We start from the raw sequence: 57,671 nt of genomic DNA, 5'->3' as shown, positions 1-57,671 counted from the left end.
ATTTTAATGCTTTTTCCAACAATTTATGAATAAACATAAATATGATGACAAAGGAAGGGAGGACTAAAGTCCAATGGATATGGATAAGTTTTTACAATGGATGGAGTTAGCGAAAAAATATCAATCAAGTAATTTCTGGAGCGAGATATTTGATCAGTCCTCTTTTGATGAATTCATGAAAAATAATGATTTTGCGCGGACCGATACGACTCAGGCAGGGGATATGACGCAACAAAGTAATTTTCCACCAACAGATATCTATGTTACTGATGGGGAAGTTATCTTGATCTTAGATATCGCCGGCTATATGAAAGAAGAGATTCAATTGTCTGTATCCGGTACAAGGCTATTGATTAAAGGATTCAACAACCGGGTGATCCCAGGGGAGTTAGTTCAGCAGGAACGATTCCATGGTGAATTTGAGAGAGTCATCCAACTCCCTGAACCTGCTTATCCCAATCAAATAAAAGCAAAATTTAATAATGGACTTCTGATAGTGTCGTATAAACGGCAATTTATACACGAGGAACATGTTCCAATTGAATAAAAATGAATGGAAATAAGGGGATTTAATATGCCTTTTAACGATAATAAAACTGAGTTAGAAAAACAGATTATGAGAATCAATGCTCTCGAGTTTCATATCAAAAAATTGTTGGATTTCGAAAAGAAGGCTCAGCTTTCGTTATTTAGAAATGAAGATTTACGATTGATTGTGGATGAGATTATCACTGAGAAATTAGCTTTCCATGTTGAAAGAGAAAAAAGGCTTCAAGAACAAATAGTAGCCCTGAATACGCGGCTTAATGCTATGGAAGATGACTATGTAAAGGCTCAGGAAGTACAAGCTAACCTTATAAAACAAGTAGACGAGCTTACGGAAAAGTATGGGGCCTTAATCCATGAAAAGGAAGAAGCGAATGCAGAAATGGTGGAGAAGGAACCTAATTTTGGCTGCTTATATATAGATAAGCTATACTTAGACAAGTATGAACAAAATAACAATTTTGCTAATCTCGGTATTAAAGAGTTGAGCGGGGTCTTGAATATCGGGGCAACGTACGGGAGTGTCGGTATTCCAAAGGGTATTGGCAAAGAGGCAAAAGAACAAATGGAAAAGTTGAAGGCTGAAAAAGATGTAACGAAGGTGGAAGACAATTTTTCCCAAACGAGCCCTGAACCATCGGATGAAGGTAAAGATGACGATATACCATTCACAGACATCATTATTGAAGAGGACTAGGAGAGTTCGAAATTTCATTAAAAGAATAATCTAGGTTATTCTTTTAGTAGTAAAAGAAAATTTTAACGTCAGGGGAGAATGATAAGTATGAAATATAATTTTGATGAAATTGTCAATCGGCGAAATACATATTCGATGAAATGGGATGGCGGCGAGTTTATTAAAAAAATGGGTCTTACAAGCAGATATGATGAAGAGACATTGCCGTTATTTACGGCTGATATGGATTTGCCGGTACCTCAGCCTCTAATTGAGGCATTGCATAAAACGGTTGATCATCGAATATTTGGCTATTCCGTTTTTCCAAATGAATATTACGAAGCGATTCAGCATTGGTTTAAAAAAAGACATAATTGGGATATCAAAACGGAGGAAATTATTTATAGTCCAGGAACCGTTCATGCAGTAAATATCGCTGTCAGAGCCTTTACTGAACCGGGTGATGGAATTATTATTCAACGGCCAGTATATCCACCATTTACCCGTGCGATTGAAAGCAATGGTAGAAACGTTAGAAATAACGCTTTAATCTGTGACGAGAATGGCCATTATTCCATTGATTTTGCAGATTTTGAAGCGAAAGCAAAAGAAGAAAATACAAAATTATTCATTTTATGTAACCCTCATAATCCAACTGGCAGAGTTTTCGGTGCGGAGGAGCTTCAAAAATTATCCGATATTTGTTCGGAAAATGGGGTTATCATCATTGCGGATGAAATCCATGGGGATTTAGTAAGAATGAATCAAACTTTTTTGCCTATCGCGAAGGTAGCCGAGAGCACTGATCATATTATTACTTTTACAGCGATCAACAAAACATTTAATGTAGCAGGATTGCATTGTACAAATGTTATCATTTCAAACTCAAATCTTCGTACAAAATTTATAAAGGAATTGGGAATGCATTTAGCTTCGCCATTCACAATCTCAGCTTTAATTGCCGTTTATAACGAGGGTGAAGGGTGGTTGGAGCAACTGAAAGAATATATAGATGGGACAATGGAATGGGTTGTGAATTTCTTGGCGGAAAGAATGCCGAAAGTGAAGACCCGAATCCCTGAAGGGACCTATCTCATGTGGTTGGATTTTAGCGGATATGGCATTTCACCTGAAGAGGTTCATGACCGTATTTATAACAAAGCCAATGTAATCCTTGAAGATGGGAGTATGTTTGGAGAGGAAGGACTAGTGTATCAACGCATTTGTCTCCCATCACCAAGACCAATCATCAAAGAAGCATTTGAAAGAATCGCAAAAGAATTTGAGGATCTAAAGTAATTTGTGAGCCATGGGGTCGGGTGCTGCGGTCCAAACGAGCCACAGAACCCGACCCTGCGTCCCGGTTCCAAAAGAAAGTGGTAGACAACAGTCGAACCAAGTGTTAAAATATTCTTAATATTATTAAACCTGTGAACAAGAGTAGTAGGAATAATGACGTGTACTTAGAGAGCCGCCGGTTGGTGAAAAGGTGGTTGCAAGGAATATTCTGAATGGACTTGTGAGGGAAGCCTGAAATCACCTGAAAGTAGGCGTTTACGGAACCCGACCGTTACAATGGGATGTATATGATTGTATACAGTAGGAGTGGACGTTTATCGTCAAATTGGGTGGTACCGCAGAAGTTAAGAGCTTTTGTCCCTTTATTTATTAAGGGATGAAGGCTTTTTTTATTTTTTTTTTAAGGAGAGCGAGTTAAAAATGACAAAAGGAAGATTTGGAATTCACGGAGGACAGTATATTCCGGAAACATTGATGAATGCTGTGATTGAACTTGAAAAAGCATACAATCACTATAAAAATGATCCTGAATTTACCGAGGAACTTACTAACTTGCTAAATAAATACGCAGGGCGTCCGTCGCTATTATATTTTGCTGAAAAAATGACAAATGATCTTGGTGGGGCCAAAATTTATCTAAAAAGAGAAGACTTAAATCATACCGGTTCTCATAAAATCAACAATGTACTTGGTCAGGTTCTGTTTGCAAAACGAATGGGGAAAACACGTGTGATCGCTGAAACTGGTGCAGGTCAGCACGGTGTTGCCACGGCAACTGCAGCCGCCCTTATGGGACTAGAATGTGAGATTTTCATGGGGAAGGAGGACACGGACCGCCAGGCCCTTAACGTTTATCGGATGGAGCTTCTTGGTGCTAAAGTTCACGCTGTTACAAGCGGGACACAAACACTAAAGGATGCTGTCAATGAAACGATGCGGGAATGGACAAACCGTGTTCATGATACTCACTATGTACTTGGTTCTGTGATGGGGCCGCACCCATTCCCAACAATCGTCCGTGATTTCCAAGCTGTGATCAGCCGTGAAATTAAACAGCAAATACAGGAAACAGAAGGACGACTGCCTGACGCGGTACTTGCTTGTGTTGGCGGAGGTAGCAATGCGATCGGAACATTCTATGAATTTATTGATGATTCAAGTGTCCGTCTAATCGGTTGTGAAGCTGCAGGCCATGGTGTTCATACGGCAAAAACAGCAGCAACCATTGCAACTGGTACTCTAGGAATTTTTCACGGTATGAAGTCTTACTTCTGTCAAGATGAATACGGTCAAATTGCTCCGGTTCATTCTATTTCAGCGGGGCTTGATTATCCAGGAATTGGCCCTGAGCATGCTAACTTGCATGATATGGGAAGAGCAGAATACGTACCGGTTACAGATGATGAGGCTGTTGAGGCGTTTGAATATCTTTCACGTACCGAAGGCATTATTCCGGCAATTGAAAGTGCCCATGCTGTTGCTTACGCGAAAAAATTAGCTCCGTCAATGAGCCCAGATCAGATTATGGTGATCTGTTTATCAGGAAGAGGAGATAAAGACGTTGCTGCTATAGCACGTTATAAAGGAGTGCAGATTTATGAATAAGCTACAAGAGGTTTTTTTTAACGGTAAAGCATTTATTCCGTTTATTACAGCAGGTGATCCAACAATGGAGATCACAGAGCAATTGGTGCTTGAAATGGCGAAGGCTGGTGCTGATTTAATTGAGCTTGGTATCCCTTTTTCAGATCCAATAGCTGAAGGTCCTGTTATCCAGGAAGCAGATATCCGTGCACTTTCAGCAGGGGCTACAACGGATAAAATCTTCGCAATGATGAAACGTATTCGAGAAGTCTCAACGGTACCGATCGCATTTATGACATATGTGAATCCAATATTCACGTATGGTGCAGAAAAGTTTATGAAAAATTGCCAAGAGGCTGAGGTCTGTGCTGTAATTGTGCCAGATTTACCATTCGAAGAAAAAGAAGAGCTTCTTCCTTATTGTTCACAGTATGGGGTTACATTAATTTCAATGATTGCTCCAACCTCCAACGACCGAATCCGGATGATCGCTTCCGAGGCAGAGGGCTTCATTTATTGCGTCTCATCAATGGGAGTTACCGGTGTACGTAAGGAAATTGGCAATGAAGTTGAGAATATGATCAAGATTGTTAAAGAGGTTAAGGACATTCCTTGTGCGATCGGTTTTGGAATTTCTACTCCTGAACAAGCTGAAAAAATGGCGAAGTTTTCTGATGGAGTTATTGTCGGAAGTGCGATTGTGAGAATCGTAGCACAACATGGCACGGATTGCGTACCACATGTTGTTGATTATGTCCGTGAAATGAAAAAAGCAATTAGTTAATGTGGAAAAATAAAATGGGCGGGCGGGACGCGGAAATTTTGTGCCACAGTTCCCGACCCCGTGTCCCGGTTCATGGGCGGGACGTAGAACCCGACCCTGTGACCCATTAAGTAGAGCAGAGGGTTTAAAAAACCAAATATGAGATGAGGAGAGACCTGAGATGATAAAAAACGTGTTGCAAAAATTAACGGAAAGAAAAGATCTAACGGCGGAGGAAGCTTATAGTTTAATAGTTGCGATCAAAAATGATGAGTTAAGTGATGTTCAAATTGCCGGGTTCCAGGTTGCATTGTTAATGAAAGGACCTACTTTAACAGAAATTTCAGCTATTGCTCAAGCAATGCGGGACAATTGTATTCCGATAAGACCTAATGTTAATGAAGAGTTCATGGATACATGCGGCACCGGTGGTGGACTAAGCACATTTAATATTTCCACTTCTGTTGCCTTTGTTGCGGCAGCAGCGGGCATCCCAGTAGCGAAGCACGGCAGCCGTTCAATTTCAAGTCTATCGGGTAGTGCAGATGTATTGGAAGCCTTGAATGTCGAGATTAATTTAAGTACGAAAGCAGTTGAAAAGCTTATTGAGGATGTAGGTATATCCTTCCTATATGCACCACTTTATCACCCGGTAATGGGTAAAGTTTTGCCCCCGGAAAAGGATCTTGGCATAAAGACGATCTTCTATACAATCATTGGTCCGCTAATTAATCCTGCCAAGGCTACGAAGCATGTTCTTGGAGTGTACCGTCCGGAGTTATTGGATACAGTGTCCCAAGTGGCTCTCTCACTAGGGTATAAACGTGCCTTATTTGTTCACGGACTAGATGGTCTAGATGAGATTTCGCTTTTAGGGAAAACAAGAATTCAAGAATTAAATAATGGCAAAATAACAACCTATGAAATCACTCCAGAGGATTTTGGAATGTCACGTTGTACTCTTGAAGAAATTGCAACAGGTACACCGGAAGAAAATGCAAACATGATCAGAAATGTATTCTCTGGAAAAGATAAAGGACCACGTCGACAGGCTGTTGTCTTGAATGCGGCAGGAGCATTAATGATCGGTGATAAAGCAGATTCTTTTGTAGAAGGAATTAAACTTGCAAATGAACTGATTGATAGTGGAGCAGCTCAGCAAAAACTAAATGACCTTATTACTGCCTCTAATGATTATAAAGTGAGGATGTAAAATGACTAAATGTACTACGCCTCTTTGGCAAAAATATAATTCTGGGATCATCCCTGTTATCCCTGATATAAAATGTAAATCACCTGGAGAAGGAGATTTATTGGCTGGAAGAAATCCGGTTGCATATGCCAAAAGCTTAGCAGAAGCCGGGGCTCCGGTAATCTCTGTTGTCACGGAATCAGAGCATTATGGCGGTTCTGTAGAGCTACTGCGACAAATTGCTGAAGCCGTACCTGTACCTATTTTGCGTAAGGATTTTATTAAAACACGCGAGCAGCTCGAGGAAACTGCCCAATCTGGTGCAAGCGGGGTATTATTGATTTCATCCATTTTAGAAAAAGATCAGCTTCGTAAACTTATAGATGAAGCCATTTCCCTCGGTTTAGAGCCTTTAGTAGAGACCCATAATGAAGAGGAGATTAATGACGTTAAAGAATTTCAACTGTCATTTTTGGGGATCAATAATCGTAATATACTAGAGTGGGAAATGGATAACGGTACTGTAAATACAACTGAGAAATTAGCGCAATCTGTATCTCAAAATGCCTTAGTATTGAGTGAAAGTTCCATCATGTCTGCAGAAGATGTAGTACGTGCTATTGCGGCCGGTGCTCATGCTGTACTGGTTGGGACAGCGATCCTCAAGGCAAAGGACCCTATAGCCATGTATAATGAGCTAAGTGTTTCTAGGGGGTAAAGCGCTATGAATACGAGGGTTAAATTTTGCGGTTTAATGAATCAAGAGGATGTAAACTTATGTGTAAAAGCGGGAGTCCACATGATTGGCTTTGTTGTAGAATATCCAATTCCTGTTCCTTGGAACTTGACAACAGATGAGGCAAGAGAGCTTATTAAACAAGTTCCACCTTTTGTTAGCACATGTGTAGTGACAGGTGGGTCAGTCGAAAAGGTTTTAAATATAGTTAATAAAACTTGTCCAAACGTTGTTCAACTTCATTATAAAGAAAAGCTCGATGAAATAACGAAAATAGCCAAACAGTTACAATCAAAAGGGATTAAGACAATCAAGGCTTTGCGAATCGATGGGAATGGCAACTGTGATTTTGAAATAAAGGACCCAGTCGAGGCGACAAGAGAGCTTTGTAAAACGAGCATCTCCGCCATTTTAGTAGATTCCTATACAGAATCAATGCCCGGTGGAACCGGTGTGATGGTCAACTTGTCCGCGTTTCAAACCATACAAAAAGAAAATTCGTTGCCGGTCATTTTAGCTGGCGGTCTTAATCCAACGAATATTGTATCACTTATTCGTGGAGTGCATCCTTTTGCGGTTGATGTCTTAACTGGTGTCGAAGAAAGGCCCGGTCGGAAGGATCCGCAGAAAATCTCACTATTTATGGGAAGCTGCCAATTGGTATAATGAGGGACACAGAACCCGACCCTGTGTCCCAAAGAAAGTGAGGGGATTTTTATCGCAGCTGGAAGAAAAAAAGTATTCGACACTGTCAACTTCGTTAGCATCACTATTCTTTTAATTGGAATTATTTTATTAATTAGCGGGTATATTGCAAGCGGTTACAGTGAGTTAGCTGCTATGGGGATTGGAACTATTATTGGAGCTATTTTTATTTTTATTATCGGAATGTTTTTTATTGCAACAGAAGAAATGCTCGAAAAAAGATATAAGGGTGACAGGGTTACGGATAATAAACCATTGAGGCGAATTAAATAAAAACCACGCTTAAAAAAAACTAAATGGAATAAAATAAGCAAAGACCCACTAAAAGAAGGAGCTGCTAAAATGGATAAGCATGATTCTGAAAAACTAGGTAACGTAATAAACAATAGTTGTGAAGAAATCAAAAATGATACCGTGCTCGAAAATCAAACAAGACGAATTGAGTATATCAATATTTACTGGGACGAGTGGAATATGTAGAAAAAAACGGAGCGTCAACAAAAAGCGCTCCGTTTTTCTTTTTTAAATGATACCCCAAATCATACAAAGCAATGTTCCGAATACTGTAACAAGGCCAATGACAGCGGAGTAGAAAATATTCGTATAAATGGCCCCTTTGTCCTTTGATTCACCGGCATGCATGAACACGACTAGCTGCAGTCCAGCCTGTACGAATGCTGTAAGAAGCAATACTGTCATACCAGCCGTAAAGGACATATCAAGGAAATATACTAATAAAGCAACGGCTGTCAGCACTATTGAAAAGGCAAAGCCCATCACTTGCTTAGCTGGGAATAGTTCTCTTACGTTATTCATTATTACATCATTCCTTTCAAGTAGACGAAGCTGAAAATAAAGATCCAGACTACATCTAAGAAATGCCAGTATAGCGAGAAAACAAATGATTTATTGGCTGTTTCAGGTGTTAATCCGCGCTTTTTCACCTGTAGCAAAATGAATAGTCCCCAGAATAAGCCAAAGGTAACGTGTGCACCGTGCGTTCCTAAAGTTGTTAAAAGGATCGCTGTAAAGGCACTTGTTTGGATCCCTGCCCCGATATGGACATAGTGAATGAATTCATAGATTTCAACACCGAGAAAGACAAGTCCAAGAAGCAACGTAATTCCGAAGAATGCCATTACAGCCTTTTTGTAACCAAGTCTGATCGCGTGGACACCGAGCCCGATTGTAAAACTACTAGTTAATAGAACAATCGTTTCAATTAAGACAGGTGTAATTTCGAAAATTTCCGCTCCACTTGGGCCGCTGCCTACACGATCTACTAATGTAAAATAGGAAGCAAACAGCGTTGCAAAAAGCATAATTTCCGCACCAAGGAAAATCCAAAATCCCAAAATATTTAACTGATTTTGATGTGTACTATACTCAAGAGGCAGTGCATGATCGACTTTCATTAACTAACACCTCGCAATTCTTTTTCGGTTTCTTTAACCTCTTCAGCTGAAATGTAATAGCCATGATCTTCCTTAAATGAATTGTAGGCCATACATACAAAGATTCCGATCGTTGAAACAATAACTGGGATCCACAGGCTGAATATCATTGAAAAGCCCCAAACAAAGAAGATGCAGCCCATAATGAATGGAATACCAGTATTATTCGGCATATGAATCTTTTCGTATTTTTCTTCTTTAAATAATACATGACCATTTTTCTTTGCATCCCAAACAGCTTGGTAAGAGTTAACCTGTGGAATGATCGCAAAGTTATAGGCTGGTACTGGGTTATGGGTAGCCCATTCAAGGGTACGTGCATCCCATGGGTCTATACCGACATCTCTTGAAGCATAACGGTAGCTGTAATATAGGTTATAGCAAATTAACGCAAAACCGATTGCCATAATACCGGCACCAACGAATGAAACCATGTTTAATGGACCAAATCCAGTTGCTTCAGAGTACGTATAGGCACGGCGTACTTGACCATCTAAACCAGTAATATACATTGGCATAAAGGCTAATAAAAATCCGATTGATAGAAGCCATACTGTCCATTTCCCGATTTTTTCATTTAACATATAACCAAACATTTTTGGCCAATAGTAAGTTAGACCAGCAAGCATCGCAAACACAACACCAGGAATAATAACGTTATGGAAGTGTGCAACTAGGAACATTGTATTATGGTATTGATAGTCTGCTGCTGACATTGCCAACATTACTCCTGTCACCCCACCGATTGTAAATAGCGGAATGAACATAAGGGCATAAAGCATCGGAGTTGTAAACTCAATTTTTCCTTTGTAAAGGGTAAACAACCAGTTAAAGATCTTAACCCCGGTTGGAACGGCAATCGCCATTGTTGTGATTGAGAAAATACTGTTTGCCAATGGCCCCATACCCATTGTGAAAAAGTGGTGGGCCCAAACAAAGAATGAAATCAATGAGATGATTACCATAGAAGCAACCATTGATTTATAACCATATAGATTTTTCCTTGAAAAAGTTGAAATCACTTCACTAAAAATACCGAATGCCGGCAAAATTAAAATATAAACCTCAGGATGACCCCAGACCCAGAATAGGTTGGCCCAAAGCATGTCCATACCACCATTTGTCGTCGAGAAGAAATGTGTGCCGAATAGGCGATCCATCGCCCCCATTGCAAGTGCAACAGTAAATGGCGGGAATGCAAAAACGATAATAATGTTTGCTGTTAAAGCAGACCAAGTGAACATTGGGATTTTACTTAATGTCATCCCTGGTGCTCTCATTTTTAAAATGGTCGTAATGAAGTTGATACCTGTCATTAACGTTCCCAGACCTGCAATCTGAATGGCAACCATATAATAGTTGTTACCCACATTTGGAGCTAATTCAGGACCTACAAGCGGGAAATAGGCTGTCCAACCGGCGTCAGGTGAACCACCGACTACGAAGGAAATATTAAATAACATAGCGCCCATGAAAAATAACCAGAAGCTTAAGGCATTTAAGCGCGGGAATGCAACGTCCCGGGCACCAATTTGTAATGGTACAACGAAGTTCATTAGCGCCATAATAAATGGCATCGCCATAAAGATAATCATAACAACACCGTGAGTTGTAAAAATCTCATTATAATGCTGTGCGTCTAACAGTGTATTATCTGGAACGGCAAGCTGCGCACGCATCATAACTGCGTCCACGCCACCGCGGAAAAGCATAAGTATCGCTGAAAGTAAGTACATAATCCCGATCTTTTTATGGTCAACGGTTGTTAACCATTCACGCCATAAGTAACCCCATTTTTTAAAGTAGGTTAAGCCAGCAATGATGGCGACAACTGTTAGGCCGATTGCTACCATGGAAGCATAAATAGGAAGACTGGGATGTGGTACGGCAAATTGTTTAAAGAATTCCATCCTTAATTCTCCTTTCCGGTATGATGATGCTCCGTTTCATGAAGTTCACTATCTGAATCATCCATAGACTTATGACCACCATGATCATGCCCTCCATTTTCAGGAGTTGGAGGTGGTAAAAATTCAAGGTGAGTACCTGTGAATGTTAATTGTCCTAGATGACCCGGTTTTAGTAATTCATTAAATTTATCTTCTGTCAGCGGGTCTGCTGTTTCTTTGACTTCTTTTACCCATTCGTCAAATTTAGCTTGACTCATAGCTGTAACATTGAATGTATTTTCGGCAAAGCCTTCACCACTGAAGTTTGCATTTCGTCCCATAAATTCTCCCGGTGTATCGGCTGCTAGGTGTAATGTCGTAATCATGTCAGACATCGCATATTTTTGACCGCCTAGCTGTGGAATCCAAAAACTAGTGATCGGCCCATGGGAATATAGTTTAAATTCAAGGGCGCGATTCGTTGGAATATATAGATAGTTTACAGTTTCTATTCCTTCTTCAGGGTAACTAAAATGCCACTTCCAGTTGGAAGAAGATGCATAGACTACTAATGGTTTTGTATCCTCATATCCTTTTGGTGTTGCTTCGACAATATAGTTGCTTCGAACAGAAACGATGGATAGAAAGATAATGATAAGGACCGGTATTCCAACACAAAGTGTTTCGACCAGATGGCTGCCTTCAATGTGTGGCGGCACATAATCTTTATCTAGCTTTGAAGCTCGGTATTTTATTAACATGAAAACTAATATCACAAAAACAGCAATAACGATAAATAACATAATCCAAATGGATAACATAATATCATCGGCTTGTCGCTCGGCCTGTGGACCTCTAGGATCCAAAACCTTTAATGATTCACATCCTGTAAGCACTGTGGCAATAGTAAAAACGAAAAATAAAAAAAGCCTTTTCATCTTATTTACATGCTCCTTTCGCATATCTTTTGAAGCCTTCCTAATTTTTCAAAATAAAAATGTGATATAAATCACTGTTTTTATACATATTAATTTTTTAAGTTTATAAATTCTATTTGAAATCTTCATTTTTCAAAAAGTGTTCAAAAATTGATGATAAATATGTGAAATATAAAATTTAGCCTAGTAATTCCTTTATATAAATAATAAAATAAGAATTTATATAAAATAATAATTGTTAAAATAACTCTGTTATGGAAATAAAATGGTGAATCCATGTAATCTCTTAGGGTTAAATATTTTACATCATGTATAAATTTTGGATATAATTTTTATTAGCAATAAAAAAATTGTTTTGGGGAGGCAATGGATATGAGTGAGTTAATTAAAAGACAATTTGAATTTACGAGGAGAGCTATTCTTAAAGATATTGAGAATGCTTCTGAGAAAAATTTTGATGTTCAACCAGAAGGTTTTAATAACAATGTACATTGGCAGCTTGGACATGTATTGGTAGCTGCAGAGAATTTTCTTTTTGGGCCATCAGGACAGCTTCCTGAAGAATATGGCAAGCTTTTCGGCTATGGCTCAAAGCCTTCTGCATGGGAAGGGGATGTTCCATCTGTCGCAACCCTTGCTGAACAATTGAAAGAACAATTAAATCGAATTAAAGAGCTACCTGATAATCATTTTGACGAGAAATTGCCTGAACCGGTTATTGGAAACACAACATATGGAGAATTAGCAAGCTTTACAGCCTTTCATGAGGCTAACCATAGCGGACAAATTCATGCGATGGTGCGCTTATTAGGATAACTGCCAAAATGTCGACAATCTTAGTTGATGCCGACGCTTGCCCGGTTATCGACATAACGATCATGGTAGCAAAGCAATTCGATCTTCCAGTAATTCTTATTTGCGATACATCTCACTTTATGGAGCGAGCAGGAGCGGAGACAATAACGGTCTCAAAAGGCTCAGATGCAGTCGACTTTGTTTTAGTCAATCGCGTCCAACAAGGAGATATTGTAGTAACGCAGGATTATGGTTTAGCGGCCATGGTTTTAGCTAAAAGGGGCTATCCGATTGATCAAAATGGGCGGATTTATTCTTCGGAAAATATTGATCAACTCCTATTTTCGCGCCATCTAGCCAAGAAAATCCGACAAGCCGGTGGAAGAACGAAAGGACCGAAAAAGCGTCAAAAAGAAGCAGATGTTAAATTTAAAGAAAGCCTAAAAAAATTAATAGTCCAATCCAAAATAAATATCAGTGAGTAAAATAGGGCATAATTCCTTTTAGGGGAATTATGCCATTTTTTTTGATTGTAAATAAATTGGATTGTAAAGATTTTGTAAAGTTTGATGTTAATCTATTTTCACATTCGACAAATTTCGTATACAATATTTACGTTCGAGGGAAAAAAGAAACCAAAGTTGGAGGGTAAAAAATGGTTTTCAAAAAAAATGATAAATTCATGGATTTATTAATGAAAATCTCAACTAATATAAAGGAAAGTGCAAATTATTTTGCTGACTATAAGCTTAATAATACAAGTGACCTAAAGATTTTCTTTGATACAATGAAAAATTTTGAGAATAAAGGCGATGATTTTGTTCATGAAGTCATAGTTGAACTTAACAAAGCTTTTATTACTCCAATTGAACGTGAAGACATCCTAGCATTAGCAATTAGCTTAGATGATGTTCTCGACGGTTTTGAGCATTGCGCTGCATTATTTGAAATGTATTCGATGACAAATGCCGATGAATATATGCTTAAATTCGTTGATGCCCTCAGAAATGCCGCTATCGAAATTGAAAAAGCTGTCGCACTTCTTTCGAGTAAAAAGCTGCTCGATATTAGACAACATGCTATCAAGATTAAAGATTATGAATCTAAATGTGATGGGGTTTTACGCCAATCAATCAAAAATTTATTCGCAGTTGAAAAAGATCCAATCCGCATCATTCAATATAAGGAAATCTACGAATCACTTGAAACTATTGCTGATGACTGCCAAGAAGTCGCCAACACGCTTGAGACCATAATCATGAAAAATGCGTAAGGAGCCATAAAATATGGATGGAGTTTTAATTTTAACAATTTTAATTGTCATTGGTGCCTTAACGTTTGATTTTATTAATGGGTTTCATGATACGGCTAACGCAATTGCTACAGCTGTTTCAACTAAAGCATTAAAACCAAGGCATGCGATCATTTTAGCTGCAACAATGAATTTTGTTGGGGCGCTGACATTTACTGGTGTTGCCAAAACAATCACGAAGGATATCGTAGACCCATTTACATTGCATAATGGGACTGTCGTGATTTTAGCTGCCCTTATTGCTGCTATTTCATGGAACTTAATTACATGGTATTATGGAATCCCTTCAAGTTCATCACATGCAATTATTGGTTCAATTGCGGGTGCGGCGATTGCCGCTGCTGGATTCAGTTCTTTGAATTATGCTGGATTTCTTAAAATTGTACAGGCGCTAATCTTTTCACCAATCATCGCATTTGTTGTCGGATATATAATCTATAGCATTTTTAAGATTTTATTCAAAAATAATAGTTTGACGAAAACAAATCGTAATTTCCGCTTTATTCAAATCCTAACAGCGGCATTGCAATCATACACCCATGGTACAAACGATGCACAAAAGGCGATGGGGATCATTACTATGGCTCTCATTGCAAATAATTATGTTACAACGAATGATATTCCTTTTTGGGTTCAAGTATCCTGTGCTACTGCGATGGGACTTGGTACTTCGGTAGGCGGATGGAGAATTATTAAAACAGTCGGCGGCAAAATTATGAAGATACGCCCCGTTAACGGAGTAGCGGCTGACTTAACTGGTGCTGCCATTATTTTCGGAGCTACATTTATTCACTTACCAGTAAGTACGACACATGTTATTTCTTCCTCTATCCTAGGTGTAGGTTCAGCTCATCGAGTTAAAGGGGTAAAATGGGGCACTGCGCAAAGAATGATTATGACTTGGGTTATTACCCTTCCAATATCAGCTTTATTAGCTGGAATTTCCTATTATATTTTGGATTTGTTTTTTTAAAATAGTGTTAAAAAGCCTCTTCTTTAGGGTTAAAGGAGAGGCTTTTATTCTATTATAGAAAAGTAGTATGGGATGGGACCTATCCATCTGCCTAATAATAAATAATCCCCAAAGTTATCAACAGAAAAATAACCGAAATACAGTTAATCAACAGACTTATCCACGTAATCCACAAAAAACCTCTAAGTTATCCACGGTAAGTTAGTAACATGTACTGAGCAGTCATACCAAATGATAAAAATACTTATTCACAATATTCACAGCCTGAGTCAAAGAAGTGACATACAATTCTATCCCAGATTTTACATTTAACTGAAAATTCATATTTGTTAAAATTATATTTTTCTTATATTATTGTGTTAACAGGTTTTTTCCATTACATTTCTCAACTCAAATGTGATCAATTTTTATAAAGGAGTATTAGAATGGAGATAAAAAAATTTGTAACACCTGAAATAATATTTGGTATTGGTTCCATTGACCAAGTCGGTGAGAGTTGCTTGAGATTAGGAGCAAAAAAAGTGCTTATTGTTAGCGATGAAGGTGTTGTAGAAGCTGGCTGGATGGAAAAAGTAATCAACAATTGTCGTGCTGTAGGTTTAGAATATGCAACATTTTTTAATATTACAATGAATCCAAAGGATTTCGAGATTGAGTGGGGCAGGGAATTTTATTTACATAATGAATGTGATTCTGTCATTGGGATAGGTGGGGGAAGTGCATTAGATGTTGCCAAAGCAATTGCTATTCTGGCGACAAATGGCGGCCGTATTTCTGATTATGAAGGAGTAGACCAAATCAAGATTCCTTTACCACCTATGGTAATGGTTTCAACAACAGCCGGTTCAGGATCTGAAGTTTCGCAATTTTCCGTCATTGTTGACACAACAAGGCAGAAAAAAATGACAATCATTTCAAAATCATTAGTACCAGATATAGCCATAATTGACCCTAATACACTTATTACAAAAAATCATAGCTTAACTGCCTCAACAGGGCTAGATGTCCTAACCCATGGTATAGAAGCATATGTAAGTGTTGCAGCAACTCCGCTAACAGATGTTCAGGCTAAAAACGCCATTTCTTTAGTTTCGAAGTATTTGCGGCCATCTGTTGCTTCAAAAACAAATATAGAGGCAAAAAAAGCGATGGCGATGGCTAGTCTACAAGCTGGTTTGGCATTCTCTAATGCTATTCTAGGTGCCGCTCATGCGATGTCACATGCCATTGGGGGTCGCTTCCCTTTTTCACATGGAGATGTTAATGCTATTTTGTTACCCCATGTAATGGAGTTTAATTTTATTGCCACACCAAAGCGTTTTACAGATATTGCTGAATTTATGGGAATTGATGTACGTGGTATGGAGTTGTCGGAGGCTGGAAGAAAAGCTGTTGAACAAGTAAGGTTGTTATCATTGGAAATAGGTGCACCTCAGCGATTATCCGATATGGGATTGAAAGAGGAATCTATCCAGGAAATGGGCAAAATTGCACTTGAGGATGCTTGCATGATTACGAATCCCCGTGATGTAACGCTAAAGGATGTTGAGCAATTATTGAGACAAGCCCTATAAGTTCCAAGAAAATGCAGAAGGAGGCTGGTTATGTCTGTGCTAAAAAGCAAACAGGAGATGATTGACCTGCTTACTGGTGTTAAGGCATCAAAGCGGAATTATTATACCGAATTAATAAAAACCAATGCCCAGCTAAAAAAGAAAAATATGAAGCTTGAAATTATTAATGATGTGATGAAAAGCTTTAACGTCGATATGTGCATGGATGATATGTTGAAAAATATTTTGAATAAGTTAAAAGAGCTTTACACATTTAACCGTTTAAGTTTGTCAATTTATGAGGATGGTCATTTAATTTTAACCAATGTTTTTCCTTCGGATTCATTTTTTGTTAAGGTTGGCGAAGCTCTGCCAAGACAATATTCAACTTACTGGAACGTAATAGAACAAAGAAATGCCACCCAGATCCAATTTCCCAATCCTACAGCTTCTTCTCTAGAACAGGAAACCTTTGGTAAATTACATATAAAAAGTGTTTTTTTATTTCCGCTTATTAGTAAAAAGAAAATTATAGGTGTACTTAGCTTTGGAAGTAGACAAATGTTTGAATGTGAAGAAAATGATATTTTGTTTTTACAGCAATTAGCTGATCAGCTTGCTGTGTGTATTGAAAACTCAAGACTTTATAATGAGGTGTTGAGGGGGAATAAAGAATGGGAAGAAACATTTCGTTCAGTTCTGGATATGATTATCTTAGTGGATATGAATGGTACAATATTAAGGTTTAACAACTCTGTGAATAAGTTTTTTGGTCTATCAGATCAGCAATTATTTCAGAAAAAATGCAATGAGCTTTTAAGGGAACATTTAACATTGGAAGAGGAATGTCTGCTAGAAGAAAGCTTACGGACAAACACAATGACCAATGCGCAAATCAAATTTAATAACAATCGAATTTGTGATGTTTATACATATCCAGTCTACAATGATAGAAACGAAAAGCATGGAGTCATTTTATATATGAAGGATGTTACAGAAAAGCTTCATGCTGAAGTCCAATTAATTCAATCCGGTAAGCTGGCTGCATTAGGTGAAATGGCAGCAGGTGTTGCCCACGAGTTAAACAGTCCATTAACTGCGATATTGGGTAATTCCCAATTGTTGCTACGGGGAGCGAACAAAGCAGAAGCTTCCTATAAACTTTTAGAGGATATAAAAAATTGCGGTGATCGTTGCAAGAATATTATTCGGAATTTATTAACATTTTCTAGACAGGATGAGTATGTGCCGAAAGAATGCTATATTAACGAGGCGGTAATACAGGTCCTAAGCCTAATACGGTATCAAATTGAAAGGCAGAATATCAAGATTACGATTGAACTTAGCAATGAAATACCAGCAATTGCAGGGAATTTACAGCAAATAGAACAAATTGTGATCAACCTGCTATTAAATGCAAAGGATGCAGTGGAGGCAAGTACTTTTCATGAAAAATGGATTCTAATCGAAACCGATTTGGCAGAGGTAAATGGCGAATCATTTGTTTCATTATCTGTTATGGATAATGGAATCGGAATTGCAGAAAGCGACATATCTGAAATTTTTCGGCCTTTTTATACGACAAAACAGCAAAGTAAGGGGACAGGGTTAGGTTTACCAGTTAGTCTTGGGATCGCCAAAATGCACGGGGGTACGATAGAGGTGGAAAGTCAAGTAGGAGTTGGTAGCACTTTTACATTATTTCTGCCTGTGTGTTCTGGAAGATAATAGGGGATGAGGGATGATTCAATGACGCACGTGGCAATAATTGATGATGAGAGAGAAGTATGTACATTTTTAGAACATTTTTTAACTAGCAAGGGCTTTACGGTTAAAGTAGCCTATAGCGGGGAACAAAGTGATTTATTAATGGATGGACCTCCATTCCAATTGGCGATGATTGATGTAAAATTACCCGACACCAACGGTTTTGCTATTCTGAAAAAATTGAAAGAAAAACAACCGAATTGCAAGGTCATTATTATGACTGGGTTTAGTACAGTGAAGACAGCTATTGAAGCAATTAAGCTTGGTGCAAATGATTACATTGAAAAACCTTTTGATGACCTTGATCAGTTGGAAGCATTAATTGATGAGATGATCACTCATGATGCAAGTATAGTTCAGAGTGAAGCGAATCGGTTGGCGGGTGAAGTGGGCTTTATTACCGGTCAAAATGAAGAGATGAATCATTTACTAACAATTGCCTATAAGATAGCAAAGAAAAATATAAATGTACTCATCCAGGGAGAAACGGGAACGGGGAAGGAAGTTCTGGCTAAATTTATTCACCAAGCAAGTTGTCGAGCCGATCAAACATTTATCGGTGTAAACTGCGGCGCCTTATCAGAATCATTGTTGGAAAGTGAGCTGTTTGGTCATGAAAAAGGAGCGTTCACCGGTGCAACCCAACTTCGAAAAGGGTTATTTGAACTAGCGAACTCAGGGACGCTATTCCTTGATGAAATTGCTGAAGCTTCACCTGCTATTCAAGTAAAATTACTTCGTGTCTTAGAAACACGTGAGTTTATGAGAGTCGGTAGTGAAAAGGTATTTCGGACAAATGCACGAATAGTTGCTGCATCCCATGTCAATCTTGACGAAGCGGTTAGAGAGAAGAAATTCCGTCAGGATTTATTATACCGACTAAATGTTGTGAAGCTAGAAATTTTACCATTAAGAAAACGTATAGATGATATTTCCACACTTTTATCCCATTTCCTTGAGAAGTACGATGCACAGCACATAACATTTACAACGGAGGCCATGAGACTTTTGGAGACATACGATTGGCCGGGAAATATCAGGGAGCTTGTAAATGTAGTTACGCGGGCCATTACTCTATCAGAAGGGGAAACGACACAAATTACGAAGGATTACTTACCATGTTATATACAAAACACTAATAAAAAAGAGTATGAAGAAAAAGAAGTAAAACGATCTTTTTCCGAGTCTATTATAAATCATGAAAAAAGTCGAACCAACCCTTATTTTAGTGATCTTAAAAAATATTTAGATAATTGGAATGCTGAACTACTTTTTTATTGGCAAAGTGACCAAGCTGTCCCTTTAGAAGTAATTACAGAGAAAATAAAAGAATTGGAGGATGTAACGGGAAAGGCTTTTATTAAAAAAGCTTTGAATAGCACGCTTGGAAATCGAAAAAAAGCAGCAGATCTGTTAAAAATTACACCACGTCAATTACGTTATTTATTTAAGGAAAAGAAACACTCCCCACTATAAAATTATTGGGAGAGTGTTTCTTCAGTTATAAAACTATAGAAGTTTTCTTAATTCTTTATATTCCTCAGCTGTGAAAACACGGGATTGTGTTATGAAATGCCTATCTTCGACACTATCAAGGGAGAATGTTGCGCCACGTCCGGGAATAGCATCAATGATTAATTGGGTATGTTTCCAATACTCATATTGGCTTCTATGCATATAGAATGGGATGTTCCCGAGAGAGCCAAGGTAGATGTCTGAACCTCCCAAAAAGAAGTCATCCTTACCATAGCACATCGGAGCAGATCCATCGCAACAACCACCGGATTGATATAATAGGATTTGACCATGTTTCTTTCTAATAGATTCTATTAATTTTAGCGCCTCGTCTGTTGCAATAACACGTTCCACCATGTGCAACATCCTTTCGAATTAAAAGAAGCCTAGGGCATTTTTATTGTAATTTACTAATAGACATTTCGTTTGTTGATAGTGTTCCAGCATGATGGCATGGGTTTCACGACCAATACCTGACATTTTATAGCCGCCGAATGCCGCACCTGCCGGATATTGGTGATAAGTATTGGTCCAAACGCGACCGGCCTGAATTGCTCGAGCGGCACGGTAAGCAACATCGCCATTTCGTGACCATACACCTGCCCCTAAGCCATACATAGTATCATTGGCAATTTCCATTGCGTCCTCAAAGTCTTTGAATGTAGTAACACTCACGACTGGACCAAAAATTTCTTCCTGGAAAATCCGCATTTTATTATTACCTTTGAATACCGTTGGTTTAATGTAATATCCATTTTCAAGATGACCGCCAAGATGATTTTCTTCACCGCCAACTAATAGTTGTGCACCTTCTTCTTTGCCTAAGCCGATGTATGAAAGGATTTTTTCTTTTTGTTCCATAGAGGCCTGGGCCCCCATCATGACGTCGGTATCGAGTGGATTGCCAACTTTAATGGCTTCTACACGCTCCAAGGCACGCTCAATAAATTTATCGTAAATCGATTCTTGGATTAAGGCACGCGAAGGACAAGTACAAACTTCGCCTTGATTTAGCGCAAACATTACGAAACCTTCGATCGCCTTATCTAAGTATGCATCATCTTGATTCATAACATCTTCAAAGAATATATTAGGTGATTTTCCGCCTAATTCAAGTGTTACAGGGATGATATTTTCTGATGCGTATTGCATAATTTGACGTCCAACAGCTGTTGAGCCGGTAAATGCTACCTTCGCAATCCGCGGGTTTGTTGCTAGTGGTTTCCCAACTTCAATACCATAACCGTTTACAATATTAAGGACACCGGCAGGAAGTAAGTCCTCGATCAGCTCAACTAAGACCATAATCGATACGGGAGTTTGTTCTGCTGGTTTTAAAACGATACAGTTACCGGCAGCTAACGCTGGAGCTAGTTTCCAAGCGGCCATTAGTATCGGAAAATTCCATGGGATGATTTGTCCAACAACACCAAGTGGTTCGTGAAAATGGTAGGCCACAGTATCATGATCTAACTGACTTATCCGGTCTTCTTGTGCACGAATAACGCTTGCAAAATAACGGAAATGATCGATTGCTAAGGGAATATCAGCGTTTAATGTTTCACGCACCGCTTTCCCGTTTTCCCAAGTTTCAGCTACAGCCAACAGTTCTAAGTTTTCTTCAAGACGGTCTGCTATTCTATTTAAAATTAGAGCACGTTCAGCTGGTGAGGTTTTGCTCCAAGTTTCTTTTGCCGCATGGGCTGTATCTAAAGCTAATTCAATATCTTCAGCTGAAGAACGAGCAGCCAGAGTAAATATTTCTCCGGTTACAGGAGTCTTATTTTCAAAATATTGGCCTTTTACCGGGGGAACCCATTTGCCACCGATAAAGTTATCATATTTTTCTTTGAAATGGATAATAGCTCCTTTTGTATTTGGATTAGCATAAATCATAGATCGCTTTCCCCTTTTCTATTTTATACTATAAGAAAGTATAAAATTTTATGGATTATAGTATAAGAAAAGACATCGTAATTTGCCATTATGGGCAAATTACGTGTTTTTCTAAATAGAATCTTACCCACCGTCTGTTTCACTGGTGAGTAAGATGGATTTTAAAAAGATGACTTAATTAGGTTATGTTACAGTGCTGCACGAATCATGCCTTGTACATCATCTAAAGTTGCTTTACGAGGATTTGTGAACGAGCATGCATCCCTCATCGCGTTTTCTGCCAAAAGTGGGATATCTTCTTCTTTTACCCCAAGTTCTGTTAAGCTTCCTGGAATCCCAACATCCTTAGCAAGTGTTTCGATTGCCGTTAGTGCTATTTCTGCAGCTGCTCTCGTTGGTAAACCGCTTACATTTTCTCCTAAAGCGATGGCGATATCAACAAATCGCTCCGGTTTCGCAATTAAATTGAATCGTTCAACGTGTGGCAGAAGGACAGCATTACATACACCATGTGGTAAATTATAAAATCCACCTAACTGATGGGCGATTGCATGAACATAACCTAAGGAAGCATTATTAAATGCCATTCCTCCTAAAAACTGCGCATAGCACATATTGTTTCTGGCATCAATATCTTCGCCATTCGCAACTGCAGCTCGAAGGTTTTGGCTTACTAGACGGATCGTTTGCAGGGCGCAGGCATCTGTAATCGGTGTTGCATCTGTAGAAACATAAGCTTCAATTGCATGAGTTAACGCATCCATTCCTGTTGCAGCTGTTAATCCTGCTGGCATCTTAACGGTGAGGATTGGATCATTGATTGAAATCAATGGTGTTGTATGTTTATCAACGATGGCCATTTTGATTTTTCTAGAGGTATCCGTAATAATACAGAAACGAGTCATTTCACTAGCTGTACCTGCTGTTGTATTAATCGCAACAAGTGGAATCATTGGTTCTTTTGACATGTCAACTCCCTCATAGTCATGAATTGTTCCACCATTTGATGCAACAAGTCCAATCCCCTTAGCGCAATCATGAGAACTTCCTCCTCCTAGAGAAATAATAGAATCGCAACCTAGTTCGCGGTATTGTTTTAACCCAGCTTCCACATTTAAATCGGTTGGGTTTGGCTCTGCGCCATCAAATATAGAAACTTCAACCCCTGCTTGACCAATAATGTTTGCAATTTCTTCTGCTACACCCATTTTGCTTAAGCCTTTGTCAGTAACAAGTAAAGATTTGTTACAACCTAGTGCTTTGATTCTTGGACCAGCTTCATTTACAGCACCAACTCCCATTAAATTGACTGTTGGCATAAAGAAACCATAAACCTTTTGATTTGCCATTGAAAATCTCCCCCTAGAAATTTAAATTTTAGAATCACTTTTGTAAATTGCAAGTACCGTGCCAAATATCTTTTTTGATAACAAAAAGAAAAAATAATAGGGAGATGTATGGATTAGCAGGCACTTAAGACCGGACAAAATATTGAAAATCAAGGAAAGGGCAATCGTAAAGAAACAAATTGTGCCAAATAATTGGCCGATTTAAACAATTAAATGGCTGTAAAAACAAAAACTTGTCTATATTGTGGAGCGCGGGTTAAACTATCAAATTATGAGAGAACTGTGAAGAATAGTTCTTAATTTGTGAAAACAGTGTGAAGAAGATGTGAATGCGTAATGAACAAATGATGTCAGCATTGTGAAGTTGATTGTTTAGTAGTTGGCTACGATGTATAGTTAAGACATAGAAAAGATATTAAAAAAAACACAAATAAAATACTTAATAAAACACTAAAGAAAGAGGTTAGTCCAATGGAGCAGTTAGTTGAATTATTGATAGAGGTTTAACAAATAGAATATTAATCAATTACACTCAAAAAAATTTTGCAGATATTGTGAAATATTGAGCAATCATATTCTTTTATCATATTCTATATTGATAACACGATTATTAAATTCGAAAAGGGGTTGAAAATCATGAAATGGATAAAAGGACCGCAAATGGCAGTTGTTTGGACAGTCGTTAGAATTTGGTTAGGTATACAATGGATTGAAGCCGGATGGCATAAAGTAGCAGATGGATTTGATGCAAGCGGATTTATGAAGGGTGCAATTGCAAACGCGACTGGTGATCACCCAGCAGTTCAAGCTTGGTACGCAGCATTTCTAGAAAACTTTGCATTACCAAACGCAGGACTGTTTAGTACCTTAGTTGCATGGGGTGAAGTACTTGTAGGCATCGGACTTATTGTTGGAGCAGCAACTATTCCTGCATTATTAGCCGGAGCATTTATGAACTTAAACTTCTTATTAGCGGGTACAACTAGCACTAACCCAATTCTTTATACAGTAGCAATCATCCTATTATTCGCTGGCACTGCAAGCTATTATTACGGAGCAGATCGTTTCTTAGTACCTTATATTAAAGAAAAGTTCGGCAAAAAAGGTGCAAAAAATGTAGAAGAAGGACATGCAACCGTTTAGTAATAAAAAACTTATGTTAAAGGAGTTGGAAAATCATGAGTTGGGCTAAAGGACCGAAGATGGCAATTGTTTGGACAATCGTAAGGGTTTGGTTAGGTATCCAATGGATTACAGGCGGATGGCATAAAGTAGCAGACGGATTTGATGCAAGTGGATTTATGCAAGGTGCAATCGCAAAAGCAGGCGGCGATCATCCAGCAGTACAAGCTTGGTACGCGGCATTTCTTGAAAATGTAGCATTACCAAACGCAAAACTATTTAGTTTCTTGGTAGCATATGGTGAAGTATTAGTAGGTATTGGACTTGTTGTCGGTGTTGCAACCATTCCTGCACTATTAGCTGGAGCATTCATGAACTTAAACTTCTTATTAGCAGGAACAACTAGCACAAACCCAATCCTCTTTACAGTCGCAGTAATCTTATTAGGAACAGGTGCTGCAAGCTACTATTACGGTGGTGACCGCTTCCTAGTACCGTACATCAAAGAAAAGTTTGGCAAAAAAGGTGCGAAGAATGCAGCGGAAGGTGGAGCAACAGTTTAACTAAACAATGTGAGGGAGATGCCTGATTAACGGCATCCCCCTTTTTACTGAGCCGCAGTTCCCGACCCCATGGCTCCATTAAGATTTAGCTCTTCTGTCCGCTGCCTCTGACCGAGCTTGTGCTTCTAAATCTGCAGCATCTGCAAGCTCCTCGGAAAATTCAATGTCACGACCATCTGCTGATGTTTTTGCGTATTTTGGTGTTTGTGGCATGCTTGATGCGTTGTTATCTCCTTGATGACTTTGTCCTCTTGTCATGTAAATTCCCCTTTCGGATTTCAAATTTGGTATGTGCATCGTTGTCTAGCTTCAGCTCCCAGCGACTAGTAAACTTCGCCCACCTCCCTACGATAAGTCAACATCGACTCTCTACGCTCGTCGCCGGATATCCTTTATCTCAGTCGATGTGCTCCAGTTTATACGTCGCTAACCGGTCACTTCTGCTTTTCTATGTAACTTAAGAATTTGGATTTGGTGGGACGAATCCACCAGCCCTGTCAGCCATTTTAAATTCCCGCGAATATAATACTTCCTGTGTTGACGTTAAAGTTCTTCTGTTTTCTTTGTCACGCCTTGCTTTACTTTTTGCCACTGTATTTTCCTCGCTTTCTATAGATCAAATGCGCCTTGGCGTATTTGCGCCCAGAGTTTTTCGAGCTTGCTCGAAAAACTACCTTTAAAAATCGCAAGGCTCGCCGGAGGCTTTAACTATATTCAGTCGGGATTGTACATCCTCTGAATAAAATGACTAATTCGGATTCATCCACCACTTGTGGAGGTGGGGAACTTCTGCTGAATATAGTTAATTACTTTAGAAGTATGAACCTTTAAATGAAAAGTTATTCAATCTATTAGCAGTCCTTTTAGGTATAATAAATAGGAATGGGGGAATATTTTTGTGATAAAAATTAGTAAAATTACAACCCAAACCAAAAATATCGAGCGTTTTAATATATATATTGACAAGGGAAATGGAGAGGAATATGGTTTTAGCGTCGACCAGGATGTATTGATTGAATTTCAAATTCGAAAAGGTAATACATATACAGAAGTAGAAATTAATGAAATCCTATATAAGGATGAAATAAAAAAAGCCTTTAACCTCGCATTAAAGTTTTTATCCTATCGGATGCGGGCAGAAATGGAAATCCGTGATTATTTATACAAGAAGGATTATTCTGAGGATATTGCTGGGATTGTTATAGAAAGACTTAAAAAACACCAATATGTAAATGATCTGGAATTTGCGAAAGCCTTTGTGCGGTCGAGAATCGTGAATTCAGCTAAAGGACCATTATTAATAAGACAAGAGCTACAACAAAAAGGGATTTCAGAGGCAAATATTCAAGAGAGCTTAAAGGAATTCCCTGAAGAAACACAATTAGACATCGCCTTTCATTTTGCTGAAAAAAATGCTAAACAAAATAAAACGATATCTGATTACCAGATAAAACAAAAAATAGGACAAGCATTACTCGCAAAAGGCTTTTCTCAACCTATCGTTAAAACAGCCTTATCTGAAATTGTGATTGAAAAAGATGAGGAGCAAAAATTTCAGGCCATATCCAAACAAAGTGAAAAAGCCTATAAAAGATATAGTAGCAAATTTGAAGGCTGGGAGCTTGACCAAAAAGTGAAACAATACTTGTATCAACGGGGTTTTAAATCAGAGGAAATTGAGTCTTTTTTAACCCGTAACAAAGAGGACTACCCATAAAATTTTTGTCACAACAATAAAAATACATTATACTAAAAAGATAAGAAATGAGCTGGAGTGGGAAAAATGGAGAAACGTTTTAGTGAAATGTCAGAATATGAAATAAAGCTTGAAATTGGTAAGTTTCAAGAAAAGGCTAGAAAAGCGGAACAAATGGGTATGGTAAGTGAATATTCCGTTTATGAAAGAAAAATTGCGATGGCTAAGGCCTATCTATTAAGTCCGAGTAATTTCCATCCTGGAGAAGTTTACGAAATTGAAGGGGCACCAGGAGTGCTTTTCAAAATTGATCGTTTGAAAGGTGTATTTGCGTGGGGATTCCGCGAAGGAAATCAAGAGGAAGAAGGAATACCGATTTCATTATTAAGAAAACCAGAGAAGTAATGGCTTCTCTGGTTTTATAATGAGGTCAATTTTTATTGTCTAGGTCCAGCGCCTATCGCCTAGCAAACTTCAGGTCTCCTCCCTACGATAAGTCAACTAAGAATTGCTAACGTAATTCAAGCTTCCTTTATCGCTGTCGTTGTCCCCTCCAGTTTGTACGGCGATGAGCAAGGCGCTTCCGCTTTTCTTGTGTGGTTAGGACTGTTTTCTTGTTTCTCGACGTAATATTATCGTATTTAATGGCTCCATTGTCTCGCCGTTAACTTGACTCCAGGCATGCTTTGGATTTGCATGTCCTTTTATAAAAGGATTCTGATATCGGTTGTTATAGAACTTTTTATGTTGAGCCATGAAAAATCATCCTCCTTTACTCTTCTGGACGGTTTTCGTTCGACTTACGCATACGTTCTTGTGGATGAGTATTGATTTGCCCATTTGCTCTTAGTGAAGAATATTTTGCTTTAGCACGCGGCTCACCTTTAATGTTCATATGGGAAGGAAAATTGTTTTCTTTATTCCGGACCATTCGGAACCCCTCCTTACATGTGTGTGAATGTCCTTTTGAACATCCATTACATAGTATGGATATTTTCATCAACCTTAATTCTCTGGAGCAATTACTAATTTTTTCATCAATTTTTCTTCACTAAAAATCCAACCAGTATAGGAGCTCACAATATTTAATTCTTGATCTAGCTGGACAACGGCAACGAATGGATAGTATCCTTTAGAGCGGTACCTTAAATCAATAAATCTGACTTCATAATGGTCATTATATTCATCAATTTCCCAGCGATAAACTGGAGAAAACGATAAAAATGCCGAAAGATTTTCGTCCTTCATCGCTGCTTTCATTACTGACGTATCGGGAACAGGAATTTTTTCATATTCATCTAAAAAGTTAATTTCATTATTAACAGCACGAGCAACGTAAAATCTAGTTTCACTTGAAATAGCTAAATGCCACTGGTTGAATCGGTAGGTTGGTGAAACAATAATTTGCGTAGCATCAGGAATATGCTTTTTAACTTTATGAACAATCAGCCTTTTCGTATTGTAACGAACTAGGTAGTAGCCGGCTAAGACGATATAGACACCTAAGAAAGTATAACCCGGGTGTGTTCCGTAACGCCAAATGGCAATACCAACAATATGGGCAAAAAAGATAAATGGGTCGAACGTGTTAATAATACCTAAGGCTACCCATTTTTTGGAGAATGGCCTTAAGGCCTGGGTTCCATATGCATTAAAAATATCAACAAAAACATGCAAGATGACGGCAATAAATGTCCAAACCCATAAATGAAATAAATCAGAGCTTGGTGAAAAAGCATAGATGATGCCTGTTATTAACAATGGCCATAACAATACAGCGGGAATAGAATGAGTGATACCTCGATGATTTCTAATGTACTTTGCATTATTCTTAAGCTTCATGATTGTATCTAAGTCAGGTGCTTGAGAACCAATAAGTGTTCCGAACAATACTGCCTGGGCAGTAATATCATGGTTTGCAACAACAGGATCGAGGGTTGCTAGTCCTCCTAGAGCAATACCCATAACAACGTGGGTGCCTGTATCCATTAGCGGAGCCTCCTATGTTTTTTACTATAATAATCATTAGTTCACCTGTATTATACTTCAAAAGGTGGGTTTTAATTTGTAAAACAATTTACAAATTTTTGTATCCTATACTTTTATTTTAACACCGGGGAGGTACTTCTGTGGAAGCCAAATTAGAAAAAATATTAAACAATTTTGATAAGTTAAAATTTCAATTCGATCTTATACAATGGTTTTTAAATGAACAACGGATATTGCCTTGGCGGCAGGATAAAGATCCTTATAAAATTTGGGTGTCAGAAATCATGCTGCAACAAACAAGGGTGGAGACCGTGATACCGTACTTTACTAATTTTATTGAAAAATTTCCATCACCTGAAAGCTTAGCAAAGGCCGAAGAGGAACATGTATTAAAAGCATGGGAAGGCTTGGGCTATTACTCAAGAGCACGTAATCTTCAAAGTGCCGTAAAAGAAGTTGTCGCTGAATATGGCGGCAAGGTACCCGATAATGTGGAAGAATTATCGAAGTTAAAAGGTGTCGGACCTTATACTCAGGGTGCAATCTTAAGCATTGCCTATAATATTCCTGAGCCGGCTGTAGACGGAAATGTAATGCGGGTCTTATCACGAATTCTTTTGATTAAAGATGATATTGCAAAAGTCAGTACAAGAAAGTTATTTGAAAATATCGTGAGGGAAATTATTTCGGTTGACCAGCCTTCCGAATTTAATCAAAGCTTGATGGAATTAGGGGCGTTAGTTTGTACACCCAAATCCCCTTCCTGTTTATTATGTCCGGTTCAAAATCATTGCCGGGCATTTAGTGAAGGCATTCAACATGAACTGCCATATAAAACGACGAAAAAAAAGGTGAAAGAGGTTTTCATCACCGCCTTAATTTTAAAAAATAAAACGGGAGAAATATTAGTTCAGAAAAGACCGAATGAAGGGCTCTTGGCAAATTTATGGGAACTTCCAAACCATGAACTTCAATTAAATAGTATGCACGGAGAGAGTGAACAGATACAAAGATTTATGAAAGAAAAATACAATTTGGATGTGACGGTTGGCGACCATTTTATGAATTTAAAGCATGAGTTTTCTCATTTGGTCTGGAAAATAGATGTTTACCCTGCTTATACAGATGGGGCGTTACCAAAAGCCGACAACAGCCAGTTTGTGTCAAGGGAGGAATTGTCCAAGCTCCCATTCCCTGTGTCATACAAAAAAATTATTTCTGAAATCCAATGGTAAAGATCTCCTGTATAATAAGATTATAGTAATGAATAGAGTTTTATCCACATAGAATGCCCATAGAGTATTACGCAAAGGCGTATTTGATAGAGAGGGGAATGGGTAGTGGTAAAAAAGGGTCTGTATTCATTCATTATTTTCAGTTTAATTACTGTAATGTTCATGCCATTGAAAACAATTCAGGCAGCAGAAGTGGAGACAAGCTCCTACCTTATTATTAACAAGGCAGTTAATGAACTGGCCTATTTTAAAGATGGGGAATTAGTTAGAGTCTTCGATGTTGGGACAGGGAAAAGCAGGAAGCTAACGCCGGAAGGTACATTCAAAATTATTAATAAGGTGAAAAACCGCCCTTATTATAAAGAAAAGATTCCTGGTGGTTCACCGAAAAATCCACTGGGGGACCGCTGGATGGGCTTGGATGTACCTGGAACATGGGGACATACGTATGGGATCCATGGCAATAACAACGAAAGGTCAATAGGCAAGTATGTTAGCGCCGGCTGCATTCGTATGCATAATGAAGATGTCCGCTGGTTATATGATCAGATTCCTAACGGAACAACAGTGTTAATCACACACGAAAACAAAGATTTTCAATCGATTGCTTTAGATCATGGCTTAAATGTTAAATTACCTAAGATTGAAAAAGTGGATAAAAAAGTAACCATATTAGCTGAAAAGAGTTTGTATGAAAAACCTATTCAATATAAGGGCTATGTAAAGGCAAAAATTGCAGCCCAAACTGTTACAGCTTTTGAAGAAACGGATAACGGCTGGTACCATATTTATACCTGGTTTGGGGATGCTTGGATTTCAAAAGGAAACACTGTTGAAGGTCAACTTGTAAAGAAAGAAATGAAAGTGGCATTAACGACAGTAACCTCCTTATACGCTTCACCAAATGTGACGGCAGTTACGGTTGGAGCATTAAATCCACAAACAGTAAAATCATTTGAACAAATAGGCAACTGGCACCATATTTACACCTGGTTCGGTGATGCCTGGGTTTATATCGAATAGATAGAAACAAATTAAAGCAAAAGGCGGAAAGAGGCTGATAACCTCGCCGCCTTTTGCTGTCAATTTGCATTAGCCATCTAGACCTCCACGTGTTTCTATTTCTCTTATGATATCGTTTCTTATTGTCACTCCTTCAATATTTAAATAAGGTGCCATTTGCTGCAGCGATTTGTGGAAATAGGCTAGCTCGCTATCATCCCATTGCTGCATGGACATCATTGATAATTCTGTCATATCACGACCAGCGTACATAAATGTTTGGCCTCCTTTTAGATTCTTTCCTAATTTATTTTTTAATTGATCAGTGCATTTTATTCAAAATAAAATGTATAAAAATTTTTCGTATATAAAATAGACAACAGAACAAAATATACTCGTACAAGTCAAACAGAGGCTTGTAAAATTACTTTGGAGGTGCCTACGATGGCAAAAAGAAATAGTTTTTCCGGAACTAATATTCAAAATGTAAAACAACAAAACGCACAATCAGCAGGTGCTGGTGCAAATGCTGGTCAATTCGGAACAGAATTCGGCAGCGAAACTGATGTACAACAAGTGAGAGAGCAAAATGCTCAATCACAACGAAACAAAAACCAAAGTGTAACTGACGTAACTGAGTAATTAACAACAAAAAGCATTCCCTCATAAACGATGAAGGGAATGCTTTTTCTTTTCTGAAATAATCGTCTAATGCTCTCGTGAAAAAATAGTAGTATAATAAAAATATAGAACATTATTTTTCAGTTATTTTCAATTCGAAAGGATTTATTTATATGCTAGAAATGTTAAATAAAGCATTATTGAAATTCATGCCGATTATGACACCCACTAGTGTTATAATCGGCATACTTTTTACTGAAACTTTTAAACCTTATGCGTTTTTAGTACCATGGTTGTTTGCTTTTATGACGTTTTCGGGGAGCTTAAATTCAAAATTTGCGGATATTAAAACCGTCATCAAATATCCTCGTCCACTTTTTATTTGCTTAACTATTTTACATCTTATTATGCCATTACTTGCCTTTGGTGTTGGGAATGTAGCCTTTCGACATGATCCTAACACGATCATTGGGCTGGTACTAGCCTTTTTAATCCCAACGGGAGTGTCCAGTTTAGTATGGGTTACAATTTACAAAGGCAATGTGATCTTAACACTTGCTATTATTCTAATTGATTCTTTACTATCACCTATAGTTGTACCAACAATCCTGCATTTATTTTTTGGAACAACAGTTCATATGAATGGCATGGAAATCATGCAAGGATTAATTTGGATGATTGTTCTCCCTTCCATTGCTGGAATGCTATTGAATGAAGCAACAAAAGGAAAAATTAATCAGGTTCTAAAACCGAAGCTTGAACCGTTTTCGAAAATTTGTTTAGGGTTGGTTGTCGGACTGAATGGTGCTGTCATCGCTCCTTATTTTAAAGAAATAAATGCAAAGCTATTATTCATTACAGCTATTGTATTTATAGTTGCGTGTTCAGGATATGTTGTCAGTGGGTTAATTGCAAAGCTATTTAAAGAAGAAACCGATATCCAAATCGCCCTTATCTATAATGGCGGGATGAGAAATATTAGTGCTGGAGCTGTTATCGCGATCACCTATTTCCCGGCAGCAGTTGCTGTGCCGGTAATAATTGGAATGTTATTTCAACAAATTTTAGCTTCTTTTACCGGTACAGTTTTATCACGACAGGTAAAAAATTATACCTCTTTTGGAAATTTTTAAATAAGAATAGTTTTAAATTAGGCGGTAAACCGTTATAATATAGTATAAAAGTGGGTAAGTTTGCTTATTCGTAGAGAAAGGAAAGATAGTATGTTTGTCCCCAAGGCAGGAAGTAAAATACAAATACAAAGCTATAAGCATAGTGGGACTATACACCGTGTTTGGGAAGAAACTACTTTGTTAAAAGGGAACCGAACTGTAGCAATTGGTGCCAATGATCGGACACTTGTAACTGAATCAGATGGAAGGACATGGATAACAAGAGAACCTGCTATCTGCTATTTTCACGCCGACCACTGGTTTAATATTATCGGTATGCTTCGTGAAGATGGTGTGTATTATTATTGTAATCTTAGCTCACCTTTTGCTTGGGATGATCAAATTCTAAAATATATAGATTATGACTTGGATATTAAAGTATTTCCTGATATGACCTTTAATATTTTAGATGAAGATGAGTATGAATTGCATAGTAAGCAAATGAATTACCCAATGGAAATTGATTATATTCTTAAGAAAAACATGAATGATTTAATCAGGTGGATTCGAGAGCGGAAAGGACCGTTTGCACCTGATTTTATAGATAATTGGTATGAGAGATATTTAACGTACCGTTCTTAAAAGTACATATGGTATGATGAAAGGGGCTGGGACACAGCCCCTTTGCGTTTTCAGGGATTGGAGGTTTTTCATCTGGATAGTATAAAAAGGTATATGAAATTTGTTTATCCATATAAATCGAAAATTGTGATTACAATCATTATTGGATTATTAAAGTTCGGTATACCTCTACTTATGCCATTAATTTTAAAATACGTTCTTGATGACATTATTGGTAGTGAAACAATGGCCACTGATGATAAAATTCATGAACTGTTTATCATGATGGGAATCGCTTTTCTGATATTTTTGGTATTGCGCCCGCCGATTGAATATTTTCGCCAATACTATGCACAATGGGTGTCCAGTAAAATTTTATATGACATCCGTGATCAGTTGTTTTCTCATATTCAGAAGCTTAGTCTTCGCTATTATTCAAATACAAAAGCCGGAGAGGTCATATCAAGAGTAATTAACGATGTAGAGCAAACAAAGTCGTTTGTTATCACAGGTTTAATGAATGTTTGGATTGACATGATGACGATTTTTATTGCGCTTGGGATCATGTTTTGGATGGACGTCAAGTTAACGATTATTGCAATTATTCTATTTCCATTTTACGGATTTTCCGTTAAATATTTTTACGGAAGACTGCGTCATTTAACCAGGGTCCGCTCGCAGGCATTAGCGGAGGTTCAGGGACATTTACACGAGCGCGTCCAAGGGGTTCCAGTGATCCGCAGCTTCGCCTTAGAAGATTATGAACAAAAGGAATTCGATAAGAAAAACCAAAAATTCCTAGATAAAGCGTTAGAGCATACAAGCTGGAATGCGAAAACATTTGCGGTTGTTAATACAATCACTGATATTGCCCCGCTCATTGTCATTGCTTTTGCAGGGTATGCTGTTATTACAAAGGATATCTCGGTTGGTACAATGGTGGCATTTGTCAACTACATGGATAAACTATATAATCCATTACGACGCCTGATTAATTCATCAACCACTTTAACTCAATCGATCGCATCGATGGATCGTGTGTTTGAATTTATCGATGAAGAATATGATATTGTTGATAAGCCAAATGCGGTTGAATTAAAGAAAGTAGAAGGCAAGATTACCTTTGATACAGTAAGCTTTAAATATAATGAAAATGACGCTCTCGTTCTAAAAGAACTCTCCCTTGATGTTAAGCCGGGAGAGACAATTGCCCTCGTTGGAATGAGCGGAGGCGGAAAGTCTTCCCTTGTCAGTTTAATCCCGCGTTTCTATGATGTGACATCAGGAAGTATCTTATTGGACGGCATAGATATTCGTGATTTCAAGGCCCGGACTTTAAGGGATAAAATCGGAATGGTTTTGCAGGACAATATTTTATTTAGTGAATCTGTGAAAATGAATATTTTAATGGGGAACCCGCATGCCACTGACGAGGAAGTCATTCAGGCGGCAAAAGCGGCTAATGCACATGATTTTATCATGGAACTCCCGGATGGGTATGACACAAAGGTAGGCGAAAGAGGGGTCAAGCTTTCTGGTGGTCAAAAACAACGGGTAGCGATTGCCAGAGTATTTTTAAAAAATCCACCGCTGTTAATACTCGATGAAGCTACATCCGCTCTTGACCTAGAAAGTGAGCATTTAATTCAAGAGGCTTTAGATAAATTAGCTAAAGATCGAACCACTTTTATTGTTGCTCATCGGCTTGCAACGATTACGCATGCGGACCGTATTGTTTTAATAGAGTATGGGGAGATTACGGAAGTTGGAACCCATGAGGAATTAATGGAAAAACAAGGGGGCTACTACAACCTCTTTAAAGTACAGCAATTAGATGATGGTAAAACAGAAACAGAATCAATGGTGCAAAAATAGACAAAAGCGTTGAGACTCATGTAGTTTCAACGCTTTTTTGATCTAATGGAATCCTTATTGTAAAAATACTTCCTTTACCGGGAGTACTAGTGACCGTAATCGTTCCCTTATGTTCATTAACAATCTCTTTTACAATCGGAAGTCCAAGACCGTTCCCGGGAATAGTAGAGTTCCGGGATTTATCTATACGGTAAAACCTTTGGAATATAAAAGGAAGCTCTGTTTCCGTAATACCAACTCCATAATCTTTAATTTCAAATAATAACGAATGATCCTCTTCGAACACTCTAATTTCTATAGGTAAATCAATATTATTAGAATATTTAACTGCGTTATCTATTAAGTTATAGATGGCCCTTTTTAAATATTCGGGGTCAGCCATTATCGTCGATAATCCATCTGCGACCATCACATAGAGGTTATTTTCTTTTCCATCATAATGATTCAATAAGTGCCTGAAATATTCTGTTGGATTGACTTTCTGAAAATTATACGAGCTTCTTTTTGATTCTATTGTACTTAATTCATAAAGCCCTTTTGACAAATGCTGGATTGAATTTAAATGACGATAGATTTTGCTTAAATAGACATCGATTTTTTCCTCTGGTATCAAGCCGTCGTTAATAGCCTCAATGTAGCCCATGCAAATGGTTATCGGAGTTTTTAAATCATGGGAAATATTTGAGAAAAGTTCAACACGTGTCTCATCTATGGACTGCAATAATAAATTGGTTTCGGAAAGGGTGCGATTGGCTGACTCAAGCTGTTTTGTTCGTTCTATTACTTTATTCTCTAATTGATTATTCAACTTGATATAATCACTCATTAAATTGTCTAATGCTGCTGACATTTGGTTGAATGCTTGGCTGACTGCTTTAAATTCTTTTAGATTATCAACCATAATGGTTGTATTTAACTTCCCCGCTGTAAGGGCATGTATACCTAATAATAAATTTTGCAACGGACTTGTTGCATAGCGCCATAATCTAAATGATAACATCATAATGATTAAAATAATAACTGCAACAATCGAGATAAACTGTCCAATAAATTGATTACGGTTTTCGTCAATATGTTCATTGGTTATTTCCTTAACGGCTGATATAATTTCTCTTTTTGGAATAACGTATATGAGTTTCCAAGAAGTATCCTTAATGGAGGAAAGCAGCAAATATTTTTCCTCATTATTTATTATTGAAGAAAAGGGTTTAGTACTGTTATATAATTTTTTTCGATAATCAAATGTAAAGTAATTTAAATCATCCATGACCTCATCTTGATTGGCTATAAAGGTTAAGTTGTCATTCATTAAGACTGCATAAGCATCTTTTTCACGAAATTTAAAATTGAGAATGTGATTTAATACACTTGGAATCGTTATATCGACACCAATGATACCAATTTTCTCACCGTTTACGATGATAGGAGTTGATAGTGTAAAAACTTGTTCCCGGTGCGTAATGTCCTGATATACATCGCTGATGGAAACCGTTGGAGAATGATTATGGATATTATCAACTGCAATTTGGTAAAAGGTTTGTTTCGTAAAATCGATATCAGGTTTTAAATATCCTTCTTTAACTTCTTTAGAAAAGTCCAATGCTGGATAAATTCTCGAAGCGGAGTTGGATAAAATTAAATACATGGCAGCCATATGCGGTGTTGATGTGACCGTTTCTTTAAAAAAGGGTTCAAGGTAAGCAGTTCTTGATAAATCATCTAATAATTTAGGGGTTACATCTGTCCGGGCACTAATGATAATGTTCGATTGGTCTAAAGCTGGGCTCGTCCAAGAATATCCTTCTTTTTCCTTAATAGGGTGCAGGTCCGAAATAGATGGGTAGCTTGATTGGTATTGAAAGATATCCTCAGCCATTTTTCTCCCCATTAGAACCTGCTTTTTTGCCTCGTCAATTTTATATTGAATGAGGTCTGCCTGTGTATTAAGATGGGATTGGTGTAACCGGATAATGTCGTTGATCATTTCCTCTTGAATATCGGAGCTTGTATTTATTACGACTCTTTGAACGCTGTGATATGTATAAAGACCAATTAAAAGGAGAGGAATAAATGATAAAAACAAAAAAGAGAGCAAGATATGTGATCTAAATGTCTTAGGTAATATCGGTTGTAAATATTTATAGATAATGTTTGAAAACTTCTTCATTGAATTTGTAACCTGCTCCTCGTATAGTCAAAATAATCCTTGGATTTTTAGGATTATCTCCAATTTTTTTTCGAATATTTCCGATGTGAACGCTTACTGTTTTAGAGTCAATATCTGTATTGAATCCCCATATCCGCTCAATTAAATGTTCAGGATTAAAAACCTGAAAAGGATGCATCATAAAAAATTCTAACAGCTTAAATTCTTTAGCTGAAAGAATTGCACTTTCCCCGCAAACACAACAATCAAATTGGTTCGTATTAATTGTTATAGATTTAGAAGACAAAATTTCTGCCTTTTGATCCATAGAATTAAACCTTCGCATTTGTTGTACTCTTCGTAAATGGGCTTTTATACGTGCTACAAGTTCATTAGGACTGAAGGGTTTACTTATATAATCATCTCCACCAACCGTTAAACCTAGAACTTTGTCCAATTCAGAATCTCTGCAGCTCACAAATAAAACAGGTGCATCAGTAAGGTCTCTGATTTTTGGGCAGATGTCAAAACCACTGGAATCAGGAAGTGAAATATCTAATAGGATTAAGTCTGGGGAAAATTCTCGAATTTTTGTTAATGCTTCTTTCCCGTTCCTTGCTTCAATGAAATGAAACCCTTCCTTAACTAGATACATTTCTATTAATTCACGAATTTCTTCCTCATCGTCAACTACAAGTATCGATCGTTTCTCCATATCACACTCTCCTTCCAGAAGGTAGCTCCGCATAAATTATAGATTTATAGATTAATTTATATAGATAATATATCAAAATTTATAAAAGATTGCGAATTTACTTTATTTTTACTTTATATTTCAAATATTTTTAATCTTCTACCTTAGAATAATGAAGAAATATACAAGCATGAAAGGGGAGTAAAAATGGACCATATTAGACCAATTAACCGTAAAGGCCAAAAAGTAGTAAGAAGTATTGAAGAAAATGAGCAAATGGATGTTCATGGCTTGCAGCTTCCATTTGGTTGTACAACTGTGTTTGACCCAGGGTGGGAAGCTGATTCTTCAGGTATTAGCGCCGCTGGTGGCTGTCAACCGATGGAACGGGATTTATATGGATGCTATGGGGATTGCTGGTGGGCAGCCCAAGTGCCGGATGGCATGACTAAATATCCGGACTGGCACCAAGCCTGTCCTGCAGCAGTCCGTGATTGGCAAAAATTAAAATTTGTTGACGAATAAAAGGAGGAAATAGAATGGGGGGTAAAAAGATTTGGATTATTTTCCTTTTGGCTGTTGTTGTTCTTATTAGTGCAGCATGTACAAATAAATCGACAGAAAAGACAGTTACAGAGGAAAAACAAACCCAAAAAAATGTAGCTAGTGCAGGAGAATGGAGTGATACATTCCAGAAGTCATGCTTAACATGTCACGCTGTTGATGAAAATGGAAAAGTCGCACGTATCAGTGACATAAGAAAAACTCCAGAAGGCTGGGAACAAACGATATTAAGAATGAAAAGAGTCTGGGGATTGGATTTATCGAATGAGGATGCGGCAGCTATTGTTGCTGAATTAAGTACGAAAAATGGTCTTGCCCCGGAAGAGACAGACAAAATTATGTACTGGTTGACAGATACTGGTTCGATTATTGAAAATCCTCCGGAAAATGAATTGATGGCAGAAAGTTGTATTCAATGTCATGCAGGCGCCAGGCCGCTTGCGCAATATAGAACAGAAGATGAGTGGAAAAAGATTAAAGATTTTCATATAGGCATGAATCCATCCATTGTTTATATAATGAGATCTATGGATTGGGTCGATAATGCTGAAAAAATAGCTGAATATTTGGCAAAAACAAATCCAATGGAAACAGAAGCGTGGAAAAAGTGGAAGGAAAGTGGAAAGAAATATGATATTACCGGCGAATGGAAAATAATTGGCTATAGTCCAAGTATGGGATTATATTCAGGCGATGCAACGGTAACTGCTAAAGATAACCATTTTTATGAAAAGAGATCCCTGATGAGGGAAGGAAAAACAACGAACTACGAAGGCAATGTTAATTTATACACCGGTTATTCGCTTCGCAGCAGTCTGGGTAATGAAAATGAAAAACTCCGTGGTGTCTTTAATGTGAATGAAGATGGAAAGTCAATTGCGGGCCAATGGAGTCAGGTGAATGACATGGGTATTTACGGCAAAGAAACCTACTACAAAAAGGGTGAAACCCAGTTGCTGGCAGTTTGGCCAAAGTCGATTAGTAAAGGCAGTGAACAAACGCTTACCGTTTTTGGAACGGATCTACCGCCAGGCTTGAAAAAGGACAACTTTACAACAAATGGTCTCCAAATTACCGAAGTTGTAAAACAAGAAAACGATGAATTACAACTGAAAGTAAAAGTATCAGATAATATCGAAAACAATGTGGTGGAAATTTCCTTAGCTGGTCAACAAGGTACTGTATCTCTAAATGTTTTTGAGAAAGTTGACTATATAAAGGTTACTCCTGAATATGGACTTGCACGTTTGAACTATGATGGACGGAAGCAAAGCGTCCAGTTTGAAGCCATTGCTTATGCAAATGGAAAAGATGGAAAAGCAAATACAGACGACGATGTTGAGATTGGTCCAGTAAATGCGAAATGGAATTTACAAGAATACAAGTTAATGGGAATAGAAGATGAGGATGTTAAATACGTAGGATCATTAAATGAAACAACCGGACTATTTATTCCAAGTGATGGCGGTCCAAACATGAAACGCGAGTGGAATACGAATAATACTGGAAATGTAACCGTTGTCGCAACATATACAGATCCAAAAACTAGCGAAAAGGCTGTTGGAGAAACATTCTTATTTGTAACAGCTCCTGATTTTGTTTATGTGAAATAGCTTAACTTTTTTCAGCGGAATTCTCCCACATTCATAAGTGGTGAGATGAATACAAATTAGCATTTTAATTCAGTGGGGATACAAACCCCGGCTGAATAAAGTTAAAGCCTCCGGCGGATGCCTCAGATTTTTAAAGGTAGTTTTTCGAGCAAGCTCGAAAAAAATCTGGGCGCAAATACGCCAAGGCGTATTTGATAATAATGAGAGGAAGTGTATTTAGTGCAGCCAATAAACACTACTAAAGAAAGTATCTTAAAAATAACGAATGCTCTTTATTTCGAAGTAGATGAAAAAACATATATTTATCATGGTTTAAGTGGGATTATAACCGAATTTGATAGTGTTAGTGCCAAGGTATTAAATACATTTCAACAAAATGAAACACTTACAAGAACTGAAATCATTGAGAAATTACAGGGTGAAATTGACGAAAAAACGATTGAACAAGTGATTGATGAATTCATTCAAATGGAGGTCATAACAGAAAACCATGTAAAAGGTGTTCACAGTCAAACACCGGGTATTCCAGTTGGTGAAAAATGGCCTGTTCAGACTTTAGTCCTTCATCTCATTAATGAATGTAACTTGAGCTGTACGTATTGTTATGCAGGTGGCGGAGATTACGGCAAACCTATGAAAACAATGACGATGGAGACAGCTGAAAAAGCGATTGACTTTTTAATCAAGGAAAGTAAAGATCGTCCAAATATATCGGTAGTTCTTTTTGGAGGGGAGCCTACCATGAATTGGCCCCTATTAAAAAGAATCGTTTCATATGGAAAAGAGGCTGCCGAAAAGGCCAGTAAAACAATTGATTTTTCAATGACGACGAACGGAACATTATTAAATGAAGAACGTATTAAATTTTTGGCAATGAACAATATCGGGGTCACAGTCAGTATGGATGGACCTGAGGAATGGCAAGATAAATTCCGTATCTTTAATAATGGCACAGGTTCATATGAAATTGTCCTAAAGAACGCCAAAAAATTAATAGAGATGCGCCCCAAAAAGCCTGTTGCCGTAAGGGTAACGGTCAATAAAGGATTTCCGTCTGTAAAAGATTTGTTTTATCACTTTATGGATATTGGCTTCCATGAGGTTGGCTTTGCTCCTGTTTCTGCCCAAGATGAAGCCTTTGTACTAAATTCACCTGAATTATGGCGTTTACTTGATGACTTTGAACAATTAACGGAAGACTTCGTCCAAGCAGCTATTCAAGACCGATATTTAGGTTTTTCAAATTTGGTCAATGTTCTTGTTGAACTTCATTCAGGTGTGAACAAAGGCTTTGCATGTGGGGCAGGATTAGGATTTATGGCCGTCAGTCCATCGGGGGATTTATTTCTATGCCATCGCTTTAATGAACAACAAGAATACAAGATGGGTGACATTTTCAACGGAATTAATCAAGATTTCCAGAAGGAATTATTAGGGTCGCTCCATGTCGATAATAAGACAACCTGTTCTTCTTGTGCATTAAAACATACTTGTTCCGGTGGCTGTTATTATGAAGCGTTGGAACAAATGGGGGAAATAACCTCTCCGAATCTGCATTATTGCGGGTGGCAGTATCGGTGGTACAAGATCGGGCTGGCCGCCTATGTACGAATTATGAAAGAAAACCCCACATTTATAGATCGTATAGCTGGACTTACACCAATCTGCCATACGAGTTAATGAAATTGCAATGAAAAAGGAGGTAAACAATGAATGAAATGGAGTAAGCTGAGAACCGCTGCACTAACTGTTATTGTTCTGTGTTTTCTCGTTACGACAGTTGCCCAACCGGGAAAAGCTCAAGGCACAAAAGAAATGCTATACATTGGTGGATATGACGTTGTCTTCGCTGTAGATCCGGAGACGAAAAAGGTAACAGAAATTCCAATAAAAGGTCCGAGTCGGGATACAGTATGGACAAAGGATGGACGCACTATATTTATTAACAGTGGGGGCAGAAAGGAGGTAACCGTTATTGATGCAACAACAAATAAGGTTACAGATACCTTCACGTTTAGTACGAAAGAATATAAAGCGAGTATATACGGGATGGCTGTTGATCCCAAGGGCGAGAAATTTTATGCAACTTTAATGCGTTCTAAATTGGAAGGAACAGAATTTAAAACATTGAACCCGGTTATTCAAGTTATGGATTTGAAAACGAAAAAAGTTGTTAAAGAAATCGATGTTCCTTGGGGAACACATACGCTGCAATTCTTTGCAGATAGGAAAAGATTGCTCGTTTGGTCAAAAGATGTCTATGTCTATGATATCGAGAAAGATGAATTAAAACTTCATACACTAGTTACGAATGCTGATCCGAAAGATGGGTTAGGAGGCTATTTGTATTTTTGGGTGCGGGGGGAAGATAATCATAATGTAGCCCTCGCTACAAATTATAAGTTCTATCCAGAGACAAATAAAGTAACTGAAGGGGTTATACTCTTTGATTTGGAGAAGGGTGAGTATAAAGAGGTAGAATTTGATGATATGATTGGTGCTTTCTCAGGTGCTTCAACTAAGGATGGGAAAACGGCCTACGTCGGACAAAATTATATCGGAAAAGTAAATTTAGAAACTGGAAAGTATGAGAAGGTTGTTCCGAATGTTCCAGGGACGTCTTATGGATTTAATCTAAGCGGTGATGAGAAAACATTATATGTTTCGGGAGCGGGACCGGATGTTAGCTTTTATGATGCCAAAACCCTAGAACTCAAGGAAACTATTGAACTATCAACTGATACCATGGATGTTCGTGTAGTTCAAATTCAACAGTAGGAGAAGTGTTGCTTATGGAATTTGCACTTGCTATTCAATCTACCGATCAAATAACATGTCTGGATCAACCATGGAATATAAGCGATCATTCTCTGATTGAACAAGAAACATTAGGAAATGTACAAAATATTTTACAGTCATTTTGTGAATCGCCCACATTTACACGTCTATATGTTGGATCTGAGTTTTGTCAATATCGACTCCCGAAGGTCCATGATTTAGTGAGAACTTATCACAAAGCGGTAAAGTCGGGGTTTTCATTTACCTTTGTAACTCCCTATGTTACCCAAGCGGGCATGGTGCAGTTAAAACAGTTGTTAGCTGTGCTCCATGAAGAGGCACTGAAAAACAACGATACTATTGAAATTGTTGTAAATGACTGGGGAGCACTATATGAGGTGAACCAGAATTACTCACAATTTCAACCAGTAGTCGGGCGGCTATTAAATAAAATGATTCGTGACCCACGGGTTGCTCATTTATATGACAGGGAAGATGCACCACAAAAAGCAAATGCAGTTTTACAGACACCTGCTGTTTCAGTTTCATATTTTAAAAGATTTTTACAGACCAATCAGGTAAAGCGGATTGAGTTTGATAATCTAATTCAAAATATGGGAAGTCCATTGGGAGAAGAAGATTTTTCTTCTTCTCTCCATATCGGCTTTGGCGTTATCGCATCGGGGCGGTCTTGTTTAGTTGGTACACTGCATAGACCAAAGGAAGAAAAGTTTAAAGGTGAAGTGAAATGCAAACAACAATGTCGTCATTATCAAGTTGAACTCTTGTCCAAAAAAGAAAGGCTAGGTGCACTTCCAACCCGTAATATTCAAAAAGGAAACTCAGTCTTTTATCAACAAACGGAGGAATTATTAGTAAAAGGGATTCAATGGGCGCTTGAAAAAAATGTAAATCGGCTTGTCGTAAGTCCAAAAATACCGGTATAGGGGGGAGAATATGAAGGTATTGGCACCGATTAGTAGTGTGCAAGAAGTAGATATGCTTATTTATAGTGGTGCGGAAGAATTTTATGTCGGTTTTATCCCATATGAATGGATAAAATCTTTTACAAGCGGGATTTGGATGAATCGTCGGGCTCCACAGGCTAGTATCCCCTCCCACGAAGAATTTGCAAGTTTGGTAGACCGTGCACATAGGCACGGGGTTGATGTATTTATGACATTGAATGCCCCATATTATGTGGAGGATCAGTATCCGTTACTCTTGGAAATTGTTCATCAAGCCTTTCAAGCAGGAACGGACGGTTTTATTGTAAGTGATATAGGATTAATGTTGGCGATAAAAGACCGTATTCCGGACGCCAACATCCATGTTAGCAGTTTAGCAACACCTATAAATAGCTCAAGCGTTCATTTGTATCGTGAACTAGGTGCCTCTCGTATTGTTTTCCCGAGGAGTCTTTCATTGGCTGAAATGAAAGAAATTATCGACGAAGGTGGAAGTGACTTAGAGTATGAGCTTTTTATCTTAAATGACGGATGTATTTATGAAGAGGGATTTTGTTTTACTACTCATAATCAGGTTGGTGCCTTTTGCTCTACTACAAATTGGGATTTTCAATTTATGTCTACAAAAGGCAGTAAGCAACTAACTTCACTTGAACAAAATGCGCTGGATAAACATCTAAAAGATTATCAAGACTTTGTTTGGTTCACACATAGCTGCGGATGTTCCGTGTCGGATCATGGAATGCCGCTTGGACCATGTGGATTATGTGCCCTCCCTGACATTTACCGTTTGGGTATTGATTCTTTAAAAATTGTCGGCAGGGAGGCGGATTCTTACCGAAAGCTTGCAAGTGTTCAACTTGTTAGTTCGGTGGTCAAATCTGTCCGTGAAGGAATGAATGATGGAGAGGTTAAAGCGAAAGCAAAACGAATTCGTAAGACACCTGAGCATTGTGAATCAGGGTACATGTGCTATTACAGATGAGGACCTTGTTTTCCCTTAAATGGATCATTCCGTTTATTAAACCATATAGAGTTGTATTAGCATTCATTATCTTGGTTGCGATCTGCAGCACAACTTTAAGCTTATCCTATCCATTTTTATCAAAGATTTTAATTGATGATGTGTTGATTAATAACAAATATGAACTACAAACCGTACTCCTAATTGGCGTAGGAATGATGATGACTGGTGTCCTTCTCCAGGCAGTGAATAGTTTCATTTACTTGAGGGTAACCCTGTTAATTTTAAAATCCCTCCGGGTTGATTTTTTCGGGCGGATACAAAGGAATGTGTATGATTTTTTTATTCGAAACAAAGTTGGGGATATCACAACTCGTCTGAATGGAGATTTGAATGAAATTCAAAGCTTTGTAACAGATGGTGCCCTGCAGTTTATTACGAATCTACTTACCTTATCTTTTATTACTGGAATGCTTATCTTCTTAGATTGGAAATTATTTTTGTATGCGCTTATTTTTATTCCAGTCCTACTAGGGTCACTTCTTTATTTCCGGCCGAAAATAATAAACTGGACGAGAAAAATTCGTGAACATCACAGTGATATTCAAGCACATATGATTGAAACTTTTTCTAACATTCGCTTAATAAAGTTATCGGCAGCGGAACAACAGCAAGGTGAGAAATTAAATCAAAAGATTACAAGATTAAATCGTGATACTTTATCGCTTTCAATCATTCAAAGCTTAGCAGAAGGAATTCCGCGAACTGCAATTGGTTTTTCAACAGGCTTTGTGTTTTTAGTAGGTGGATCAAATGTCATCGATGAATCTATGACACTTGGAAGCTTGTTAGCTTTTATTACTTATCTAGGACGCTTTTACAGTCCAATCCAAAGCTTGGCAGGTTTATATTTACGTTTTCAAAGAGTTCGCGTTTCAGTGGATAGAATTCATGAGTTTATTTATAACTCTGAGAAAGAAGATACCAAGACTAAAGAAACTGTTTCCTATGGAACAAAAGGGATTAGTTATGATTTTACTTTACTTGAATATAATCAAGTATCTAAATGGACAGGAACTGCCGGGCAGACACTGATTAATGTTAATTTAAATTTAAGGCCTAATGCAATTGCAGCTTTAATTGGACCAAGTGGAGCCGGTAAAACAACGTTGGTTGATACAATGGTTCGTTTAACCCCGATAACGGGTGGTACAATCCGTTTTCAAGGAGAGGACATATCCGAGATTCCGCTGAGCCGCTTACGGAGAGAAATTGTGATTGTATCACAAGAGCAGGAAATGCTTAATGGAACGATTATAGATAATTTACTAATTGGTTTTTCGGACTTGGAAAAAAGGCAATTGACACAGGTAGAAATTGAAAGATGCTGCGAGCAAACTGGTATTTTAGGTGTTATTCAATCATTGCCTGACCAGTTTGAGACAGTTGTTGGCCAAAGAGGAAAGAGGTTATCCGGTGGTGAAAAACAACGACTGGCGATTGCTGGAGCATTGCTGAAAAATCCGGTCCTTCTAGTACTAGATGAAGCAACTTCTGGATTAGACCAAATTTCGGAAAGACAGCTTTTTCTAGCACTAAAAGAATGGGTGGGAACGGGTCCAATGGGAAAAGGGATTTTAATTATTTCACACCGGCTTTCATCTATGAAATTAATGGATCAAATCTTGCTTTTTGAAGATGGGCAAGTTGTAGATCAAGGAAAACATGGAGCACTTGAAGAACGTTCAATCTTATATCAGGAGTTGGTAAAGAGCGAATTTAAAAGGGAGGTGCCAGCAAATTTTGACTGATGCTAACATCATAAAACCGATAAATGTTCACAAAATAAATACTTCTTATACTGGGAAAGGTGTAACGGTTGCCGTTATTGATAGTGGAATTAATCCATATCATTCCCATGTAAACGGTGTAGAGGGAGGCATTCAAATTCGTGTGAACCGGGAGCAGTATATCGAATATCATCATGACTATCGTGATCGACTTGGGCATGGAACCGCAGTGGCAGCAGCGATCAGAGGAGTAGCGAAAGAAGCTGATTTATATGGCGTCAAAATCTTCGATGATAAATTAATGACCTACCCATCTATTCTAGCAGAAGCGATTGAGTGGTCAATTGAAAACCATGTCCAAATCATCCATCTAAGTCTTGGGCTTACTCAAGATCATGCCGGGGTTAAAGACGCTTGTAAAGCTGCGATAGAGAACAATATTACAATTGTGGCTGCGATGGACCGTGAACGAGGAATGATTTATCCTGGCTCCTATCCGGATGTATTTCATGTTCAATCTGGGGAGGTGGGTCGTAATGAATGGGCTTTTCATGAAGACGGGTCGTTCATAGCTTGTGGTTTTCCTCGTGAATTACAAGGTCCTACACAATTGTATAACATCCATGGACATAGCTTTGCTGCTGCTCATTTCACTGCTTATTTGGCTTTGTTACTTGAAGAGCATCCGGAATGGACCTGTCGCCAGTTATGGGCATATGTTGAAACATTAAGGTCATATGAATAATCAAAATAAATATAAAATGGGGGAAAAATGTATGGTAAAAGAGTACAAATTATTTATTGATGGGCAATGGGTAGATGCTGTTTCTGGAAAGACTTTTAAATCCTATAATCCAGCTAATGGAGAACTTAATGGGATTATAGCTGAAGCGGACCGTGAAGATGTTGACTTAGCTGTAAAGGCAGCAAGAAAAGCATTTGAGAGCGGTCCATGGGCACAAATGGCTCCAAGTGACCGTGGAAGATTGCTATATAAAGTAGCCCAAAAATTATGGGAGAATGTAGATTATTTAGCGGAAGTTGAATCAAAGGATAATGGACTTACGATTAATGAAACAAAATATATTGCGATTCCGGCCTCTATTGATGTTCTAGAGTTTTATGCAGGACTAGCTAATAAAATCCAAGGGGATACACTAAGTTCACCTGGAAATCGTTTAAATATCACGCTTCGTGAACCATTAGGGGTTATTGGTGCCATTGTTCCTTGGAATTTCCCAATTATGCTAACAATGTGGAAGCTTGCACCTGCGTTAGCGGCTGGAAATACGATTGTCATTAAGCCATCCGAAGAAACACCTATTAGTGTTTTAGAGTTGGCTCGCTTATTTCAAGAAGCAGGTATTCCTGACGGTGTAATCAATGTTGTTAATGGCTATGGCCATACTGCCGGGGATGCATTGTCCTCACATCCAGGTGTTGATAAAGTTGCATTTACAGGTTCTACACATACTGGAAGATTGATTATGCAAGCAGCAAGTAAAAACTTAAAACCTATTTCCTTAGAGTTAGGCGGAAAATCACCAAATATCATTTTTGATGATGCGAATATTGAAGATGCCGTTAATGGGTCATTATTTGGAATTTATTTTGCCCAAGGTCAAGTTTGTGCGGCAGGTTCTCGTTTGTTTGTTGAGGATTCTGTATACGATAAGTTTATGTCAGCTTTTGTTGATAAGGCAAAATCGATTCGTGTTGGAAATCCACTAGATCCAGCGACACAAATGGGACCACAAATTTCAGCTGCCCATCTAGGCAAGATTGAAAAATATGTACAGATCGGATTAGACGAAGGAGCAAAGCTAGTGACTGGTGGAAGTCGTCCTGACTTAGGGGTAAATGGAAATTTCTTTACGCCAACTATTTTTGAAAACGTATCTAATGATATGACAATTGCCCGCGAAGAAATTTTTGGACCAGTTGTTTCCGTTATCCGCTTTAAGGATGAGGAAGATGCATTAAGAAAAGCAAATGATACATTATACGGTCTTGCATCTGGTTTATGGACGAATGACGTAAAACGAGCATTCCGCATGGCAAAGGGCTTAAAGGCTGGTACTGTCTATGTGAATACATTTAGCATGCTTGATAGCACTGCTCCTTTTGGAGGAACAAAGCAAAGTGGATTTGGCCGCGAATTAGGTATAGAGGCTCTTAGCATGTATACCCAAACAAAACATGTATGGGTCGATTTAAGTCCTCAAGCGTTAAATTGGTATGGTTTATAAGAAAAGCGAAAGCACCCAGTATTAAAAAAAAGCGTTGAAAATTTTTAAGTTTCAACGCTTTTTTTTTATTGGATAGAAGTTGTTGAGCATGATTATTGTCTATCAATCGACAATTAGATAGACTTACTTTGTGTGTGTTTGAAGAAAGGAAGAACAAAATGGACTATATAATAGATGTTGAACATTTGCGAAAAGAATTTAAATCCTATTCAAGCCGCGGCGGATTAAAAGGGGCCTTTCGTGACCTTTTAAATCGAAAGTACAAGATTGTTCCAGCGGTAGAGAATATCTCGTTAAAAGTTAAGCCAGGTGAGATGGTCGGCTATATCGGTGAAAATGGAGCCGGAAAATCGACAACGATTAAGATGCTAACAGGAATACTGGAGCCAACATCTGGTAAGGTTCGAGTGAATGGCATGAATCCGCACAAGGAGCGGGAAAGATTCACGCAAACAATTGGCGTTGTCTTTGGGCAAAGATCGCAATTATGGTGGGATATTGCTGTTCAGGAATCATTTCGGCTTCTGAAAAAGGTGTATAAAGTATCGGATCAGGATTATAAAGATCACATGGAGCATGTAATTGAAACGCTGGATATCGGTCCGTTATTAGATAAACCGGTCAGAAAGCTTTCACTTGGACAAAGAATGCGCTGCGAACTGGCTGCCGCTTTAATTCATAATCCGCCCTTATTGTTTTTGGACGAGCCTACAATTGGGTTAGATGTATTAGTGAAACTGAAAATCAGAGAGTTTTTAAAAGAAATTAATGAAAAATACAATACAACAATTTTACTGACTACCCATGATTTATCCGATATTGAAGCATTGTGTGAACGTGTCGTCATGCTTGATGAAGGTAAAATTATTTATGATGGAAGCTTAGTGGACCTCCGTTCCAATTGGGGCGACCGGAAACAAATCCAGTTTCAATTCGTCTACCCAACGACAATTGAGCACTTAGAAAAAATAACAACAGATCTTGAAGTCGATTGGCAAAAAGGGGAACAGGACAATAGCTGGATCGCAAATGTAGGTAATCAAGATGACACGGTTTCAACGATTATTACTAGAGTGGTTGCCAATAATCAAATCAGCGATATGAAAATTAATGAAATTTCCACAGAAGAAATAGTCCGAAATATTTATGAACAAGGAATTAAGGTGCAGATATAGATGTCAAAATATATAGAAATGATTCGTATTCGCTTTTTAATGATGCTTGCTTACCGGACTAATTATTATAGCGGGATTTTAGTTTATAGCATTAATATTGGGGCTTACTATTTTTTATGGACCGCCATTTATGGGGATAAACAATCGATCGAGGGGTTGTCTGTTACACAAATGGTCACGTATATTGCGGTTGCTTGGATGGCACGCGCTTTTTATTTTAACAATATCGACCGTGAAATTGCCCAAGAAATAAAGGATGGGAAGGTCGCCGTTGAACTCATTAGACCTTACAATTACCTCACGATGAAGATGATGTCAGGGCTCGGAGAAGGCATGTTCCGTTTATTATTTTTCTCCTTGCCGGGAATGGTGATTGTTAGTTTGATTTTTCCACTTGATTTTTCAAGCAGCCTTAGTACTTGGGGGTACTTTGGAATGTCGACTGTTTTAAGCTTTATTGTTAATACTGAAATCAATTTATTGACAGGCATGATGACCTTTTTCATTTTTAATATTGCTGGGCTGTTACGTGCGAAGCGGGTCATTATTGATTTGTTTTCCGGTTTGCTTTTGCCTATTAGTTTTTATCCGGGCTGGGCGCAGGAGATTATGGGATTTTTACCTTTTCAAGCAATTAGCTATATTCCGAGCATGATCTTTACAGAGGGGTTACAAGGAAGTGCGATGTTCCAAGCGCTGTTCTTCCAATTGATTTGGGCGCTATTACTTCTCGTACCCATTCAGACTTTGTGGGTTGTGGCTAGGAGAAAGCTTGTTGTACAAGGAGGGTAAAATAGAATATGTTTTATGTATCGATGTTTTTTCAATATATGGGCCAATATATGAAAACTAGGCTGGAGTACCGGGCGGATGCCGTTGTCGAAATTGGCTCTGATCTTTTATTTCAAGCGGTGAATTTAATTTTTATTGTTGTCGTTTTTGGTCATACCCAGTTTTTAGGTGGGTGGAGTCAGGATGAGATCATTTTTATTTATGGATTTTTTCTCGTTCCATATGCTCTTTTTTCTGCTTTTTTTAATATATGGGATTTTAATGACAGGTACATTGTCAAAGGTGAAATGGACCGAATCTTAACAAGGCCTATTCATAGTTTGTTCCAAGTTGTTCTCGAAAGAATGGAGCTTGAAGCCCTATTTGGTATTATTACAGGATTAATCATTATGTTTTATGCGGGAGGCCATTTGGACTTACAGCTCCATTGGTATGATATTTTTGTTTTTATTGTGATGGTCATTGGCGGCATGCTCATTTATGCGGGTATTTTTATTTCATTAGCGAGTATCGGATTTTGGTCGGATGCGCGCACAGATATTATGCCGATGGTGTATAACATCGGGAATTATGGGCGCTATCCGGTCAATATTTATAACGGAGTAATCCGCTTTATCTTAACTTGGATTTTGCCGTTTGCCTTTGTGGGTGTTTATCCTTCCGCTTACTTTTTAGGAAGACATGAGTGGTTTGGGTTTGCATTTTTAACACCATTAATGGGGATCATCTTTTTTATGTTTGCGATTTGGTTTTGGAATAAAGGAGTTAGAAAATATCGGGGGGCAGGTAACTAAAATTTCGTTTTTTTCCAATTACTAAAATTTGTCCTTCCTTCATATGGATATAGGGAAGGCGGGTGAATGGACATGTTGCTTATCCTTGTTGGTTCGGTCCTTGGATTAATCTATAAAAGCTTGGAATGGATATGGATTAGCGATAACTTCCAGAGGAATCGTAAACATCTTTTTTCGTTTGAAAATTTTCTTTTACTGATTATTACCTATGTGATTTTACTGGTCGGCTTCGGCTTTATTTATACGATGATCGAAGCATCAGGGACATCGATTATCTTGGAATCGGGGAATGAGGTAGAGCCGCCATTCCTACATAAAATGGGCACAGGGATGTATTTTAGTGCAGTCACATTATTTTCGCTTGGCTATGGGGATGTGGTGCCAATTGGGGTGGGCCGTCCTTTGGCTATGCTAGAAGCGTTAATCGGTTATTTGTTGCCGGCAGCATTTGTGATGAGGACTGTTATTGATTTTGAAGGCTCTCTTTTTAAAGAAAGGGGTTAATCTTTGTTATAAAAGGGTAATAATTTGTAATAGGCTGAAATTTTAGATAATCTGTTGAATAATTAATAACAAATTACGGAGGTAATAATAATGGCAGTAGAGATCGGAACAAAAGCACCGGATTTTGAATTACCAGCAAGTAATGGTGAAATGGTCAAATTATCGGATTTCCTAGGTGACCGGCATGTTGTTTTATATTTTTACCCAAAGGATATGACACCAGGGTGTACAACGGAGGCTTGTGATTTTCGTGATAAGCATGAAAGCTTTGCCGAATTAAATGCAGTAATACTTGGGGTAAGCCCTGATCCGATGAATCGTCATGATAAATTTATCGAGAAATATGATTTGCCTTTTTTACTTTTAGCGGATGAGGAAAATAAGGTAGCTGAGGCTTATGATGTATGGAAGTTGAAAAAAAACTTTGGTAAAGAATATATGGGAATTGAGCGCTCGACGTTTGTCATTGCTAAAGATGGCCAGCTTGTAAAGGAATGGCGTAAAGTAAAGGTAAAAGGCCATGTAGACGAAGCTCTTCAATTTATTAAAGACAATTTAGCATAAGGAAGTGTACCTTGAATGGTAGATCCGCGAATTAAGCAGTTAGCAAAGACGATATTAGCTCACTCGGTAAAATTGCAAAGTAAACAACGTGTCATGATTAAAGGTCATGTCAATGCCAAGCCGCTTATTTTGGAGCTTATTGATCAAACGTATCAACTTGGGGCCTATCCTTATGTTGAAATGTTGGATGATGATATTTCAAGACAATTGTTTATGGGTTATGAAAAAGAACAGCTTGAGACAATTCGTGATTGGGATATGAAGAAATATCAGGATGTTGATGCTATTGTAGTGATCATCGGAGAGGAAAATGATGCTGAGTTAGCCGATGTTCCCCGTGAAAAGTTTCGCATTCGTGGAGAAGTAATGAAACCGGTGCAGCAATTTTACATAAATAATCGTAAATGGGTATTATTAAACTTCCCAACTAGAGGGCTAGCCCAAAAGGCCGGGATGAGCTCCCCTAAATTTGCTGATTTCTTATTAGATGTATGTAATGTAGATTATCAAAAAATGGCCGAAGCGATGAAGCCATTAAAAGAGTTGATGGAAAAAACAGATCGTGTTCGGATTGTTGCACCTGGAACGGACCTTACTTTTTCAATCAAAGGCATCCCAGCGATTATGTGTGCAGGCGAAAATAATATTCCTGATGGGGAAGTGTTCACCGCGCCTGTAAGGGATAGTGTTAATGGTACGATTACCTATAATACACCATGCCCCTATCAGGGGACTACATTCCGGAATGTTTCACTAACCTTTAAGGATGGGAAGATCGTTGAAGCTCGTGCTGACCAAACTGAAAAAATAAATGAAATCTTTGATATCGATGAAGGTGCGCGTTATGTAGGGGAATTTGCCATTGGCGTCAATCCGTTAATCCGTGAGCCGATGGGCGATATTTTATTTGATGAAAAGATTTGCGGCAGTCTCCATTTTACACCGGGAGAAGCCTATGAAGAGGCGTTTAATGGGAATCGTTCCTCGATTCACTGGGATATGGTGTTAATTCAGCGGCCTGAATACGGTGGCGGTGAAATTTATTTTGATGATGTATTAATACGAAAAGATGGATTGTTTGTAGTTCCTGAGTTGGAAGGATTAAATCCGGACAGGTTGAAGTAGGATGGTGCAGCATTGTCTAGCTACCGCGCCTATCGCCTAGCAAACTTCAGGTCTCCTCCCTACGATAAGTCAACTAAGAATTGCTAGCGCAATTCAAGTTTCCTTTATCTCAGTCGAAGACCCTCCAGTTTGTACGGCGATGAGCAAGGCGCTTCCGCTTTTCTAAAAAGCCTATTTTTCGATAATACAGGCAATAACCTATACCAAAAAGACTTAAAGTACGTATAGTAAAGTGTAGGGCATACCTCCTCAGATGATAGCATTGAATGCGGGATACTAAATCTCGCATTTTTTTTGTACTTTTGTATAATGAACCTAGGGGTGAGTTTGGTGAAAATAGTAACATCATTTAATATAAATCCAAAAATCCAAAATGAACTTATGGAAAAATTTCCGAATATTGAGTTTTCGTTCCATGGGGCGATGAAAGAGGCAGTGACCGAAATTGACAGTGCTGAGATTTTAGTTTCATATGGTGGGGATTTAAATGAAGAAGTGATTAATAAAGCTGCCAATTTAAAATGGATTATGGTTTTTTCAGCCGGCATAGAAAAACTACCTTTTGAAACAATCAAACAAAAAGGGATTCTCGTTACAAACGCACGGGGAACTTCCAAAATACCAATGGCTGAATACACAATGGGGATGATCCTGCAGGTTGCAAGAAAAACCAAACAGCTGATTGAAAACGAAAAGCGGGAAGAATGGAATCGAAGATTAAAAATGATTGAGATTTCAGGGGCAACGATTACGATTATTGGTACAGGATCAATTGGTTCAGAGATTGCTAGACTTGCCAGAGCCTTTGGAATGAAAACGGTTGGAATCAATCGAAGTGGCCGGAGTGTAGAATATTTTAATGAAGTATATCCTGTAACGGAAATGGACAAGGCAATTGAACAAGGTGATTACATTGTTTCGGTATTACCTAGTACACCTGATACATATCATTTATTAAAAGAACAGCATTTCAAAATAATGAAAAATGATTGTTTATTTATGAATATAGGTAGGGCAAGCCTTGTAGATGAAAATGTTTTAATAAAAGCGCTTGAAACGGATGAGATTGCTCATGCTGTTTTAGATGTTTTCGAGACAGAACCTTTGCCAAAAGGGCATCCATTTTGGCAAATGGAAAATGTTACGATTACCCCACATCTTTCAGGGGTTTCTCGACAATATCTATTAAGGTGCATAGAAATATTTGAACACAATCTTAAGCAATATTTATCAGGTGAAAATAATTTGATCAATGTCATTGATTTAGATCGGGGGTATTAGGGATGAAAATTTATACAAAAACAGGTGACAAAGGAACAACATCCTTGGTCTACGGGGAAAGGGTATCAAAAACGGACTCGCGAGTAGAAGCCTATGGTACTTGTGATGAAGCCAATTCAATGATTGGGCTAGCACTAAGCCATCTTAACAATGAAGAATTTGAAGGGAAAAAGGAAATACTTGAAGTATTTCATCGAATTCAAACAAGCCTATTCCATGTCGGTGCTGAATTATCTACACCGGTAGGAAAAGAAGTGAAATGGAAGGTTTCTCCGAATGACATTACGGAACTAGAACAGGTTTTGGATAAATGGGACGAAAAAATTCCTCCATTGCAAAACTTTATTTTACCAGGAGGACATCCATCCGGTGCTGGGTTGCATGTTGCCAGAACAATCGTTAGAAGGGCTGAACGAAAAGCGGTGGCCATTGGGGAAGATGTAAATCCATTAGTATTATCCTATTTAAATCGTCTTTCAGACTTTTTATTTGTTGCAGCACGCTATATTAATTATTGTTTAAAAACTGAAGAACTCGGCCTACACCAATGAACTAGTCTGGACATGGATCATGAAAGCGTCTCCCAGTATTGACAATCCTGTTACTTGGAATATATAATGGTTATAAGATTATAACTATTATAAAGTAATAATTTATACATGGAAAAGAGGTGCATGACGCATGTCTGAATTACGTATTCAAGAAGCGATGGAAACATTAAAAGGGTCAGGAGTTCGAATCACTCCGCAACGTCATGCGATATTGGAGTATTTGCTTCAATCAATGTCACACCCGACCGCGGATGATATATATAAAGCGCTTGAAGGGAAATTCCCGAATATGAGCGTGGCAACTGTATACAATAACTTACGTGTGTTTAAAGATGTTGGCTTAGTACGAGAGTTAACATATGGAGACTCATCAAGCCGTTTTGATTGTAACATTTCAGATCACTATCATGTCATTTGTGAAGAATGCGGCAAGATTGTCGACTTCCATTATCCAGGATTTTATGAAGTCGAAAAACTTGCTGAGCATGTCACCGGATTTGACGTAAGCCATCATCGTATGGAAGTATACGGAACATGTCCGGAATGTAGAGATATTAAAAGGCATTAAAAAAACATGGTCATTATGCTGATAAAGCGAATGGCCATGTTTTTTTGTTTATGATTTTGATTTTTTCTTTGAGTTATATTTTTCGTCAAATTCTTTTCCTTCAAGGTTTGGATCCAATGTTAGCTGTTCATTACAGTACATACATAAATCAACCCTGCCAAGCATTTTTGTCGGCTTGTTACAGGACGGACATATGACTTGGACGGTTTTGGTCGAGAGCATGCCGATCCAAAAGTAAACGAGCGTACTTGCAATAATAAATAGAAAGCCAAGAATTATAAAAGTGATCATCAGCCAAGCGCTAGTTTTAAAGAATATACCTATGTACATGATTCCGATGCCAAGGAAAATAAGCAAAAGGGCAAATGTACGTATTTTATTTATTTTACTTGAATATTTTAATCCCATTTTATCCCTCCTAAATAAGCATTATATCATATTCGCAAATTTATTCGTTACCATAGCAGTAAATTTTTTGTCGAAAAAAGGTATTTAAGACTTAGTGTAGAAATTATATATAACTGAAAAAATTTTGCGAAAAGCGAATAGGATAGAAGAGGTTTATGGAGGAATAGTTATGGAAAACTTACTACGGCCGATATATGAGACATTTGAAGGCCGTGAAGAAACCTTGGGAATATTAGTTTTAGAAAAAAAGAAAACAAACAGTCCACTAACGGAGCAATTCGATGCTTTAATCATCATAATAGTGAAGAATGATGCAAATATGGATTCTCCTTGTAATGTGGAACACTATAGCATAGAAAATAATAGTATTGCCGTGAACATCATTTCGGAAAACAAGTTTTTAAAATGGTTGCCAAGTGGAAATTTCCGAAGAAACCTATTGTGGGTAATTAATGGACAAATCGTGTTTGATCGGGATGGCTATTTAGAAAACCTTAAAAACAATTTATTTGAAAATCCAATCGAAACTAGGAAAAAGAAAATAGCAATGGAGTTTGCTGAATTAATCCGTAGTTGTTCAATTGGAAAAGAACTATATGACGGAAAGCAGTATTTAGATGCATTCAATCAAATGGTTCAATCATTGCACCATCTTGCGAGACTGTCTGTACTTGAGCATGGCTTTTATCCGGAAATTACAGTATGGAATCAAGTCAAAAAGATCGAACCGGAAGTGTATGCATTATATTTGGAATTAGTCGAAAGCACTGAATTAATCGAGAAGCGGGTAGAGCTTTTATTGTTAGCGATCGAATTTGCGATTAGCTCCAGGGCAAGGATTGGAAGTAGTTATCTAATAGAAATAATGAAATCCAAAGAGGACGCATGGACTATTTCAGAACTAGTCAATGAACCGAAACTAAAAGAACTTGCAAAAGATTTAGGATTACTTCTGCAATATTTATATGCAAAAAATATAGTGCAAATTGAAACTAAAGAGATTGAAGGTCCTGGCATATATCAAATGCAATATAAAGTAAGATAAAAAGTTGTTGACTTTAATAATGCTAACATGCTATATTAAGAACCGTCGCTGCAAACATAAATTAGTGGCGGTTTTAATTTTTAAAGAATCTCTTGACTTACTGTCGTGATGGTGGTAAATTAAGAAAGTCGCTGTTTGAAGAAAACGATAAAAACTTTTTAAAAAAAGTTGTTGACTTCTACGAAACAGTTTGATATGATAATAAATGTCGCTGAAAGAACTCAGTTGACAAGATTGAAATGATCTTTGAAAACTAAACAAAATGTCAAGCGTGCAAATATAGTTGAACATCAAGTTCAACAAACAAGTCAGTATTAATT

At 37.9% G+C, this 57,671-nt stretch carries 62 protein-coding genes and 1 other annotated feature; of the genes, 46 read left to right on the top strand and 16 right to left on the bottom strand.

The genetic code is table 11. The annotated features are described in order from the left end of the window. The first annotated feature begins 73 nt into the window (after positions 1-73). From P9E47_RS05490 to P9E47_RS05445, 10 genes are all read left to right on the top strand, one after another. Positions 74-547, top strand: a complete 474-nt coding sequence (locus P9E47_RS05490; RefSeq protein ID WP_326162783.1) for an Hsp20/alpha crystallin family protein — start codon at positions 74-76, stop codon at positions 545-547. Positions 548-574: 27 nt separating this feature from the next. Continuing rightward, positions 575-1,243, top strand: a complete 669-nt coding sequence (locus tag P9E47_RS05485; RefSeq protein WP_326162782.1) for a hypothetical protein — start codon at positions 575-577, stop codon at positions 1,241-1,243. 87 nt (positions 1,244-1,330) lie between these two features. After that, a complete protein-coding gene (locus P9E47_RS05480) occupies positions 1,331-2,521 on the top strand; it encodes a MalY/PatB family protein (RefSeq protein ID WP_326162781.1) in 1,191 nt (396 codons plus the stop codon). A 122-nt stretch (positions 2,522-2,643) separates the two neighbouring features. Continuing rightward, positions 2,644-2,886: a binding site (T-box leader), on the top strand. Positions 2,887-2,941: 55 nt separating this feature from the next. Then, positions 2,942-4,126, top strand: coding sequence for a tryptophan synthase subunit beta (gene trpB, locus P9E47_RS05475; RefSeq protein ID WP_326162779.1), 1,185 nt, complete (start codon positions 2,942-2,944; stop codon positions 4,124-4,126). Beyond that, positions 4,119-4,889, top strand: coding sequence for a tryptophan synthase subunit alpha (trpA, locus tag P9E47_RS05470; protein WP_326162778.1), 771 nt, complete (start codon positions 4,119-4,121; stop codon positions 4,887-4,889). The genes trpB and trpA overlap by 8 nt, the downstream gene beginning before the upstream one ends. A gap of 160 nt (positions 4,890-5,049) precedes the next feature. Beyond that, entirely contained in the window at positions 5,050-6,081 is a 1,032-nt protein-coding gene (gene trpD / locus P9E47_RS05465; RefSeq protein WP_326162775.1) for an anthranilate phosphoribosyltransferase, read from the top strand. Between the two features lies 1 nt (position 6,082). After that, a complete protein-coding gene (locus P9E47_RS05460) occupies positions 6,083-6,778 on the top strand; it encodes an indole-3-glycerol-phosphate synthase (RefSeq protein ID WP_326162773.1) in 696 nt (231 codons plus the stop codon). Positions 6,779-6,784: 6 nt separating this feature from the next. Then, positions 6,785-7,462, top strand: coding sequence for a phosphoribosylanthranilate isomerase (locus P9E47_RS05455; protein ID WP_326162771.1), 678 nt, complete (start codon positions 6,785-6,787; stop codon positions 7,460-7,462). Positions 7,463-7,636: 174 nt separating this feature from the next. After that, the gene (locus P9E47_RS05450; RefSeq protein ID WP_235786722.1) at positions 7,637-7,774 is read left to right on the top strand and encodes a hypothetical protein; all 138 of its coding nucleotides are present in this window, start codon (positions 7,637-7,639) and stop codon (positions 7,772-7,774) included. Positions 7,775-7,843: 69 nt separating this feature from the next. Next, positions 7,844-7,981 (top strand): hypothetical protein, encoded by a 138-nt coding sequence (locus tag P9E47_RS05445; protein WP_157382112.1) that lies wholly within the window; start codon positions 7,844-7,846, stop codon positions 7,979-7,981. Positions 7,982-8,023: 42 nt separating this feature from the next. On the opposite strand, the gene qoxD is transcribed toward P9E47_RS05445, so the two are convergent. Genes qoxD through qoxA form a run of 4 tightly spaced genes read right to left on the bottom strand, consistent with a single transcriptional unit; the run spans position 8,024 to position 11,782 of the window. Further along, positions 8,024-8,317: a cytochrome aa3 quinol oxidase subunit IV gene (gene qoxD, locus P9E47_RS05440; protein WP_003331328.1), complete on the bottom strand. Its 294-nt coding sequence runs from the start codon at positions 8,315-8,317 to the stop codon at positions 8,024-8,026. Positions 8,318-8,319: 2 nt separating this feature from the next. Next, the gene (gene qoxC, locus P9E47_RS05435; RefSeq protein WP_326162769.1) at positions 8,320-8,916 is read right to left on the bottom strand and encodes a cytochrome aa3 quinol oxidase subunit III; all 597 of its coding nucleotides are present in this window, start codon (positions 8,914-8,916) and stop codon (positions 8,320-8,322) included. Then, positions 8,916-10,865 (bottom strand): cytochrome aa3 quinol oxidase subunit I, encoded by a 1,950-nt coding sequence (gene qoxB / locus P9E47_RS05430; RefSeq protein WP_003331326.1) that lies wholly within the window; start codon positions 10,863-10,865, stop codon positions 8,916-8,918. The genes qoxC and qoxB overlap by 1 nt, the downstream gene beginning before the upstream one ends. A gap of 2 nt (positions 10,866-10,867) precedes the next feature. Beyond that, a complete protein-coding gene (gene qoxA, locus P9E47_RS05425) occupies positions 10,868-11,782 on the bottom strand; it encodes a cytochrome aa3 quinol oxidase subunit II (RefSeq protein WP_326162767.1) in 915 nt (304 codons plus the stop codon). A 372-nt stretch (positions 11,783-12,154) separates the two neighbouring features. Here qoxA and P9E47_RS05420 point away from each other — a divergent pair, with 372 nt between their 5' ends. The 7 genes from P9E47_RS05420 to P9E47_RS05390 all read left to right on the top strand — a co-directional run bounded on the left by P9E47_RS05420 (position 12,155) and on the right by P9E47_RS05390 (position 19,658). Beyond that, entirely contained in the window at positions 12,155-12,598 is a 444-nt protein-coding gene (locus tag P9E47_RS05420) for a DinB family protein (RefSeq protein WP_326162764.1), read from the top strand. Positions 12,599-12,606: 8 nt separating this feature from the next. Further along, complete coding sequence (locus tag P9E47_RS05415) at positions 12,607-13,062, top strand: YaiI/YqxD family protein (protein ID WP_003331323.1); 456 nt, start codon at positions 12,607-12,609, stop codon at positions 13,060-13,062. Positions 13,063-13,232: 170 nt separating this feature from the next. Continuing rightward, entirely contained in the window at positions 13,233-13,850 is a 618-nt protein-coding gene (locus P9E47_RS05410) for a DUF47 domain-containing protein (RefSeq protein ID WP_003331322.1), read from the top strand. A gap of 13 nt (positions 13,851-13,863) precedes the next feature. Next, the gene (locus P9E47_RS05405; protein ID WP_003331321.1) at positions 13,864-14,862 is read left to right on the top strand and encodes an inorganic phosphate transporter; all 999 of its coding nucleotides are present in this window, start codon (positions 13,864-13,866) and stop codon (positions 14,860-14,862) included. Positions 14,863-15,287: 425 nt separating this feature from the next. Beyond that, a complete protein-coding gene (locus P9E47_RS05400) occupies positions 15,288-16,436 on the top strand; it encodes an iron-containing alcohol dehydrogenase (RefSeq protein ID WP_326162763.1) in 1,149 nt (382 codons plus the stop codon). Between the two features lie 30 nt (positions 16,437-16,466). After that, positions 16,467-18,143 carry a GAF domain-containing sensor histidine kinase gene (locus tag P9E47_RS05395; RefSeq protein ID WP_003331319.1) on the top strand — a complete coding sequence of 559 codons (1,677 nt, stop codon included), beginning with the start codon at positions 16,467-16,469 and terminating at the stop codon, positions 18,141-18,143. Between the two features lie 21 nt (positions 18,144-18,164). Next, complete coding sequence (locus tag P9E47_RS05390) at positions 18,165-19,658, top strand: sigma-54-dependent transcriptional regulator (RefSeq protein WP_326162761.1); 1,494 nt, start codon at positions 18,165-18,167, stop codon at positions 19,656-19,658. 33 nt (positions 19,659-19,691) lie between these two features. Here the strand turns inward: P9E47_RS05390 and P9E47_RS05385 are convergent, their stop codons facing one another. From P9E47_RS05385 to P9E47_RS05375, 3 genes are all read right to left on the bottom strand, one after another. Then, positions 19,692-20,054 carry a DUF779 domain-containing protein gene (locus P9E47_RS05385; protein WP_326162760.1) on the bottom strand — a complete coding sequence of 121 codons (363 nt, stop codon included), beginning with the start codon at positions 20,052-20,054 and terminating at the stop codon, positions 19,692-19,694. A gap of 18 nt (positions 20,055-20,072) precedes the next feature. After that, on the bottom strand, positions 20,073-21,593 hold the full coding sequence (gene exaC, locus P9E47_RS05380; protein ID WP_326162758.1) for an acetaldehyde dehydrogenase ExaC: 1,521 nt from the start codon (positions 21,591-21,593) through the stop codon (positions 20,073-20,075). Between the two features lie 188 nt (positions 21,594-21,781). After that, complete coding sequence (locus P9E47_RS05375) at positions 21,782-22,942, bottom strand: iron-containing alcohol dehydrogenase (RefSeq protein WP_003331315.1); 1,161 nt, start codon at positions 22,940-22,942, stop codon at positions 21,782-21,784. A 636-nt stretch (positions 22,943-23,578) separates the two neighbouring features. On the opposite strand from P9E47_RS05375, the gene P9E47_RS05370 reads away from it, so the two are divergent. Both P9E47_RS05370 and P9E47_RS05365 read left to right on the top strand, forming a co-directional pair. Then, entirely contained in the window at positions 23,579-24,085 is a 507-nt protein-coding gene (locus tag P9E47_RS05370) for a DoxX family protein (RefSeq protein WP_003331314.1), read from the top strand. A 35-nt stretch (positions 24,086-24,120) separates the two neighbouring features. After that, positions 24,121-24,627 (top strand): DoxX family protein, encoded by a 507-nt coding sequence (locus P9E47_RS05365; RefSeq protein WP_003331312.1) that lies wholly within the window; start codon positions 24,121-24,123, stop codon positions 24,625-24,627. 78 nt (positions 24,628-24,705) lie between these two features. Here the strand turns inward: P9E47_RS05365 and P9E47_RS05360 are convergent, their stop codons facing one another. Together P9E47_RS05360 and P9E47_RS05355 are read right to left on the bottom strand one after the other, a co-directional pair. Beyond that, entirely contained in the window at positions 24,706-24,885 is a 180-nt protein-coding gene (locus tag P9E47_RS05360; protein ID WP_003331311.1) for a YfhD family protein, read from the bottom strand. A gap of 199 nt (positions 24,886-25,084) precedes the next feature. Further along, positions 25,085-25,219, bottom strand: coding sequence for a YfhE family protein (locus P9E47_RS05355; protein ID WP_081585742.1), 135 nt, complete (start codon positions 25,217-25,219; stop codon positions 25,085-25,087). Positions 25,220-25,525: 306 nt separating this feature from the next. Here P9E47_RS05355 and recX point away from each other — a divergent pair, with 306 nt between their 5' ends. After that, a complete protein-coding gene (gene recX, locus P9E47_RS05350; RefSeq protein ID WP_326162757.1) occupies positions 25,526-26,344 on the top strand; it encodes a recombination regulator RecX in 819 nt (272 codons plus the stop codon). 66 nt (positions 26,345-26,410) lie between these two features. Next, positions 26,411-26,728 carry a YfhH family protein gene (locus tag P9E47_RS05345; protein WP_003332729.1) on the top strand — a complete coding sequence of 106 codons (318 nt, stop codon included), beginning with the start codon at positions 26,411-26,413 and terminating at the stop codon, positions 26,726-26,728. A gap of 195 nt (positions 26,729-26,923) precedes the next feature. Here the strand turns inward: P9E47_RS05345 and P9E47_RS05340 are convergent, their stop codons facing one another. The 3 genes from P9E47_RS05340 to P9E47_RS05330 form a co-directional block, all read right to left on the bottom strand. Then, positions 26,924-27,079 carry a YpzG family protein gene (locus P9E47_RS05340; protein ID WP_003331923.1) on the bottom strand — a complete coding sequence of 52 codons (156 nt, stop codon included), beginning with the start codon at positions 27,077-27,079 and terminating at the stop codon, positions 26,924-26,926. Between the two features lie 16 nt (positions 27,080-27,095). Further along, positions 27,096-27,254, bottom strand: coding sequence for a small, acid-soluble spore protein K (gene sspK, locus P9E47_RS05335; RefSeq protein WP_003331922.1), 159 nt, complete (start codon positions 27,252-27,254; stop codon positions 27,096-27,098). A gap of 74 nt (positions 27,255-27,328) precedes the next feature. Further along, positions 27,329-28,312: a metal-dependent hydrolase gene (locus P9E47_RS05330; RefSeq protein WP_003331921.1), complete on the bottom strand. Its 984-nt coding sequence runs from the start codon at positions 28,310-28,312 to the stop codon at positions 27,329-27,331. 140 nt (positions 28,313-28,452) lie between these two features. On the opposite strand from P9E47_RS05330, the gene mutY reads away from it, so the two are divergent. Together mutY and P9E47_RS05320 are read left to right on the top strand one after the other, a co-directional pair. Further along, positions 28,453-29,547, top strand: coding sequence for an A/G-specific adenine glycosylase (gene mutY, locus P9E47_RS05325; RefSeq protein ID WP_003331920.1), 1,095 nt, complete (start codon positions 28,453-28,455; stop codon positions 29,545-29,547). A gap of 105 nt (positions 29,548-29,652) precedes the next feature. Continuing rightward, complete coding sequence (locus P9E47_RS05320) at positions 29,653-30,570, top strand: L,D-transpeptidase (protein ID WP_003331919.1); 918 nt, start codon at positions 29,653-29,655, stop codon at positions 30,568-30,570. A gap of 69 nt (positions 30,571-30,639) precedes the next feature. Here P9E47_RS05320 and P9E47_RS05315 read toward each other — a convergent pair whose 3' ends face one another. Beyond that, positions 30,640-30,822, bottom strand: a complete 183-nt coding sequence (locus P9E47_RS05315) for a hypothetical protein (RefSeq protein WP_003331917.1) — start codon at positions 30,820-30,822, stop codon at positions 30,640-30,642. Between the two features lie 171 nt (positions 30,823-30,993). Here P9E47_RS05315 and P9E47_RS05310 point away from each other — a divergent pair, with 171 nt between their 5' ends. The 4 genes from P9E47_RS05310 to P9E47_RS05295 all read left to right on the top strand — a co-directional run bounded on the left by P9E47_RS05310 (position 30,994) and on the right by P9E47_RS05295 (position 34,778). Then, on the top strand, positions 30,994-31,191 hold the full coding sequence (locus P9E47_RS05310) for a gamma-type small acid-soluble spore protein (protein ID WP_003331916.1): 198 nt from the start codon (positions 30,994-30,996) through the stop codon (positions 31,189-31,191). 152 nt (positions 31,192-31,343) lie between these two features. Then, on the top strand, positions 31,344-32,303 hold the full coding sequence (locus P9E47_RS05305; protein WP_326162756.1) for a bile acid:sodium symporter family protein: 960 nt from the start codon (positions 31,344-31,346) through the stop codon (positions 32,301-32,303). A gap of 90 nt (positions 32,304-32,393) precedes the next feature. Beyond that, positions 32,394-32,924, top strand: coding sequence for a nucleoside tri-diphosphate phosphatase (gene ntdP / locus P9E47_RS05300; RefSeq protein ID WP_003331914.1), 531 nt, complete (start codon positions 32,394-32,396; stop codon positions 32,922-32,924). Positions 32,925-32,996: 72 nt separating this feature from the next. Continuing rightward, positions 32,997-34,778, top strand: coding sequence for an ABC transporter ATP-binding protein (locus P9E47_RS05295; RefSeq protein WP_326162870.1), 1,782 nt, complete (start codon positions 32,997-32,999; stop codon positions 34,776-34,778). A gap of 16 nt (positions 34,779-34,794) precedes the next feature. On the opposite strand, the gene P9E47_RS05290 is transcribed toward P9E47_RS05295, so the two are convergent. Further along, a complete protein-coding gene (locus P9E47_RS05290; RefSeq protein ID WP_326162755.1) occupies positions 34,795-36,945 on the bottom strand; it encodes an ATP-binding protein in 2,151 nt (716 codons plus the stop codon). Further along, on the bottom strand, positions 36,917-37,639 hold the full coding sequence (locus P9E47_RS05285) for a response regulator transcription factor (protein WP_003331911.1): 723 nt from the start codon (positions 37,637-37,639) through the stop codon (positions 36,917-36,919). Before P9E47_RS05285 ends, P9E47_RS05290 begins: the two co-directional genes overlap by 29 nt. A gap of 186 nt (positions 37,640-37,825) precedes the next feature. Between P9E47_RS05285 and qhpC the strand changes: the two genes are divergently transcribed. From qhpC to perR, 18 genes are all read left to right on the top strand, one after another. Continuing rightward, the gene (gene qhpC / locus P9E47_RS05280) at positions 37,826-38,143 is read left to right on the top strand and encodes a quinohemoprotein amine dehydrogenase subunit gamma (protein ID WP_003331910.1); all 318 of its coding nucleotides are present in this window, start codon (positions 37,826-37,828) and stop codon (positions 38,141-38,143) included. A gap of 14 nt (positions 38,144-38,157) precedes the next feature. Beyond that, positions 38,158-39,795: a quinohemoprotein amine dehydrogenase subunit alpha gene (gene peaA / locus P9E47_RS05275; RefSeq protein ID WP_326162754.1), complete on the top strand. Its 1,638-nt coding sequence runs from the start codon at positions 38,158-38,160 to the stop codon at positions 39,793-39,795. Between the two features lie 219 nt (positions 39,796-40,014). Then, positions 40,015-41,475 carry a radical SAM/SPASM domain-containing protein gene (locus tag P9E47_RS05270; protein WP_326162753.1) on the top strand — a complete coding sequence of 487 codons (1,461 nt, stop codon included), beginning with the start codon at positions 40,015-40,017 and terminating at the stop codon, positions 41,473-41,475. A 33-nt stretch (positions 41,476-41,508) separates the two neighbouring features. Further along, positions 41,509-42,573 (top strand): YncE family protein, encoded by a 1,065-nt coding sequence (locus tag P9E47_RS05265; RefSeq protein ID WP_326162752.1) that lies wholly within the window; start codon positions 41,509-41,511, stop codon positions 42,571-42,573. A 14-nt stretch (positions 42,574-42,587) separates the two neighbouring features. After that, positions 42,588-43,520, top strand: a complete 933-nt coding sequence (locus P9E47_RS05260) for a hypothetical protein (protein WP_326162749.1) — start codon at positions 42,588-42,590, stop codon at positions 43,518-43,520. A gap of 10 nt (positions 43,521-43,530) precedes the next feature. Further along, positions 43,531-44,526: a peptidase U32 family protein gene (locus P9E47_RS05255; RefSeq protein WP_003331904.1), complete on the top strand. Its 996-nt coding sequence runs from the start codon at positions 43,531-43,533 to the stop codon at positions 44,524-44,526. Next, complete coding sequence (locus P9E47_RS05250; protein WP_326162747.1) at positions 44,523-46,316, top strand: ABC transporter ATP-binding protein; 1,794 nt, start codon at positions 44,523-44,525, stop codon at positions 46,314-46,316. Before P9E47_RS05255 ends, P9E47_RS05250 begins: the two co-directional genes overlap by 4 nt. Then, positions 46,309-47,040 (top strand): subtilisin-like serine protease QhpE, encoded by a 732-nt coding sequence (qhpE, locus tag P9E47_RS05245; protein WP_003331902.1) that lies wholly within the window; start codon positions 46,309-46,311, stop codon positions 47,038-47,040. Before P9E47_RS05250 ends, qhpE begins: the two co-directional genes overlap by 8 nt. 31 nt (positions 47,041-47,071) lie before the next feature. Then, entirely contained in the window at positions 47,072-48,544 is a 1,473-nt protein-coding gene (locus P9E47_RS05240) for an aldehyde dehydrogenase family protein (protein ID WP_003331901.1), read from the top strand. Between the two features lie 158 nt (positions 48,545-48,702). Beyond that, positions 48,703-49,719, top strand: a complete 1,017-nt coding sequence (locus P9E47_RS05235) for an ABC transporter ATP-binding protein (RefSeq protein WP_326162745.1) — start codon at positions 48,703-48,705, stop codon at positions 49,717-49,719. Beyond that, positions 49,720-50,511, top strand: a complete 792-nt coding sequence (locus tag P9E47_RS05230; RefSeq protein ID WP_003331899.1) for an ABC transporter permease — start codon at positions 49,720-49,722, stop codon at positions 50,509-50,511. Between the two features lie 8 nt (positions 50,512-50,519). Next, positions 50,520-51,305, top strand: a complete 786-nt coding sequence (locus tag P9E47_RS05225; RefSeq protein ID WP_326162744.1) for an ABC transporter permease — start codon at positions 50,520-50,522, stop codon at positions 51,303-51,305. Positions 51,306-51,377: 72 nt separating this feature from the next. Further along, positions 51,378-51,809, top strand: coding sequence for a potassium channel family protein (locus P9E47_RS05220; RefSeq protein WP_003331896.1), 432 nt, complete (start codon positions 51,378-51,380; stop codon positions 51,807-51,809). A 90-nt stretch (positions 51,810-51,899) separates the two neighbouring features. Then, a complete protein-coding gene (bcp, locus tag P9E47_RS05215) occupies positions 51,900-52,373 on the top strand; it encodes a thioredoxin-dependent thiol peroxidase (protein WP_326162742.1) in 474 nt (157 codons plus the stop codon). A gap of 15 nt (positions 52,374-52,388) precedes the next feature. Next, positions 52,389-53,498 (top strand): aminopeptidase, encoded by a 1,110-nt coding sequence (locus P9E47_RS05210; RefSeq protein WP_326162741.1) that lies wholly within the window; start codon positions 52,389-52,391, stop codon positions 53,496-53,498. Positions 53,499-53,828: 330 nt separating this feature from the next. Beyond that, positions 53,829-54,779, top strand: coding sequence for a D-2-hydroxyacid dehydrogenase (locus tag P9E47_RS05205; RefSeq protein ID WP_326162740.1), 951 nt, complete (start codon positions 53,829-53,831; stop codon positions 54,777-54,779). A gap of 2 nt (positions 54,780-54,781) precedes the next feature. Continuing rightward, positions 54,782-55,330, top strand: coding sequence for a cob(I)yrinic acid a,c-diamide adenosyltransferase (locus tag P9E47_RS05200; RefSeq protein WP_326162739.1), 549 nt, complete (start codon positions 54,782-54,784; stop codon positions 55,328-55,330). 130 nt (positions 55,331-55,460) lie between these two features. After that, positions 55,461-55,898 (top strand): peroxide-responsive transcriptional repressor PerR, encoded by a 438-nt coding sequence (perR, locus tag P9E47_RS05195; RefSeq protein ID WP_003332740.1) that lies wholly within the window; start codon positions 55,461-55,463, stop codon positions 55,896-55,898. Positions 55,899-55,946: 48 nt separating this feature from the next. Here the strand turns inward: perR and P9E47_RS05190 are convergent, their stop codons facing one another. After that, entirely contained in the window at positions 55,947-56,306 is a 360-nt protein-coding gene (locus tag P9E47_RS05190; RefSeq protein WP_003332739.1) for a YgzB family protein, read from the bottom strand. Between the two features lie 169 nt (positions 56,307-56,475). Here P9E47_RS05190 and P9E47_RS05185 point away from each other — a divergent pair, with 169 nt between their 5' ends. Then, positions 56,476-57,351, top strand: a complete 876-nt coding sequence (locus P9E47_RS05185) for a nucleotidyltransferase-like protein (protein ID WP_326162737.1) — start codon at positions 56,476-56,478, stop codon at positions 57,349-57,351. Positions 57,352-57,671 lie beyond the last annotated feature (320 nt).

This window comes from Schinkia azotoformans (assembly GCF_035811335.1).
Lineage (GTDB): Bacteria > Bacillota > Bacilli > Bacillales > Bacillaceae_J > Schinkia > Schinkia azotoformans.
This window is presented reverse-complemented; position numbering and strand designations above follow the sequence as displayed.

Bases quoted from the DNA above. Each gene is read 5' to 3' on its own strand.
- P9E47_RS05490 (WP_326162783.1), top strand. From the start codon at position 74: ATGGATATGGATAAGTTTTTACAATGGATGGAGTTAGCGAAAAAATAT.
- P9E47_RS05485 (WP_326162782.1), top strand. From the start codon at position 575: ATGCCTTTTAACGATAATAAAACTGAGTTAGAAAAACAGATTATGAGA.
- P9E47_RS05480 (WP_326162781.1), top strand. From the start codon at position 1,331: ATGAAATATAATTTTGATGAAATTGTCAATCGGCGAAATACATATTCG.
- trpB (WP_326162779.1), top strand. From the start codon at position 2,942: ATGACAAAAGGAAGATTTGGAATTCACGGAGGACAGTATATTCCGGAA.
- trpA (WP_326162778.1), top strand. From the start codon at position 4,119: ATGAATAAGCTACAAGAGGTTTTTTTTAACGGTAAAGCATTTATTCCG.
- trpD (WP_326162775.1), top strand. From the start codon at position 5,050: ATGATAAAAAACGTGTTGCAAAAATTAACGGAAAGAAAAGATCTAACG.
- P9E47_RS05460 (WP_326162773.1), top strand. From the start codon at position 6,083: ATGACTAAATGTACTACGCCTCTTTGGCAAAAATATAATTCTGGGATC.
- P9E47_RS05455 (WP_326162771.1), top strand. From the start codon at position 6,785: ATGAATACGAGGGTTAAATTTTGCGGTTTAATGAATCAAGAGGATGTA.
- P9E47_RS05450 (WP_235786722.1), top strand. From the start codon at position 7,637: ATGGGGATTGGAACTATTATTGGAGCTATTTTTATTTTTATTATCGGA.
- P9E47_RS05445 (WP_157382112.1), top strand. From the start codon at position 7,844: ATGGATAAGCATGATTCTGAAAAACTAGGTAACGTAATAAACAATAGT.
- qoxD (WP_003331328.1), bottom strand. From the start codon at position 8,317: ATGAATAACGTAAGAGAACTATTCCCAGCTAAGCAAGTGATGGGCTTT.
- qoxC (WP_326162769.1), bottom strand. From the start codon at position 8,916: ATGAAAGTCGATCATGCACTGCCTCTTGAGTATAGTACACATCAAAAT.
- qoxB (WP_003331326.1), bottom strand. From the start codon at position 10,865: ATGGAATTCTTTAAACAATTTGCCGTACCACATCCCAGTCTTCCTATT.
- qoxA (WP_326162767.1), bottom strand. From the start codon at position 11,782: ATGAAAAGGCTTTTTTTATTTTTCGTTTTTACTATTGCCACAGTGCTT.
- P9E47_RS05420 (WP_326162764.1), top strand. From the start codon at position 12,155: ATGAGTGAGTTAATTAAAAGACAATTTGAATTTACGAGGAGAGCTATT.
- P9E47_RS05415 (WP_003331323.1), top strand. From the start codon at position 12,607: ATGTCGACAATCTTAGTTGATGCCGACGCTTGCCCGGTTATCGACATA.
- P9E47_RS05410 (WP_003331322.1), top strand. From the start codon at position 13,233: ATGGTTTTCAAAAAAAATGATAAATTCATGGATTTATTAATGAAAATC.
- P9E47_RS05405 (WP_003331321.1), top strand. From the start codon at position 13,864: ATGGATGGAGTTTTAATTTTAACAATTTTAATTGTCATTGGTGCCTTA.
- P9E47_RS05400 (WP_326162763.1), top strand. From the start codon at position 15,288: ATGGAGATAAAAAAATTTGTAACACCTGAAATAATATTTGGTATTGGT.
- P9E47_RS05395 (WP_003331319.1), top strand. From the start codon at position 16,467: ATGTCTGTGCTAAAAAGCAAACAGGAGATGATTGACCTGCTTACTGGT.
- P9E47_RS05390 (WP_326162761.1), top strand. From the start codon at position 18,165: ATGACGCACGTGGCAATAATTGATGATGAGAGAGAAGTATGTACATTT.
- P9E47_RS05385 (WP_326162760.1), bottom strand. From the start codon at position 20,054: ATGGTGGAACGTGTTATTGCAACAGACGAGGCGCTAAAATTAATAGAA.
- exaC (WP_326162758.1), bottom strand. From the start codon at position 21,593: ATGATTTATGCTAATCCAAATACAAAAGGAGCTATTATCCATTTCAAA.
- P9E47_RS05375 (WP_003331315.1), bottom strand. From the start codon at position 22,942: ATGGCAAATCAAAAGGTTTATGGTTTCTTTATGCCAACAGTCAATTTA.
- P9E47_RS05370 (WP_003331314.1), top strand. From the start codon at position 23,579: ATGAAATGGATAAAAGGACCGCAAATGGCAGTTGTTTGGACAGTCGTT.
- P9E47_RS05365 (WP_003331312.1), top strand. From the start codon at position 24,121: ATGAGTTGGGCTAAAGGACCGAAGATGGCAATTGTTTGGACAATCGTA.
- P9E47_RS05360 (WP_003331311.1), bottom strand. From the start codon at position 24,885: ATGACAAGAGGACAAAGTCATCAAGGAGATAACAACGCATCAAGCATG.
- P9E47_RS05345 (WP_003332729.1), top strand. From the start codon at position 26,411: ATGGAGAAACGTTTTAGTGAAATGTCAGAATATGAAATAAAGCTTGAA.
- P9E47_RS05340 (WP_003331923.1), bottom strand. From the start codon at position 27,079: ATGGCTCAACATAAAAAGTTCTATAACAACCGATATCAGAATCCTTTT.
- sspK (WP_003331922.1), bottom strand. From the start codon at position 27,254: ATGGTCCGGAATAAAGAAAACAATTTTCCTTCCCATATGAACATTAAA.
- P9E47_RS05330 (WP_003331921.1), bottom strand. From the start codon at position 28,312: ATGGATACAGGCACCCACGTTGTTATGGGTATTGCTCTAGGAGGACTA.
- P9E47_RS05315 (WP_003331917.1), bottom strand. From the start codon at position 30,822: ATGTACGCTGGTCGTGATATGACAGAATTATCAATGATGTCCATGCAG.
- P9E47_RS05310 (WP_003331916.1), top strand. From the start codon at position 30,994: ATGGCAAAAAGAAATAGTTTTTCCGGAACTAATATTCAAAATGTAAAA.
- P9E47_RS05305 (WP_326162756.1), top strand. From the start codon at position 31,344: ATGCTAGAAATGTTAAATAAAGCATTATTGAAATTCATGCCGATTATG.
- ntdP (WP_003331914.1), top strand. From the start codon at position 32,394: ATGTTTGTCCCCAAGGCAGGAAGTAAAATACAAATACAAAGCTATAAG.
- P9E47_RS05290 (WP_326162755.1), bottom strand. From the start codon at position 36,945: ATGAAGAAGTTTTCAAACATTATCTATAAATATTTACAACCGATATTA.
- P9E47_RS05285 (WP_003331911.1), bottom strand. From the start codon at position 37,639: ATGGAGAAACGATCGATACTTGTAGTTGACGATGAGGAAGAAATTCGT.
- qhpC (WP_003331910.1), top strand. From the start codon at position 37,826: ATGGACCATATTAGACCAATTAACCGTAAAGGCCAAAAAGTAGTAAGA.
- peaA (WP_326162754.1), top strand. From the start codon at position 38,158: ATGGGGGGTAAAAAGATTTGGATTATTTTCCTTTTGGCTGTTGTTGTT.
- P9E47_RS05265 (WP_326162752.1), top strand. From the start codon at position 41,509: ATGAAATGGAGTAAGCTGAGAACCGCTGCACTAACTGTTATTGTTCTG.
- P9E47_RS05260 (WP_326162749.1), top strand. From the start codon at position 42,588: ATGGAATTTGCACTTGCTATTCAATCTACCGATCAAATAACATGTCTG.
- P9E47_RS05255 (WP_003331904.1), top strand. From the start codon at position 43,531: ATGAAGGTATTGGCACCGATTAGTAGTGTGCAAGAAGTAGATATGCTT.
- P9E47_RS05250 (WP_326162747.1), top strand. From the start codon at position 44,523: ATGAGGACCTTGTTTTCCCTTAAATGGATCATTCCGTTTATTAAACCA.
- P9E47_RS05240 (WP_003331901.1), top strand. From the start codon at position 47,072: ATGGTAAAAGAGTACAAATTATTTATTGATGGGCAATGGGTAGATGCT.
- P9E47_RS05235 (WP_326162745.1), top strand. From the start codon at position 48,703: ATGGACTATATAATAGATGTTGAACATTTGCGAAAAGAATTTAAATCC.
- P9E47_RS05230 (WP_003331899.1), top strand. From the start codon at position 49,720: ATGTCAAAATATATAGAAATGATTCGTATTCGCTTTTTAATGATGCTT.
- P9E47_RS05225 (WP_326162744.1), top strand. From the start codon at position 50,520: ATGTTTTATGTATCGATGTTTTTTCAATATATGGGCCAATATATGAAA.
- P9E47_RS05220 (WP_003331896.1), top strand. From the start codon at position 51,378: ATGTTGCTTATCCTTGTTGGTTCGGTCCTTGGATTAATCTATAAAAGC.
- bcp (WP_326162742.1), top strand. From the start codon at position 51,900: ATGGCAGTAGAGATCGGAACAAAAGCACCGGATTTTGAATTACCAGCA.
- P9E47_RS05210 (WP_326162741.1), top strand. From the start codon at position 52,389: ATGGTAGATCCGCGAATTAAGCAGTTAGCAAAGACGATATTAGCTCAC.
- P9E47_RS05200 (WP_326162739.1), top strand. From the start codon at position 54,782: ATGAAAATTTATACAAAAACAGGTGACAAAGGAACAACATCCTTGGTC.
- perR (WP_003332740.1), top strand. From the start codon at position 55,461: ATGTCTGAATTACGTATTCAAGAAGCGATGGAAACATTAAAAGGGTCA.
- P9E47_RS05190 (WP_003332739.1), bottom strand. From the start codon at position 56,306: ATGGGATTAAAATATTCAAGTAAAATAAATAAAATACGTACATTTGCC.
- P9E47_RS05185 (WP_326162737.1), top strand. From the start codon at position 56,476: ATGGAAAACTTACTACGGCCGATATATGAGACATTTGAAGGCCGTGAA.